The 56,405-nt window shown below is 60.0% G+C and carries 57 protein-coding genes and 4 tRNA genes (1 of these 61 running past the window's edge); 48 read left to right on the top strand and 13 right to left on the bottom strand.

Annotated elements, in window-relative coordinates:
* The 9 genes from NFR19_RS05490 to NFR19_RS05450 form a co-directional block, all read left to right on the top strand.
* A protein-coding gene (locus NFR19_RS05490; protein WP_251212785.1) for a hypothetical protein crosses the window boundary here: on the top strand, positions 1 to 1,370 show its final stretch. It extends 1,939 nt beyond the left edge of the window; 1,370 of the gene's 3,309 nt are visible here — the last part of the coding sequence; its start codon lies off the left edge, out of view; its stop codon occupies positions 1,368 to 1,370.
* A 68-nt stretch (positions 1,371 to 1,438) separates the two neighbouring features.
* Complete coding sequence (gene ruvX / locus NFR19_RS05485; RefSeq protein WP_251212784.1) at positions 1,439 to 1,858, top strand: Holliday junction resolvase RuvX; 420 nt, start codon at positions 1,439 to 1,441, stop codon at positions 1,856 to 1,858.
* Between the two features lie 21 nt (positions 1,859 to 1,879).
* Positions 1,880 to 2,998: an endolytic transglycosylase MltG gene (gene mltG / locus NFR19_RS05480; RefSeq protein WP_251212783.1), complete on the top strand. Its 1,119-nt coding sequence runs from the start codon at positions 1,880 to 1,882 to the stop codon at positions 2,996 to 2,998.
* A 20-nt stretch (positions 2,999 to 3,018) separates the two neighbouring features.
* Positions 3,019 to 3,954, top strand: coding sequence for a shikimate dehydrogenase family protein (locus NFR19_RS05475; RefSeq protein ID WP_251212782.1), 936 nt, complete (start codon positions 3,019 to 3,021; stop codon positions 3,952 to 3,954).
* Positions 3,955 to 3,957: 3 nt separating this feature from the next.
* A complete protein-coding gene (aroC, locus tag NFR19_RS05470) occupies positions 3,958 to 5,127 on the top strand; it encodes a chorismate synthase (RefSeq protein WP_251212781.1) in 1,170 nt (389 codons plus the stop codon).
* Entirely contained in the window at positions 5,128 to 5,712 is a 585-nt protein-coding gene (locus NFR19_RS05465; protein WP_251212780.1) for a shikimate kinase, read from the top strand.
* Positions 5,713 to 5,727: 15 nt separating this feature from the next.
* Positions 5,728 to 6,849: a 3-dehydroquinate synthase gene (gene aroB, locus NFR19_RS05460; RefSeq protein ID WP_251212779.1), complete on the top strand. Its 1,122-nt coding sequence runs from the start codon at positions 5,728 to 5,730 to the stop codon at positions 6,847 to 6,849.
* On the top strand, positions 6,850 to 7,281 hold the full coding sequence (gene aroQ / locus NFR19_RS05455) for a type II 3-dehydroquinate dehydratase (protein WP_251212778.1): 432 nt from the start codon (positions 6,850 to 6,852) through the stop codon (positions 7,279 to 7,281).
* On the top strand, positions 7,278 to 8,039 hold the full coding sequence (locus NFR19_RS05450) for a M24 family metallopeptidase (protein ID WP_251212777.1): 762 nt from the start codon (positions 7,278 to 7,280) through the stop codon (positions 8,037 to 8,039). Before aroQ ends, NFR19_RS05450 begins: the two co-directional genes overlap by 4 nt.
* A gap of 110 nt (positions 8,040 to 8,149) precedes the next feature.
* Here the strand turns inward: NFR19_RS05450 and NFR19_RS05445 are convergent, their stop codons facing one another.
* Complete coding sequence (locus tag NFR19_RS05445; RefSeq protein WP_251212776.1) at positions 8,150 to 9,034, bottom strand: methionyl aminopeptidase; 885 nt, start codon at positions 9,032 to 9,034, stop codon at positions 8,150 to 8,152.
* A 154-nt stretch (positions 9,035 to 9,188) separates the two neighbouring features.
* On the opposite strand from NFR19_RS05445, the gene NFR19_RS05440 reads away from it, so the two are divergent.
* Positions 9,189 to 9,779: a hypothetical protein gene (locus tag NFR19_RS05440; protein ID WP_251212775.1), complete on the top strand. Its 591-nt coding sequence runs from the start codon at positions 9,189 to 9,191 to the stop codon at positions 9,777 to 9,779.
* Positions 9,780 to 9,805: 26 nt separating this feature from the next.
* On the top strand, positions 9,806 to 11,485 hold the full coding sequence (locus NFR19_RS05435; RefSeq protein WP_251212774.1) for a ribonuclease E domain-containing protein: 1,680 nt from the start codon (positions 9,806 to 9,808) through the stop codon (positions 11,483 to 11,485).
* A gap of 128 nt (positions 11,486 to 11,613) precedes the next feature.
* Here the strand turns inward: NFR19_RS05435 and NFR19_RS05430 are convergent, their stop codons facing one another.
* The gene (locus NFR19_RS05430) at positions 11,614 to 11,850 is read right to left on the bottom strand and encodes a hypothetical protein (protein ID WP_251212773.1); all 237 of its coding nucleotides are present in this window, start codon (positions 11,848 to 11,850) and stop codon (positions 11,614 to 11,616) included.
* 164 nt (positions 11,851 to 12,014) lie between these two features.
* On the opposite strand from NFR19_RS05430, the gene ligA reads away from it, so the two are divergent.
* The 9 genes from ligA to NFR19_RS05385 all read left to right on the top strand — a co-directional run bounded on the left by ligA (position 12,015) and on the right by NFR19_RS05385 (position 23,618).
* Entirely contained in the window at positions 12,015 to 14,150 is a 2,136-nt protein-coding gene (gene ligA, locus NFR19_RS05425; RefSeq protein WP_251212772.1) for an NAD-dependent DNA ligase LigA, read from the top strand.
* 174 nt (positions 14,151 to 14,324) lie between these two features.
* Positions 14,325 to 15,872, top strand: coding sequence for an LCP family protein (locus tag NFR19_RS05420; protein ID WP_251212771.1), 1,548 nt, complete (start codon positions 14,325 to 14,327; stop codon positions 15,870 to 15,872).
* Between the two features lie 158 nt (positions 15,873 to 16,030).
* Positions 16,031 to 16,921: a molybdate ABC transporter substrate-binding protein gene (gene modA / locus NFR19_RS05415; protein ID WP_251212770.1), complete on the top strand. Its 891-nt coding sequence runs from the start codon at positions 16,031 to 16,033 to the stop codon at positions 16,919 to 16,921.
* A gap of 85 nt (positions 16,922 to 17,006) precedes the next feature.
* A complete protein-coding gene (gene modB, locus NFR19_RS05410; protein ID WP_251212769.1) occupies positions 17,007 to 18,431 on the top strand; it encodes a molybdate ABC transporter permease subunit in 1,425 nt (474 codons plus the stop codon).
* On the top strand, positions 18,421 to 19,533 hold the full coding sequence (locus NFR19_RS05405; protein WP_251212768.1) for a sulfate/molybdate ABC transporter ATP-binding protein: 1,113 nt from the start codon (positions 18,421 to 18,423) through the stop codon (positions 19,531 to 19,533). Before modB ends, NFR19_RS05405 begins: the two co-directional genes overlap by 11 nt.
* Before the next feature lie 27 nt (positions 19,534 to 19,560).
* Complete coding sequence (moaA, locus tag NFR19_RS05400) at positions 19,561 to 20,565, top strand: GTP 3',8-cyclase MoaA (protein WP_251212767.1); 1,005 nt, start codon at positions 19,561 to 19,563, stop codon at positions 20,563 to 20,565.
* The gene (gene moaC, locus NFR19_RS05395) at positions 20,566 to 21,069 is read left to right on the top strand and encodes a cyclic pyranopterin monophosphate synthase MoaC (RefSeq protein WP_251212766.1); all 504 of its coding nucleotides are present in this window, start codon (positions 20,566 to 20,568) and stop codon (positions 21,067 to 21,069) included.
* A gap of 54 nt (positions 21,070 to 21,123) precedes the next feature.
* Positions 21,124 to 22,575 carry a pyruvate kinase gene (gene pyk, locus NFR19_RS05390; protein ID WP_251212765.1) on the top strand — a complete coding sequence of 484 codons (1,452 nt, stop codon included), beginning with the start codon at positions 21,124 to 21,126 and terminating at the stop codon, positions 22,573 to 22,575.
* A 242-nt stretch (positions 22,576 to 22,817) separates the two neighbouring features.
* A complete protein-coding gene (locus NFR19_RS05385) occupies positions 22,818 to 23,618 on the top strand; it encodes a YebC/PmpR family DNA-binding transcriptional regulator (protein WP_251212764.1) in 801 nt (266 codons plus the stop codon).
* Positions 23,619 to 23,927: 309 nt separating this feature from the next.
* Here the strand turns inward: NFR19_RS05385 and NFR19_RS05380 are convergent, their stop codons facing one another.
* Positions 23,928 to 25,196 carry an aspartate aminotransferase type Ic gene (locus tag NFR19_RS05380; RefSeq protein WP_251212763.1) on the bottom strand — a complete coding sequence of 423 codons (1,269 nt, stop codon included), beginning with the start codon at positions 25,194 to 25,196 and terminating at the stop codon, positions 23,928 to 23,930.
* A gap of 134 nt (positions 25,197 to 25,330) precedes the next feature.
* On the opposite strand from NFR19_RS05380, the gene NFR19_RS05375 reads away from it, so the two are divergent.
* The 16 genes from NFR19_RS05375 to NFR19_RS05300 all read left to right on the top strand — a co-directional run bounded on the left by NFR19_RS05375 (position 25,331) and on the right by NFR19_RS05300 (position 38,778).
* On the top strand, positions 25,331 to 26,962 hold the full coding sequence (locus tag NFR19_RS05375; RefSeq protein WP_251212762.1) for a sodium/proline symporter: 1,632 nt from the start codon (positions 25,331 to 25,333) through the stop codon (positions 26,960 to 26,962).
* 104 nt (positions 26,963 to 27,066) lie between these two features.
* Positions 27,067 to 28,152 carry a coiled-coil domain-containing protein gene (locus NFR19_RS05370; protein WP_251212761.1) on the top strand — a complete coding sequence of 362 codons (1,086 nt, stop codon included), beginning with the start codon at positions 27,067 to 27,069 and terminating at the stop codon, positions 28,150 to 28,152.
* Between the two features lie 210 nt (positions 28,153 to 28,362).
* Positions 28,363 to 29,472, top strand: coding sequence for a coiled-coil domain-containing protein (locus tag NFR19_RS05365; RefSeq protein WP_251212760.1), 1,110 nt, complete (start codon positions 28,363 to 28,365; stop codon positions 29,470 to 29,472).
* Between the two features lie 408 nt (positions 29,473 to 29,880).
* Positions 29,881 to 29,965 (top strand) — tRNA-Tyr (locus NFR19_RS05360).
* 135 nt (positions 29,966 to 30,100) lie between these two features.
* Positions 30,101 to 30,176 (top strand) — tRNA-Thr (locus NFR19_RS05355).
* A 3-nt stretch (positions 30,177 to 30,179) separates the two neighbouring features.
* Positions 30,180 to 30,256 (top strand) — tRNA-Met (locus tag NFR19_RS05350).
* 69 nt (positions 30,257 to 30,325) lie between these two features.
* Positions 30,326 to 31,528 (top strand): elongation factor Tu, encoded by a 1,203-nt coding sequence (gene tuf, locus NFR19_RS05345; protein WP_251212759.1) that lies wholly within the window; start codon positions 30,326 to 30,328, stop codon positions 31,526 to 31,528.
* A 111-nt stretch (positions 31,529 to 31,639) separates the two neighbouring features.
* Entirely contained in the window at positions 31,640 to 31,789 is a 150-nt protein-coding gene (rpmG, locus tag NFR19_RS05340; protein WP_251212758.1) for a 50S ribosomal protein L33, read from the top strand.
* A gap of 28 nt (positions 31,790 to 31,817) precedes the next feature.
* A tRNA-Trp gene (locus NFR19_RS05335) sits at positions 31,818 to 31,894 on the top strand.
* A 105-nt stretch (positions 31,895 to 31,999) separates the two neighbouring features.
* Positions 32,000 to 32,698 carry a preprotein translocase subunit SecE gene (gene secE / locus NFR19_RS05330; RefSeq protein ID WP_251212757.1) on the top strand — a complete coding sequence of 233 codons (699 nt, stop codon included), beginning with the start codon at positions 32,000 to 32,002 and terminating at the stop codon, positions 32,696 to 32,698.
* 3 nt (positions 32,699 to 32,701) lie between these two features.
* Complete coding sequence (gene nusG / locus NFR19_RS05325) at positions 32,702 to 33,232, top strand: transcription termination/antitermination protein NusG (RefSeq protein WP_251212756.1); 531 nt, start codon at positions 32,702 to 32,704, stop codon at positions 33,230 to 33,232.
* A gap of 97 nt (positions 33,233 to 33,329) precedes the next feature.
* Positions 33,330 to 33,848 carry a 50S ribosomal protein L11 gene (gene rplK / locus NFR19_RS05320; RefSeq protein ID WP_251212755.1) on the top strand — a complete coding sequence of 173 codons (519 nt, stop codon included), beginning with the start codon at positions 33,330 to 33,332 and terminating at the stop codon, positions 33,846 to 33,848.
* A gap of 166 nt (positions 33,849 to 34,014) precedes the next feature.
* Positions 34,015 to 34,725 carry a 50S ribosomal protein L1 gene (gene rplA, locus NFR19_RS05315; RefSeq protein WP_251212754.1) on the top strand — a complete coding sequence of 237 codons (711 nt, stop codon included), beginning with the start codon at positions 34,015 to 34,017 and terminating at the stop codon, positions 34,723 to 34,725.
* A 98-nt stretch (positions 34,726 to 34,823) separates the two neighbouring features.
* Positions 34,824 to 35,948: an NYN domain-containing protein gene (locus NFR19_RS05310; RefSeq protein ID WP_251212753.1), complete on the top strand. Its 1,125-nt coding sequence runs from the start codon at positions 34,824 to 34,826 to the stop codon at positions 35,946 to 35,948.
* A gap of 29 nt (positions 35,949 to 35,977) precedes the next feature.
* Positions 35,978 to 38,023, top strand: coding sequence for a Na+/H+ antiporter (locus tag NFR19_RS05305; protein WP_251212752.1), 2,046 nt, complete (start codon positions 35,978 to 35,980; stop codon positions 38,021 to 38,023).
* Positions 38,020 to 38,778, top strand: coding sequence for a class I SAM-dependent methyltransferase (locus NFR19_RS05300; protein ID WP_251212751.1), 759 nt, complete (start codon positions 38,020 to 38,022; stop codon positions 38,776 to 38,778). Before NFR19_RS05305 ends, NFR19_RS05300 begins: the two co-directional genes overlap by 4 nt.
* On the opposite strand, the gene NFR19_RS05295 is transcribed toward NFR19_RS05300, so the two are convergent.
* Positions 38,750 to 39,658 (bottom strand): DUF3320 domain-containing protein, encoded by a 909-nt coding sequence (locus NFR19_RS05295; RefSeq protein ID WP_251212750.1) that lies wholly within the window; start codon positions 39,656 to 39,658, stop codon positions 38,750 to 38,752. The genes NFR19_RS05300 and NFR19_RS05295 overlap by 29 nt on opposite strands.
* A 282-nt stretch (positions 39,659 to 39,940) precedes the next feature.
* Here NFR19_RS05295 and NFR19_RS05290 point away from each other — a divergent pair, with 282 nt between their 5' ends.
* The 12 genes from NFR19_RS05290 to NFR19_RS05235 all read left to right on the top strand — a co-directional run bounded on the left by NFR19_RS05290 (position 39,941) and on the right by NFR19_RS05235 (position 49,535).
* Positions 39,941 to 41,080, top strand: a complete 1,140-nt coding sequence (locus NFR19_RS05290; protein ID WP_251212749.1) for a SurA N-terminal domain-containing protein — start codon at positions 39,941 to 39,943, stop codon at positions 41,078 to 41,080.
* A gap of 18 nt (positions 41,081 to 41,098) precedes the next feature.
* A complete protein-coding gene (locus tag NFR19_RS05285) occupies positions 41,099 to 42,457 on the top strand; it encodes an amidohydrolase family protein (protein WP_251212748.1) in 1,359 nt (452 codons plus the stop codon).
* 1 nt (position 42,458) lies between these two features.
* Positions 42,459 to 42,656, top strand: coding sequence for a CASC3 protein CASC3 (locus tag NFR19_RS05280; RefSeq protein ID WP_251212747.1), 198 nt, complete (start codon positions 42,459 to 42,461; stop codon positions 42,654 to 42,656).
* 9 nt (positions 42,657 to 42,665) lie between these two features.
* Positions 42,666 to 43,160: a twin-arginine translocase TatA/TatE family subunit gene (locus tag NFR19_RS05275; protein WP_251212746.1), complete on the top strand. Its 495-nt coding sequence runs from the start codon at positions 42,666 to 42,668 to the stop codon at positions 43,158 to 43,160.
* Positions 43,160 to 43,945 (top strand): twin-arginine translocase subunit TatC, encoded by a 786-nt coding sequence (tatC, locus tag NFR19_RS05270; RefSeq protein WP_251212745.1) that lies wholly within the window; start codon positions 43,160 to 43,162, stop codon positions 43,943 to 43,945. The genes NFR19_RS05275 and tatC overlap by 1 nt, the downstream gene beginning before the upstream one ends.
* Complete coding sequence (locus NFR19_RS05265; protein WP_251212744.1) at positions 43,945 to 44,298, top strand: hydrogenase maturation nickel metallochaperone HypA/HybF; 354 nt, start codon at positions 43,945 to 43,947, stop codon at positions 44,296 to 44,298. Before tatC ends, NFR19_RS05265 begins: the two co-directional genes overlap by 1 nt.
* 121 nt (positions 44,299 to 44,419) lie before the next feature.
* The gene (gene hypB, locus NFR19_RS05260) at positions 44,420 to 45,073 is read left to right on the top strand and encodes a hydrogenase nickel incorporation protein HypB (protein WP_251212743.1); all 654 of its coding nucleotides are present in this window, start codon (positions 44,420 to 44,422) and stop codon (positions 45,071 to 45,073) included.
* Between the two features lie 109 nt (positions 45,074 to 45,182).
* On the top strand, positions 45,183 to 46,004 hold the full coding sequence (gene nadE / locus NFR19_RS05255) for an NAD(+) synthase (protein ID WP_349665511.1): 822 nt from the start codon (positions 45,183 to 45,185) through the stop codon (positions 46,002 to 46,004).
* Positions 45,997 to 47,247, top strand: a complete 1,251-nt coding sequence (locus NFR19_RS05250) for a sensor histidine kinase (RefSeq protein ID WP_251212742.1) — start codon at positions 45,997 to 45,999, stop codon at positions 47,245 to 47,247. The genes nadE and NFR19_RS05250 overlap by 8 nt, the downstream gene beginning before the upstream one ends.
* 109 nt (positions 47,248 to 47,356) lie before the next feature.
* Entirely contained in the window at positions 47,357 to 48,583 is a 1,227-nt protein-coding gene (locus NFR19_RS05245) for a radical SAM/SPASM domain-containing protein (protein WP_251212741.1), read from the top strand.
* Between the two features lie 192 nt (positions 48,584 to 48,775).
* Positions 48,776 to 49,312: a DUF2975 domain-containing protein gene (locus NFR19_RS05240; protein ID WP_251212740.1), complete on the top strand. Its 537-nt coding sequence runs from the start codon at positions 48,776 to 48,778 to the stop codon at positions 49,310 to 49,312.
* Positions 49,313 to 49,322: 10 nt separating this feature from the next.
* On the top strand, positions 49,323 to 49,535 hold the full coding sequence (locus NFR19_RS05235; RefSeq protein WP_251212739.1) for a helix-turn-helix domain-containing protein: 213 nt from the start codon (positions 49,323 to 49,325) through the stop codon (positions 49,533 to 49,535).
* Positions 49,536 to 49,570: 35 nt separating this feature from the next.
* Here NFR19_RS05235 and NFR19_RS05230 read toward each other — a convergent pair whose 3' ends face one another.
* From NFR19_RS05230 to NFR19_RS05190, 9 genes are all read right to left on the bottom strand, one after another.
* Positions 49,571 to 50,332 carry a hypothetical protein gene (locus NFR19_RS05230; protein ID WP_251212738.1) on the bottom strand — a complete coding sequence of 254 codons (762 nt, stop codon included), beginning with the start codon at positions 50,330 to 50,332 and terminating at the stop codon, positions 49,571 to 49,573.
* Between the two features lie 620 nt (positions 50,333 to 50,952).
* Complete coding sequence (locus NFR19_RS05225; protein WP_251212737.1) at positions 50,953 to 51,720, bottom strand: Imm32 family immunity protein; 768 nt, start codon at positions 51,718 to 51,720, stop codon at positions 50,953 to 50,955.
* 32 nt (positions 51,721 to 51,752) lie between these two features.
* Positions 51,753 to 52,439 (bottom strand): DUF5104 domain-containing protein, encoded by a 687-nt coding sequence (locus tag NFR19_RS05220; RefSeq protein WP_251212736.1) that lies wholly within the window; start codon positions 52,437 to 52,439, stop codon positions 51,753 to 51,755.
* A 204-nt stretch (positions 52,440 to 52,643) separates the two neighbouring features.
* Positions 52,644 to 53,060, bottom strand: a complete 417-nt coding sequence (locus NFR19_RS05215; protein ID WP_251212735.1) for a hypothetical protein — start codon at positions 53,058 to 53,060, stop codon at positions 52,644 to 52,646.
* Positions 53,060 to 53,821: a hypothetical protein gene (locus tag NFR19_RS05210; protein WP_251212734.1), complete on the bottom strand. Its 762-nt coding sequence runs from the start codon at positions 53,819 to 53,821 to the stop codon at positions 53,060 to 53,062. The genes NFR19_RS05215 and NFR19_RS05210 overlap by 1 nt, the downstream gene beginning before the upstream one ends.
* A 135-nt stretch (positions 53,822 to 53,956) precedes the next feature.
* Positions 53,957 to 54,430: a hypothetical protein gene (locus tag NFR19_RS05205; RefSeq protein ID WP_251212733.1), complete on the bottom strand. Its 474-nt coding sequence runs from the start codon at positions 54,428 to 54,430 to the stop codon at positions 53,957 to 53,959.
* Positions 54,431 to 54,604: 174 nt separating this feature from the next.
* Positions 54,605 to 54,925, bottom strand: coding sequence for a hypothetical protein (locus NFR19_RS05200; protein WP_251212732.1), 321 nt, complete (start codon positions 54,923 to 54,925; stop codon positions 54,605 to 54,607).
* A 101-nt stretch (positions 54,926 to 55,026) separates the two neighbouring features.
* The gene (locus NFR19_RS05195; RefSeq protein WP_251212731.1) at positions 55,027 to 55,797 is read right to left on the bottom strand and encodes an Imm32 family immunity protein; all 771 of its coding nucleotides are present in this window, start codon (positions 55,795 to 55,797) and stop codon (positions 55,027 to 55,029) included.
* Positions 55,798 to 56,000: 203 nt separating this feature from the next.
* Positions 56,001 to 56,405 (bottom strand): hypothetical protein (locus tag NFR19_RS05190; RefSeq protein ID WP_251212730.1); only part of this gene is annotated, 405 nt, incomplete at its 5' end.

Here is a 56,405-nt window from a genome sequence, read left to right as displayed (position 1 = left end):
GCTACAGCCTTTCGGTGCCCGATGTGGGGCGCGATCGCGTGATCGTGGTGCGCTTCACGAAGGCGGGAGAAGAGCTGCCGCCGGTGGTGGTGCCGGGTACTTTCGTCACCATCAACGTGGCGGTGGAGGCTGTGGACGGGCTTGCATCTTCCTCACTGCCCAGCGTGACCCCGCAAAGCGTGTCGGTTCCCAAGGGCGCTGGATACGACTTCTACGTGATCCCGGCGTCTGCGGGCGATGCGGAGCTGGCATTCGTGCGCGCGAAGGGGGATGCCGATCTGACCTGGCGCGATATCACCAAGCAGGCATCGTGGGTGGTGTGGCCCACCGATGCTGCGACGGGCTATTGGTTGCTCAAGGTGGAAGGGGTGAACTCCGACACGCAGGTGCGCGTGGGATTCAGGCCACTTGAAGAGGGCGAGGATCCGCGACCGCCCACCAGAACGCGCAACATCACCATCAACGTGGTGGGCGATGAGTGGGGTGCGGTGTTCCCGAACACGGTAGGCAAGCCGCCGCTCAAGGTGCCGGTCGGCAAGACCATCGTGGTCACGGTGGTGACCAAGGAAGGCTACCACTACGAGGTGCGCCGGGCTGACGATGTGCGCAGTGACGCGGCGGCATCCGCTGGCACTGCGGGCGATATTGCGGCCGTGGCGCCTACCGCCAATGCGGCGGGCAACGACAAGACCTCAACGGAGATCATCGGAGGCTCGGGGGACGAGGACGAGAACTGGGAGTTCGTCTTCGGGCCGAACGGCGGCTCGTCAAGCTCGTCTTCCTCGTCAAGTTCGGCCGGGTCGTCCTCGGGCAGCAGCGCCGGGTCATCTTCGGGGTCATCGTCCGGCAGCAGCGCCGGGTCTTCGGGCGGCTCATCAGGTGGCAACCAGGGCGGCTCGTCGGGTGGCGATATTGGCGGCATCAAGGATCCTTCCGGGCGCCCCACGGTGACGCCTATCGTGGTGGCCGATGGAGCTGGGCGCACGCACGGGCGCATCACGCCGTCGCAGCCGTTCACGGTGGCGCGCGGTGGCAGCGCATCGCTCGCGTTCTCGGCTGATGCGGGGTATCGGGTGGTGCGCGTGGAGGTCAACGGGCAGCGCATCAGCGATTATGCGTTGACAGGCTGCGTTCTGCGCAACATCCAGCGCGATACCACGGTGCGCGTGACCTTCGCCGCCCGCGCCGAGACGGACAGCCTTGCCGAGCCGGGGCGCACCGTGCATCGGTTGCGTTCGCTGGCGAAAACGGGCGACCTCACGCCGCCCGCTATTACGTGCCTTGCCGGGGTAGCATGCGCGGCAGCAGGTGTTGCGTTCCTGTTGGCAGCGCGCAGGCGCCGCACGAAGCAGGAGGCGCCGGAGGTCTAAGGTACTATCCGCCGCCTCGGCGCGGTTTCTTCTGGCATCTTCGGCCCGCTTGGACCATAATGCGACCTATGAGGGTAATGGCGCTCGACATAGGGGAGAAACGCGTTGGGGTGGCAATAAGCGACCCGCTAGGGCGCGTTGCCTCGCCCGTCTGCGTGCTGCCGTTTCCCGAGGTGATATCGGCTGCGAAAAGCTGGCGGCGCGTCCTTGAAGATTGGGAGCCCGAAGCGCTGCTGTGCGGTCTGCCGCTCACCTTGGCAGGCGAGGAAGGCCCTCAGGCCGAGCGCATCAAAGCGGCGGCGCGCGCTATTGCGCAGGCGGCTGATGTACCCCTGCATTTCGCCGATGAGCGCCTCAGTTCCGCCGAGGCCAAGCGCAGCTTGCGAGATTTGGGCTATGACGAAGCGCGAATGCGCGGTAAAATCGACATGGTGGCCGCTAGCCTGTTCTTGCAGGCATGGCTGGACGCCCGCAACACGCAACAGTAACGCAACACGAAAGGCGGCACCGTGGCACTTCGTCAGCGGCAGGTCCCCATCTCATCGAAGAACAGCTTCTCGGCGCAACGAGCGCATGCGCGCGCCAGTCAAGAGTTCAGAACCTACGACACCAGCGCCATCAAGCCCAAGCGCTCGAAGGCGCCGTTCATCATCGCGGCTCTTATCGCCGTCATCGCGGTGGCGGCCATCGTCTTCGTGGTCATCAGCTGCCAAGCGCACCCCGAAGGGTCGCTGCCAGCCGACCAAGAGGCCGTTGTGGTGGTCGAGCAGGGGGAGTCTGCCTCGCAAGTGGCGGCAACGCTGGTCGATGAGGGTCTCATCGGCACTGCGGATGTGTTCGTCAACCTGGTGAAGGAGAAGAATGCCGCATCCGCCATCATCCCGGGCAGCTACCTGTTCAAGGGCAAAACTCCGGTGGAGGACATTCTGAGCGCGCTCATGGCTGGCCCGGCATCCACCGCCGATACGCTTACCGTGCCGGAAGGCTATATCCGCACTGCCATCGCCGAAGAGGTGCAGCGCGTCACGAACGGCCGCATCTCCATGGGCGATTTCATGAACGCCACGGAAAACGCCGCCACCTATGCGGCGGAGTTCCCCTTCCTTGAGGAAGCGGGCACCAACAACCTGGAAGGCTTCCTGTTCCCGAAGACCTACGCCATCACCGCTACCGATACCGCCCAGAGCGTCGTGAAGATGATGCTCGCGCAATATCAAGCGGAAACGGCGGGGCTCGATTGGGCGTATCCGGAGGAAGCCGGTCTCAACCATTACCAGGCGCTCATCCTGGCTTCCATCGTCGAGAAGGAATCCAACCCCGACAACATGGCCACGGTGGCATCCGTGTTCTACAACCGCCTGGCATCCGACCGGCCGTATCTGGAGTCCGACGCCACTACCGCCTACGAGGTGGGCCACGATCCGTCGGGCGAAGAGGTGCATGCGAACACCCCGTACAGCACCTACACCAATGCCGGGCTGCCGCCCACTCCTATTTGCAACCCGTCGCTCAAGGCGCTGCAAGCCGTATGCACGCCCGAGCAGACCGACTACATGTACTTCTATTCCGGCGGCGGCGAATACACGTTCAGCGTGACCTACGAGGATCACCAGAGCACCTACAGTTGATCCGGAGCGCGCGAAGCAGTATGACCGAGCATCTCTACATAGTGGGCCACCCTGTTGCGCACTCGAAGTCTCCCGCCATGTACAACGCGGCGTATGGGGCTTTGGGGCTTGATTGGGAATACGGGTTCGCCGATCTGGCGCAGGCCGACGAGGCGCAGCGCTTCTTGGAGGCGCGTGCCTTTCTTGCCGTGAACGTGACCACTCCGTGGAAGCCGCTGGCGTATGCGACAGCCGACGTGACGGCGGCCACGGCCAAGCTGGCCGCGGGAGCCAATGTGCTCGTGCGCGCCTCGGATCGGTTGCTCGCCTACAACGTGGACGGGCAAGGGTGCGTTGACTATCTGCTGCGCGAAGGCGTGCGCATCACAGGCGCGAAGGTGGCCATTTGCGGCACGGGGCCCACCGCGGTGTCCATCATGCACGAATGCGTGCAAATGGGTGCGCAGCGCGTGGTGCTGCTCGGGCGCGACAAGGACAAGGCGCGCACGGTGGTGAACCAGTATTTGGAGACGTATCGCGACCTGCTTGCCACCGCGGTCATGCTGCCGGGCTCGGCGGCTGGGCGGCTCGGTTTCGACGAAGCGTATGAGCAGGCGGAGCTGCTGTTCGGCAGCTACGACACCTCCACCCAGGCGATCGCGGCGTCAGATGTCATCGTGGATGCCACGCCGCTCGGCATGACGCCGGGCGATCCTGCTCCCTTCGACACGGCGCTGATCGGGTCCGATCAAGTGGTCTTCGACACGGTGTACGGCCATGGGCTAACAGCTCTCATGCAAGCTGCGCGCAAGGCGGGCGCGCGCGCCTTTGACGGGCGCGGCATGTTGGTGGCGCAGGCGGTGGCTACCGCGGGCATCGTGTGCGACGTGCAGGGGGTTGAGCTACCCTACACCTTCGAGCAGCTTTTCATGCTGATGGCGAACGCGGCAGGGTTCACCTTCGACCAAAAGGAGTAGCAGATGCAGTATCTGACAGCGGGAGAGAGCCATGGCCCTGAGCTGACCACCATCGTCAGCGATGTGCCTGCGGGCATCCCGGTGGATATAACGAACATCAACACCGATCTGCGGCGGCGCCAGGGAGGCTACGGGCGCGGAGACCGCCAGAAGATCGAGCGCGATCAGGCGGTGGTCACCTCAGGCGTGCGCTTCGGGCGCACGACGGGCGCGCCGGTCAGCATCACCGTGCAGAACCGTGACTGGGAGAACTGGCATGAGCGCATGGCGCATTTCGGGCGTCCGCCAGCCGATCTGCATCGCGAGGTGACGCCGCGCCCCGGTCATGCCGACCTGGTGGGCGTGCTGCGCACGAACCAGGACGACTGTCGCAACATCCTCGAGCGCTCGAGCGCGCGCGAGACGGCGGCGCGCGTGGCGGCTGCGGGCATCGCGAAGGAATTCCTGGCGGAGCTTGGGGTTGAGGTCTACAGCTATGTCACGTCGGTCGGCGATGTGGCGCTGCCGGAGGGCTATGCGCTCGAGGGTGACGCGGCGGAGGTGCAGATGGGCATCGAGATGTCTGCCCTGCGCTGTCCGGATGCCGACACCACCGAGCGCATGAAGGCGGCCATCGATGCGGCGCGCGATGCGGGCGAGAGCCTGGGCGGCACGTTTTGCGTGGTGGCAACCGGTGTGGTGGCGGGCCTTGGCAGCCACGTGGCAGGCCCCGAGCGTCTGACCAGCCAGCTTGGCGCGGCGCTGTTCAGCATTCCCGCCATCAAGGGCGTGGAGTTCGGGCTGGGGTTTCAGGCGGCCGCGCTGCCGGGCAGCCGCGTGCATGACGGCATCGTGCTCGACGGCAGCACGTTCACGCGCACCAGCAACAACGCGGGCGGCCTGGAAGGCGGCATGACCACCGGCATGCCCGTGGTGGTGCGCGCAGCTATGAAGCCCATACCTACGCTGATGAACCCGCTGCAAACGGTCAATCTGGATACGCTCGAAGTGGAAGAGGCATCGCGCGAGCGCAGCGATGTGTGCGCCGTGCCAGCAGCGGCGGTCGTGGCAGAGGGCGAGGTGGCGTTCGTGTTGGCCAACGCCTACCAGCGCGCGTTCGGCAGCACGTCTCTGGCTGACATCAAGGCCAACATCGCCAGCTACACGCATCGGCTCGACACGATGGGCCGCTAAGTGGCGCGCCGCAGCGGACAGTCATCTCCCAAACGACCGCACCGCCTGCACCGCAGCGTGTATCTGATCGGGTTCATGGGTGCTGGCAAGTCCACCGTGGCGCGTCGTCTTTCGCGCATGTGCGGCCTTGCGAGCATCGACATGGATTCCTATATCGAACGGCTGGCGGGCATGCCCATTCCTCAGATCTTCGAGGAAAGCGGCGAAGAGGGGTTTCGCCGTATGGAGACTCAAGCGCTGCGCGATATTGCCGCCATGGAGCCCATGGTGGTCTCGTGCGGGGGAGGCGTGGTGACGCGTCCGGAGAACATCGCCCTCATGAGCGCGCACGGCACGGTCGTTCATTTGCGGGTCACCGCCGATCAGGCCGCGGCGCGCATCAGCGACACCTCGTCGCGCCCGCTCTTCCAAGACCTGGCGGCGGCCCGTGCGCGCCTGGAAGAGCGGCTTCCCGCCTATGAGGCGGCGGCGGATCTGACCATAGAAACAGGAGGGCGCAGCGTGGGCGCTATCGCGCATGAGGTGCGCCGAGCGCTCGAGCGGCGCGGCGTGCTTGAGCGCCTTGACGCGAGCAGCGTGGCTTGAAAGGAAGGTGATCGCGTGGCAGCAACGCGCGTGGAGGTGAACATTCCCGGGGAGGCGCCCTACGACGTGCGCATCGGCGATGAGGTGCTCGACGGCATTGGCGCGTGGTGCCAGCGCACGGCAGCACTTGCGTACGCGCCGCAGGTGCTCGTCATCAGCGACGAGAACGTGGCGCCGCTGTATCTGGCGCGGGCGAAGGCATCGCTTGAGCGTGCGGGCTTCAAGGTGCCCGACATCGTGGTGCCCGCGGGCGAATCCTCGAAGAGCGTCGAGGTCGTCTCAGAGCTGTGGGAGGCCATGGCCGCTCTGGGGCTGACGCGCGATTGTGCGGTGCTGGCCCTGGGCGGCGGTGTGGTAGGAGACCTGGCGGGGTTTGCGGCATCCACCTTCATGCGCGGCATCACGGTGGTGCAGGCGCCGACCACCTTGCTCGCCATGGTGGACTCGTCGGTGGGAGGCAAGACCGGCATCAACCTTGAGGCGGGGAAGAACCTGGTGGGCACGTTCTGTCAGCCGTCGTATGTGTGCGCGAGCACGGATTGTCTGGCAACGCTGTCCGAGCGCGAATGGCGGTGCGGATGTGCCGAGGTGGCGAAGAGCGCTGTGGTCGATTCGGACGACTTCTTCTTCTGGTTGGCAGAGAACGCACCAGCGCTGATGGCTCGCGATACCGAGGTGGCCACGCAGGCTATCGCGCGGTGCGTGGTGTTCAAGGCCGATGTGGTGGCGCAGGATAAGACGGAGAGCTGCGGGGTGCGCGAGTGTCTGAATTACGGGCATACGCTCGCCCATGCCATCGAGAAGCTGTCGGGGTACGGCACGTTCTCGCATGGGGCGGCGGTGGCCGAGGGCATGCGCTTCGCTGCAGCATTGGCGCATGAGCTGGTGGGCGCAAGCCTCGATTTCGTGAACGCGCAAGCCGACCTGCTCGATGCGCTGGGGCTGCCGCGGCTGCCATGGACGGCCGATCCGGCGGCAGCGCTTGACGCCATGAAGCGCGACAAGAAGGCGCGCGCGGGTCAGGTGCGCTTCGTGCTGCTGCGCGATGTGGGCGATTGGGAGATCTGCGAGGTTGACGACGACGTCATACTGGCTCAGCTTCAGGCGTGGAACGCCTCGGCGCCGAAGGAGGCATGAATGAAGCGCATCTTACTGATGAACGGGCCCAACTTGAACATGCTGGGCATTCGCGAACCGGGCATCTACGGCACCGATAGCCTTGCCAGCATCGAGCGCGAGTTCTGCGAGCATGCGGCGGCGCGCGGGGCGATGGCCGAGTGCTTTCAGAGCAACCACGAGGGCGCGCTGATCGATCGGCTCCATGCGGCTCACGGGCGCTTCGACGGCATCGTGTACAATCCGGGTGCGCACACCCACTACAGCTACGCGCTGCGCGATGCCGTGGCAGCTATCGACGTGCCGGTGGTGGAAGTGCACATATCCGATATCACGAGCCGCGAGGAATTCCGCCGGGTCTCGGTGATCGAGCCTGAATGCGTGGCGCAGATCAGCGGGCGAGGCCGCCAAGGCTACCTGGACGCGCTCGATCTTCTTTTGGAGGACGCATGACATACGCACAGCCGACCACGCTGAAAGAACGCATCGTGCATGCTGCGCGCGCGCTCGAAGTTGAGTTGCGCGCGGTCAAGAGCATGGACGAGATAGAGCGGATCATGGCGGCGCAGGCTATCACCGATGCGGCGTTCGCCCAGTTGGTGCCGCAGCTGCATGAAGGCATGACCGAGCGCGAAGCGGCCCATCTGCTCGATGATGCGCTGTTCGACCTGGGCGCTGACGAACTGGCGTTTCCCACCATCGTGGGCACCGGCGCTAATGGCGCCAACCCGCATGCGGTGCCGGGAGACCGGCCGTTCGAGCGCGGACAGTGCGTGGTGATCGATTTTGGCGCCAAGAAGGATGGCTACTGCTCTGACATGACGCGCACGGTCTTCATAGGCGAGCCGACCGGGCGCATGGCGGACGCGTGGCGCACCATGCGCCTTGCCAACGAGGAAGCCGCCGAGGCGGTGCGCCCGGGCATCACGGGCCGGGCGGTGCATATGGTGGCCGAGCAGGTGCTCATCGAAGGCGGCTTCGGGGAGTGCATGCCGCATGGCCTTGGCCATGGGGTGGGTCTGGATATCCATGAGCAGCCGGTGCTCAATCGCCGCTTCGATCGGCCGCTGCGCGTGGGTCATGTGATCACCATAGAGCCGGGCATCTATCTGCCGGGCCAGTTCGGCATGCGTCTTGAGGATATGGGCGTGGTCACCGAGAGCGGTTTCGTGAAGCTGACCGCCGCCGACCACGAACCGATCGTCATCTGATCAGGCAAGAGCGCACTGGCCTTGCGGCACGCTCGCGCAGCTGACGTGAGCGCGGAGCGCAACATGCGCAATGCAGAGCATGCGCAAAAAAATACTCAGGCGCCCCTTCGCTACCAGCTCAGCAGTTCGTAGCCTTCGTCGGTGACCACGATCTGCACCTCCCATTGGGCGGTCAGCTTCCCGTCGGCGGTGCGCACGGTCCAGCCGTTCGGGTCGCTCATGTCGATGCGGTGCTTGCCCATGTTGATCATCGGCTCGATGGTGAACATGAGCCCGGGCACCAGGATGGGCCCGGTACCTGCGCGCGTGACGAAGCTAACGAAGGGCTCTTCGTGGAACTCCAAGCCAATGCCATGCCCGCCGAACTCGCGCACGACAGAATAGCCGTGGGCCTTCGCGAACTTGTTGATGGCTGCGCCGATATCGCCCAAGTGCCTCCACGGTTTCACGGCGGCCAAGCCCACCTCGACCGCTTCTTTGGTCACCTTGACCAGCTCAGCTGCCTCAGGCGACACCTCGCCGATCATGAACATGCGCGACGAATCGCTGAAGTAGCCGTCCTTGATGGTGGAGCAATCCACATTCACGATATCGCCCGCGGCCAGCACTTGGTCAGGGTCGGGGATGCCATGGCAGACCACTTCGTTCACGCTGGTGCACACGCTCTTCGGAAAGCCCTCGTAGTCGAGCGGAGCGGGAATGGCGCCATGCTCGAAGGTGTAGTCGTGGACCCATTGATCGATCTGCTCGGTGGTCACGCCTGGGGCGATGTGCTCGGCAACGTAGTCGAGCACGCCGATGTTGACCGCCGCAGAGCGCTTCACGCCTGCGATGTCCTCGGGGGTTTTCAGCAAGCTGCGCGGCGGCACCTCTTCGCCCGCGTTGGCCAGCGCTTCCAGCCGCTCGTCGAAGTCGGCATGGCACTTCTTGTACTTGCGCCCGCTGCCGCACCAGCATTCATCGTTGCGCCCAAGATGGGGACCGCCGTCATACATCTGCTTTCTCCTGCGTCGGAATGGTTTTTGGGTCATTCTACACCACCTGACGCACGCCAACCGGATACCGAACATCCATTTGCATCTATCCTGCGCATTTTGTTATTATGGGAATATTCTCAAACTGTAGCTAAAACGATTAAGGAGAATGAGGATGCTGTATCAAGGCGATGCGCATCATTACCGCGCGATGATAAAGCGCAAGCAGCGCAAACAACGTGCTCTTGGTTCTGCCCTTGTCACCCTTTCCATAGCGCTCATGTTCTACGCTATTCCGTGTTTCGCGGTCAGCGTGTTCGACTATGACGATCAGGTGCCGGGCGGCATCGCATTCTCTTCTTCGGTGAACGACCACGACGGTTCCACGGTACCGGCGGTTGCGCAGGCAACGGCCGAACCTGCCGAGGGCGCTGCCGCAGCGAATGCGGCATCCACCGCCGCTGCGGTCGTCATGAGCGAGACCATCGGGCCTGCCATGCTCTCCAACGATGCTGCGGTCGATTCCGCCATCAAGCGCGCCGAGGCAATGCAAGTGGTCACCTCCGCGCAGAACACCATGGTGACGGCGCAGGCGGTGCCCGAGGCTCCCGTCGAGCAGCCCGACCGCAACCTCGTGCCCGCGCTGGTAGCGTTCTTCATGGCCGTTGTTTGCGCTATACTGGGCCTACGTATGATCACGCACAGCAGGCAGATGCTGGGAAGGCGCATCACGGCCGAATACGGCAGCGCCCTTCGCGCCTGCTAGCTGCGCGCTAGGGTAGGGGATATTTTATGAGCGACGCCGGACGCGACGATTCAATTTCCATCGGCGATCTTTTTGCCGCGCTGGGGACCACTTCCGCAGAAGAGAAGGCCCCCGCAGCGAAGAGCACGCAGACAGCCGCCGCATCGGCCCGCGCCGCGAGCCGTACGGCAAGCGATCATGACGACACGGATGGCGAATCGGATGTCATAGACGTCATGTCCGCGTTGGGCATCACGCCGAATGCGGATATGCGGTCGTCGGTTGCCAGCACGCGTGAGCGTCAAGCGCGCTCTACGCAGCGCGAAGAGCAGATTCGCGAACAGCAGATCCGCTCACAGCAGTGGCAGCGCGAATTGGAAGAACAGCAGCGTCGTCGTCAGATGCAAGCTGCCCGCGAGGCTGAGGTGGAAGAGCCGGTGGTGGAAACGCCGCCGCGCAAGAACGGGTTCGGTGAGGACACCACCCGTATTGCGGAACCGTCGTTTTTGGATAAGCGCGACGCGCCTGAGTCGTTCGCTGCGGCTCATACCGTGGATCTTCAAGCAAAGGCGCAGAAGGCCGCCGCTCAGGCCGAGACACAGCCGAGCGCGGTGGCGGCAACGCCAGCACAGCCTGAGCTGGTCGCAGCACCAGCATCGCCAGAAATCACCCAAGAGGTGCCGGTTGACGCGGCTGCCTCTTCACAGAGCGAACCTGCTCCTGCGGTAGCGGTCGAGCAGCCCGCTGCTGCCATGGCGCAGACGCCCGTGCAGCCCGATCAGCAAGTGACCATTCCGGTGGAGGCTCCGTCGGCCACACCGCAGGCGGCGGTTGAAGAGCCCGCTTCTGGTGTGATCAAGCCTATCTCCGAGTCAGCCGCGGCAGCTACCGCGCAGCAGACGACGTCACCGGCCGCACAGGCGCCGCACGCAGCTGTACCTGCTGTACAACAAGCAGCCGAGGTGCAGCAGACACCGGCAGCCCAGCTGCAACCAGCACGGTCAACGCAGGTCATCGCGCCCATTTCGCAATCGAAGGCGTTCGATGACGTTGTTCCGGCAACGGCTGCTCCGGCTGTGCAGCAGCGTCCTTCCATACAGCAGCCCGCCGCACCGCTGGCGGCACCCATGCCCTTGGAGGCTCCGGTGCCTGAGCCTGTTGCGGTGCCGGTGCAACCCAAGAAGGAAAAGCACGGCGTCAACAAGGGCAATGTGCTCGGCATCATCCTGATCGTGATCGCGCTGGTGTGCGCGGCGCTCACTATCATGCTTCTCACGGGAACCATCGATGCCACCACGTTCACCAACTTGACGAATAGGAACATCAGCAGCACCGAGCAGCTGGAGTCGTCAGCGACGGTGTTCGATGAGGGATCCAGTTCGTCTGCGAACGAGGCTACCGAGACGCATGCGGTCTATGGGTATGTGGTTCGCGGCACTGATGGGGCTACGCATCAGGCAACCGAGACGGCTACGTTTGCCGCTGATGGCCGTCTGCTCTCCAGTAGCATCGTGATCGACGCGCCCGATGCAACGCAGGCGCAAAGCCTGTTGGATCAGCTGAAGAGCGATTTTGGGGATGCGGTGGCTGATGCGGGGCTGCGCGATGGCGAGGTGTACCTCACGGTCAATATCGATCGCGACGATCTGGATGTGGATTCCTATACCGAACTGCTCTCGTCGAACATGGCTGAGTTCAAAGTGATCGAGACGGGCGTCACCAAGTAATCATTGAATTAGCGCGCCGGGGTGTGTGCGGAATGCTCTGGCATGCCCGAGCGCGCATGAGCAACAAGATTGTGCGCAAAAAAAAACGGCCTCCCGCGGGAGGCCGTTAAAGATTCTGCTCGTACCGTTTACAGGTTGGAAGCGCCGCTGGAAGCAGCCAGCTTCTCGACCGTGCTGACGAACGTGTTGTACAGGTCAGGGGAGATCAGCACAGTGGAAACCTGGCCGTCGGTGATCATGACCTTTACCTTCTGATCCTTCACGACGTCGATCAGCTGCTGCTCGGACATGCTGTTGATCTCGTCCTTCGTGACCATCCAGTCGTTCAGGCTCTGCAAGCGCGGCAGATTCAGGCCTTCATTCATGAAAGTGCTCCTTTTCAACTTAGTTAACCTTAAACCGGCTTGTAACCCTAGCCAGCAAACTAAAATGATTATATACGTTTTGCTGCTGAATAAAAGATGTTCTGCGGAAAAACGGATACTGATACCATTTAGACATGCTTACATCACAAAGGATGGACCAGGATATGCAACACCAGGACAAGCTCTTCGCGAGCGCCGAGGATGCCGCCTGCCGCATTGAGGCGCTCCGACGCGAGATAGAGCACCACAGCTACCAGTATTACGCATTGGATGCGCCTGAAATATCGGATGCGGCCTTCGATTCGCTGATGCGCGAATTGCGCGAGATGGAAGCGGCGCACCCCGAGCTGATCGTGCCCACCAGCCCTACCCAACGTGTTGGCGGATACGTGGGGGAGCAGTTCGCATCCGTTGCGCACGAGCAGCGCATGTATTCGCTGGATAATGCGATGAATCTTGACGAGCTCGACGAATGGATCGCGGGCGTTCATAAGGCGCTCGGGCACTTCCCCGAGCTTTGTTTGGAGCTCAAGATCGACGGCTCGTCCATTGCCTTGACCTACGAGCAGGGCAACCTCGTGCGGGCGGCCACGCGCGGTGATGGCGTCACCGGCGAAGATGTGACGCTCAACATGCGCACGGTAGCAGACGTGCCGTTGCGCTTGCGCGAGCACGCTTTCGAGGGGCTGGTCGAGCCGGGTGCCGCCCTTGAGCTGCGCGGCGAGGTGTACATGCCCAAGAAGAGCTTCGACGCGTTGAATGCGGCAGCCGAGCGCGCAGGCAAGCAGCAGTTCGCCAATCCGCGCAATGCCGCCGCTGGCAGCGTTCGGCAGAAAGACCCCATGGTAACCGCCAGTCGCAATCTGTCCACGTTCATGTATGCCATCGCCGATCAGCGTGCGCTCAAGGTGCGCAGTCAGTGGGAGCTGTTGGAGTGGCTGCGGCGCGCGGGGCTGCATGTGAATCCGGATGTGACGCGGGCGAAAACGCTGGAAGAGGTGCATGAGTTCTGCACGAAGCAGATCGAGCGGCGCCAAGATCTGCCCTACGAGATCGACGGTGTGGTGGTGAAGGTGAACTCGTTCACCGAGCAGACGGTGCTCGGCTTCACCTCGCGGGCGCCGAAGTGGGCCATCGCGTTCAAGTTCCCGCCCGAGGAAAAGACCACGGTGATGCATGATATCACGGTACAGGTGGGTCGTACGGGCGTTCTGACGCCGGTGGCCGAGCTTGAACCGGTGGTGGTGGCGGGAAGCACAGTCAGTCGCGCCACGCTGCATAACGCCGAAGAGGTGCACCGCAAGGACGTGCGCATCGGCGACACGGTCATCGTGCGCAAAGCGGGGGACGTGATCCCGGAAGTGCTGGGGCCGGTGCTCTCGCTGCGACCCGAGAACGCGCTGGTGTGGCAGCCGCCTACGGTGTGCCCCAGCTGCGGCAGCCCTGTTGTGACCGATCCGGAAGAGGTGGCTCTGCGTTGCGTGTCCATTGATTGCCCTGCGCAGGCGTTCGAGCGTTTGCGGCACTGGGCCAGCCGTCAGGCTATGGACATTGAAGGTATGGGCAACGAGATCATTCGGCGCTTGGTGGAGCTTGGCCGCCTCAACGATGTGGCTGATTATTATTCGCTGACCGAAGACGAACTGGCGCATCTTGCCACGAACCGTTCAGACGGCGAGGGCGAACCCGTGAAGCTGGGGCATACGGTGGCGGCGAAGCTGGTGGCGGCGCTCGAGGCGTCGAAAGGGCGCTCGTTCGCGCGCGTGCTGAACGGGCTTGGCATGCGCCATGTGGGCAAGAACACGGCGGTGGCGCTCGCGCGCGCGTATCCTTCCATGGAGGCCATCATGGACGCCAGCGAAGAGCAGCTCGCCCGCGTAGAGGGGGTGGGGGATGTGGTGGCGCACAGCATCGCCACATTCTTGCGCACGCCCGATAACGTGTCGGTGATCGAGCGCTTGCAACGTGCGGGGGTGAACATGGCGGCCACGCAGGAAGATCTAGGCGATGGCCTGCCGCAAACGCTTTCAGGGCTGACCTTCGTGTTGACCGGGACGCTGGTGGAATCGGGTATGAGCCGCGATCAGGCCGCGGAACGTCTGAGCGCGCTGGGAGCAAAGGTCACCAACAGCGTGTCGAAGAAAACGAGCTACGTGATAGCGGGCGAGGCGGCCGGATCGAAATACGACAAGGCGGTGAAGCTGGGCGTTCCCGTGTTGGATGAGGCGCAGTTGCTCGAGTTGCTCGAGACCGGCCAGCCCCCGGTCACAGAACCAGCAACGCAGGCAGATCCGCAGTAGAGTTGGAGCAAGGAGCGCAAGCGCAGCAGAGCACGCGCATCGCGGCAGCCGCGATCGGAGTGCGCACTCAAAGCGGTCACGGCAGAGCGGGTACGATCGGCGTGCGCAGCGAAACATTATGTTTATTTCACCAAGGATTGGTCATTTCGCCGCATCCATGGCACAATACCCTCCATGGCTTATAAGAAAGGCAATCCACGGCATGCCAAAGCGGCGGCCGCAGAACCTGAGAAGGCTGTACAGTCGGGCAACCCCCGGCGTGCCTCCAAGGAGCGGCGTCGTGCGTCGGCTCGGGCGGAAGCGCCGGTAAGTTCTGCGGAGTCTGCGCCCGATACTGAAGATGCCCAGACCACGGCTGATCGTTTCAGTGCGCGGACGCGTCGTGAGGCATTGGCGTTTGCGGAATTGCGCAAGAAGCGTAAACGCAAGCGCATCCTGCTCGGTGTGCTCAGCGGCGTGTTGGTGCTCGCGTTGGGCGCAGGGGCATTCGCGTTCGCCTTCATTTCCAATATCGACCGGAATCTGCGTTCGGGGGTTGACGACAACCTGCTCGCGCTCCTTGCTACCACCGATACGCCCGAGGATCCGTTCTATGCGCTGTTGCTGGGCATTGATGGCTCGCTCGAGCGCGAAGAGACCATGGGCGCGAATTTCCGCAGCGACTCCATGATCTTGGCTCGCATCGACCCGCGCAGTAACCAGGTAGCGCTCGTTTCCATTCCGCGCGACCTTCAAATGGATGATCTGGACGGTCATGGGCAGCAGAAGATCAATGCAGCGCACGCCTTCGGTGGCCCTGCGCTCACGGTGAAAACGGTCTCTGAGCTGGCGGGTGTTCCTATCTCGCACTATGCCGAGATCAACTTCGACGGTTTTCAGTCTGCGGTAGACGCGCTGGGCGGCGTTGAGGTTGACGTTCCCATTCAGATCGACGACCCTGAGGCGGGCGGCCATTTGGATGCGGGCACGCAGACGCTCTCGGGCAGTCAGGCGCTCATCTTGTGCCGCAGCCGCCATTCGTATGACGATTACGGCTCGGGCGACGATTACCGTGCCGCCAATCAGCGCATGGTCATCTCGGCTATCGCGCAAAAGCTGCTGGCCTCTGATCCGGTAACGCTGTCCAACACCATATCTGCCATGTCCGAGTATGTGCTCACCGATATGAGCGTGGCGGAGATCGTCGCCATCGCGCAGAGCATGGCTGGCATGACCGCCGACGATATCTATTCAGCGAAGGCTCCTTCCACCTCAGAATACACCGACGGCATCTGGTGGGATATTCTGGACGAGAAGGAATGGAAGGCTATGATGAAGCGCGTGGACGCAGGCCAGCCTCCGGTTGAAGAGGAAGTGATCGACCCGTTGACGGGCACCATCATGTCCACCGCGGGGCAGGGCGCCTACAGCAATTCGCTCAATAGCGTTCATGCGGCCAACCGCAGCGCATCCATCGGTTTGCGCAACGGCAATGGCTCTGACGGCATCTGCGCTGCTGCTGAGGATATCCTGGAAGAGATGGGGTATTCGAAGATCAACGCGCGCAACGCGGACAACTTCGATTACGACAAGACGGTCATCGTGTACAAGACCACCAGCGACAAGGCCGATGCGGAACTGATCGCGCAGGCGCTTGGCGTGGGCGAGGTCATGCCCGATCGCGATGTGTATCTGTTCGACGAGGATGTGCTGATCGTGCTGGGGTCTGACTACCACGGGTAGTTCCTATTATTTCCGTTTGCGGATAATCAATTGACTTTCCACGCCGCGAACGATAGCATCCATATCTATCACAGACGAGAATAATCCCACATGCGGACAATCTCGTGCGGAACCGCGCGGAAAAGGGCTGCGTTGTTCCATCGACCATCGGAGGGGATATGAAGAGCATGAAGAAGTTCCTTGCCGCCGCCGTTTCGTGCGCGCTGGTATCCGCTATCGGGCTGACCGGCTGCACCGGCTCGGGCACCTCGAGCAGCTCATCTGAGGGCTCAGCTAGCAGCGCGGCGCCGCAAAGCGATATCCAGTTGCAGATCTTCGCCGCTAACTCGCTCGAGAAGGCGATGAACGAGGCGCAGGAGCTCTACACGCAGCAGACCGGCGTCACGTTCGCCGACACGCAATATGACGGATCGGGCACGCTCAATGAGAAGTTGAAGGGCGGCGCGTATGCGGACGTGCTCATCACCGCGTCGAAGAGCACGATGGATACTGCCATCGACGCGGGATACGTGGACGAATCAACCAACGAGACCATGTTCACGAACGATCTGGTCATCGTGACCCAGGAAGACGGCGCGCTCGCGAACATCGACATCACGCTCGAGGATATCGCCGCGGGCATCTATACGCTCTCGGTGGGTGATGAGAACGTGCCGGCCGGCAACTATGCCTGTCAGGCGCTTTCCACGGTGGGTGCCTACGTTGAGCCCGATGGCGCAACGGGCGCTGATGCTACCGGCAAGGGCGGCACGTTCTCCGAGACGCTTCAGCCTAAGGTGACGCTGGGCGACAAGGTGGGCAGCGTGTGCAAGTACGCCGAGAGCGGCGAGGTGGATATCGCTATGGTCTACAGCTCGGACGTGTATCGCTTCGGCGGCGTGTCCATCTGCTCGGTGGTGCCCAACGATACCCACAAGGCCATCACATACCCAGGTGCGATCTGTGCCGATTCCAACAATGCCGAGGCTGCACAGGCCTTCCTGACGTGGTGCATGACCGACGAGGATTGCGCCCAGATCTGGCAGAAGTGGGGCTTCGAGCTCGCGTAGTGCGTAGCGCTTGAAGTTCGGTCGGAAAGAACGTTCGCGTCGGGTGCGCAGGTGCGCGCCCGACTGCTGCATCGGGGGCTCGTAGATGCTCAATCGTGGAAAGATCGTGCGTGGTTTAGCGGCGGGGTTGTGCGCGTTGGTGCTGAGCGCGTGCGTGCTGCCCGCCGCTGCGTTCGCGCAGGAGGCCGCAGAGGCTCCGGTGGATATCTCTGCCGATGGGGATGCAGCGCGCATCGAAGGATGCGCCTTCGCCGTGCAAGGCTTCCAGCGAGTGCAGGTGGGAAGCAACCGCCCGATCGATGAGGTGTATCAAGGGTATGCCTATCTGCTCGATGGCGGCCAGGTAGTGGTGGTTGACACCGCATCGTACGCGGTTGTCTACGTGCCGCCCGAGGTGGCCGAGCGCTTTGGCATCAGCGAGGGCTCGGCCAGCTGGGACGACATGAAGCGGTATGCGTCTGCGCTGGATGCCGGGCAGGCAAGCGGTGCAGCGAAGCTTGCCGATCAAGAGGTGTGGTACCTGACCACGCAGCAAGAGTATCAGGTGGGCCAGGTGGTGTTCCGCTTCGATCAGGAATTGCGCGAAGGCCGCTTCTACACCTGCATCAGGGGGGCCGACGGCTCAGATGTGAAAGATGCCGTGCAGCCGCTGTGCGCCGATACGTTCCAGGTGGTGGCGGCTAAGGATGCGGTCATCGCCGCCGCGGCGCCCCCGCTCCAGCAACTGGCCGATTTTTTGGGCAGCATCGACTATTCGCCGCTCTGGGTGACGCTGAAAACGACCGGCGTTGCCATCGTGTTCATCTTCGTGCTAGGGCTGGCCGCAGCCTATTTCACTATGCGCATCCCCAAGCGCGCCCAAGACATCTTCGATACGATCTTCACCATTCCCATGGTGCTGCCGCCGACCGTGTGCGGCTTTATCCTGCTGTGGTGCTTAGGCCGCAATACGGCGGTGGGCCAATGGTTCATCGATATCGGGTTCCCGTTGATATTCAGCTGGCCAGCCACGGTGATCGCAGCCACGGTGGTGGCGTTCCCGTTGATGTATCGCAGTTGTCGCGGTGCGTTCGAGAACTTGGACGCAAACATGATGGATGCGGCGCGCACGCTGGGTTGGTCGAATGCTCGTATCTTCTTCCGGCTGATGATCCCCCTGTCGTGGGGCTCGATCGCGGCGGCTACCGTGCTGGCCTTTGCGCGGGCGCTGGGCGAATTCGGCGCCACGCTGTTCTTGGCGGGCAACTACGTAGGCGTGACGCGCACCATACCCATCGCCATCTACTTTGAGTGGATGGGAGGCAACACCGAGGTCGCGTGGTTCTGGACCGCGGTCATTCTGGTGTTCAGTTTCGTGGTGATCTTGCTGATCAATCTGCTGGGGCGGCGCACGACGAAGTATCGTCAGCGCAGCAACCAGGTGAAGCCCCCGCGCGGGCAGAGCGTGCGTGCGCAGGCGTCGGATACGGATGGTGGTATGGCCTCAGGAGAGGTGCAGCATGAGTCTTGAGGTGCGCATCAGAAAGCAGTTCGGCAGCTTCACGCTCGAGGTCGATCTGGAGGCGGCCAACGAGACGCTGGGCTTTCTCGGCGCCAGCGGGTGCGGCAAGTCGCTCACCATGCGCTGTATCGCTGGCATCGAAACGCCGGACGAGGGCCGCATTGTGGTCAATGGGCAAGTCTTCTTCGATTCGGCGCAGCATATCAATCTGAAACCGCAGCAGCGCAAGACAGCGCTCTTGTTCCAGAACTACATGCTGTTCCCGAATTTGACCGTGCAGCAAAACGTGGCAGCTGGCATTGGGCGAGAGGTGCCGAAAGATGAGCGCGCGCGCATCGTGGCGGCCGAGCTTGCCCGATTCAGTCTGAGCGGGTTCGAGCAGCGCTATCCGGCGCAGCTTTCGGGCGGTCAGCAGCAGCGCGTGGCGCTGGCGCGCATGCTGGCGGCGCGCCCTGGCATCCTCATGCTCGACGAGCCGTTCAGTGCGCTCGATGCGCACCTGAAGAGCTTGCTGGAGCAGAACCTGGTGAGCCTGTTCGACGCCTATGAAGGCACCATCTTGTACGTGAGCCACGATATTGACGAGGCTATCAGGTTCTGCGATCGCATCGCCGTGGTGGAAGCGGGGCATATCCTTGAGGTGGATACGCCCGATCAGCTGGTGAACCATCCGCAGTCAGAGGCGGCATTGAAGCTGTCGGGCTGCAAGAATGCGCCGCAGGCGTCGTTTGCGGGAAGCCATTGCGCGTGGGTGCCGAAGTGGGGTGTGCACGTGCAGACTGCCGAGCCGGTACCGCCCGAGGTATGCCACTTAGGGATACGAGCCGCCTACATCCAGCGTGCGGAGGGCCCGGGTGTGAACAACTATCGCGTGCGGGTTGACCGAGTGAGCGATGCGCGCTTCGATCGGTCGGTGCTTCTGGGCTTTTTGGACCGCGAAGAGGGCAGCACAACGGCGGTGAGCCGCGAAGATGACGAGATGAAGTACCTGCATCAGCACCTGTTCTGGCGCGTCAGCAAGACGGATGCGGCACCGGGCACCTTGCCCGAGGTGGGCGACGAGCTGTGGGTGCACCTTCCCCCGGATAGGATATACTTGGTCACCAGATGAATGGGGCCCTGTCACATAAGGATCGCTTTGAAAGATAGCCACGGACGTACCATCGATTACCTGCGCATATCGCTGACGGATAGGTGCAACTTCCGCTGCATTTATTGCATGCCGGAAGAAGGCGTATGCCAACTGGGCCATCAGGAGATCCTCTCGCTGGAAGAGATAGAGCGGCTGGTGCGCGTGGCGGCCGATCTTGGCATCACGAGCGTGCGCTTGACCGGCGGCGAGCCGCTGGTGCGCAAGGGTGTGGAAAGCTTGGTGGAGGCGGTCACGCACACGCCGGGCATCCAGAACGTTTCCATGACCACCAATGGCGTGCTGCTGCCGCAGATGGCCGATGACCTGAAGGCCGCAGGGCTCAACCGGGTGAACATCTCTCTGGATACGCTGGACGCCGAGCAGTTCCGCCAGGTGACGCGCGTGGGACGCCTGGAAGATACGCTGGCGGGCATCGATGCGGCTCTTGAGACGGGGTTCAAGCCGGTGAAGGTGAATGCGGTCACCGTGCGCAGCCTCGATCAGGATTTTCTGGCGTTCGCGAAGCTGTCGGTGGATCGGCCTTTGCACGTGCGCTTCATCGAGTTCATGCCCGTGGGCGCTAGCGACAGCACGGGCGTGAACGGTGCGGGGTGGGGCAAGCAGGATGTGATCCCGAGCGACGAGCTGCTGGGCATCATCAACGAGCGCGCGCGCGAGGCGGGCATGCCCGCGTTGCGTCCGGCTGGCAACAAACCGGTGGGCTGGGGTCCGGCGCAATACTATGAGTTCCCGGGCGCGCAAGGTACGGTGGGCTTCATCTCGCCGCTGTCGCGCCATTTTTGCGCTGAATGCAACCGGTTGCGGGTAACGGCTGACGGCAAGATACGCCCGTGCCTGTTCTCGGACAATGAATTCGATGTTCGCGAAGCGCTGCGAGGCGGCACCGATGATGAGGTGCGCGCGGTGCTCTTGGAAGCGCTGGGTGCGAAGCCCGACGACCATCACGACAAGGTGGGCACCGAACGCGGCATGTCCGCCATAGGAGGCTAAATGGCAGAGCAGTTGACCCATATTGACGAACAGGGCGATGTGCGCATGGTGGATGTGTCTGCCAAGCCGGACACCGAGCGCGTGGCTGTGGCCGAGGGCTTCATCAGCATGCACCAAGAAACGCTCGATCTGATCACGACCGGCACGGCGGCTAAAGGCGACGTGCTTGCCTGCGCGCGTGTGGCAGGCGTCATGGCGGCCAAGCGCACGAGCGATCTGATTCCCATGTGCCACCCGCTCAACATCACGAAGGCGAAGGTCGAATGCGTGCCGGTGCAGGCGGGGCAGCGCGCGGACGGGCGCGTGGGCATCCAGGTGACCACCACCTGCGGCGTCACGGGCAAGACCGGCATCGAGATGGAGGCGCTGACCGCCGCAAGTATCGCGTGCCTTACGGTTTACGATATGTGCAAGGCTGTTGACCGTGGCATGGAGATAATGGATGTCAGGTTATTGCGTAAGGACGGCGGCAAGACGGGCCTTTGGCTGCGCGAGGAAGTCTAGGGGCACGCATATTCGCTCTGCCGCAGGTCTGCTGATCAAAGCGAGGTGGGCGCGGTGGAGAAGCGAACGAAGATAATCTGCACGCTGGGGCCAGCGGTCGATTCCGACGAGATGCTCGAAGAGCTCATACGCTGCGGCATGAACGTGGCTCGGCTCAATTTCAGTCATGGGAGCCACGCTGAGCATGCAGAGCGCATCGCGCGCGTGAAGCGTGTGCGCGAAAGACTGGGCGTGCCTACCGCCATCATGCTCGACACGAAAGGTCCCGAGATTCGCACAGGCACGCTTGCTGGGGGCGAGCCCGTTCAGTTACAGGCGGGTGCGCAGTTGGTGCTGGCGGCGCATGAGGTACCGGGAGACGCTGCGTGCGTGAGTCAGACGTTTCCCGAACTAGCGCGCTGCGTGTCGCCCGGCGAACATATCCTGCTCGATGATGGACTCATATCGCTGTGCGTGCGAGCGCTCGACGGCGATAGCATCATCTGCGAGGTCGAGAACGACGGCCTGTTGGGCCAGCGGAAATCGGTGAACGTACCCGGCGTGTCCATTCCTCTTCCTGCGGTGACCGAGAAGGACCGTCAAGACTTGCTGTTCGGCATACAGCATGAGGTTGATTATGTGGCTGCATCGTTCGTGCGCGATGGGGATGGCATTCGGGAGATTCGCGCGTTTCTGAAGGAGAACGGCGGCGAGGATATCCGCATCATTTCAAAAGTGGAGAACGCCGATGCGGTGCGCAACATCGCCGATATCGTGGCCGTGTCCGATGGCGTGATGGTCGCACGTGGCGATCTGGGCGTGGAGTTACCTGAGTACAAAGTGCCTTATATCCAGAAGAAGATCATCCGTCTGTGCAACATGGAGTCCAAGCCGGTCATCACGGCAACGCAGATGCTCGATTCCATGATCCGCAACCCGCGTCCCACGCGCGCCGAGGTGGCCGATGTCGCCAACGCTATCTATGACGGTACCGACTGCATCATGCTGTCGGGCGAGACGGCGGTGGGCCGCCATCCGGTGGAAGCGGTGCGCACCATGGTCGAGATCGCTCAAGAGACCGAACCGCGCGTGTTCGACGAGCATCCGCCCGAGCGCTTCCGCACGCACGTGCGCGTGTCGTTGGCAGTGGGGATCGCTGCGGTGGATACCGCCGAGAAGCTGGATGCTGCCTGCATCGTGGCACCCACTATGTCGGGCCGCACGGCGCGGCTCATCTCGAATCTGCGCCCTCGCATGCCCATCTATGCGGTCACGCCGTTTCCGCGCGTGATGCGTCAGATGCAGCTCTCGTGGGGCGTGATGCCCTTGCACGATGACGTGCGCGGCGATATGCGCCATGTTATCGATCAAGCGCGCAAGGCCGTGCAGCAGCATGAACTGGTGAAGCCGGGCGATCTGGCCGTGTTCACCGCGGGCGATCCCACGACGGGTCCGGTGGAGCCGACCGATTCGCACTACTTCGGCACCTCGCCCGCTAACGTGATGTATGTGGTGCAGTTCCGTTAAGTTCCGGCGGGCGTCGAGTCCGCCGGAACCGCTCGACGCTGCGGCGTTGCCCAGCACATCATCTTCACGTTTTTGCGCTTGCCCTCACAGCCCCAAGGCTGCTCGGCCGCGCAACACGCGAATCTGAAGCACTGGGAAACGCATCTAAGGTTTCTCGCTGACCTTTCCTCACCTGTATGCCGTTTCCAAAAGTGGTGTGTGCTACCATGTTCTGGCACTAAACCATATAGAAAGGCAGAGGTATGTCAGGGCATTCCAAATGGGCAACAACCAAGCATCGCAAAGCCGCGCAGGACGCCAAGCGCTCCGCGCTGTTCAGCAAACTGTCGCGCAACATCACCGTGGCGGCCAAGGAAGGCGGCGATCCCAACCCTGACAACAACGCTTCGCTGGCAGCAGCTATCGAGAAGGCCAAGGGCTATTCGCTGCCGAAGGATAAGATCAAGACCGCCATCGACAAGGCGTTCGGGTCGGGCAAGGATGCGGCGAACTACGAGACCGTGGTGTATGAGGGCTACGGCCCGGCCGGTATCGCGGTGTATTGCGAGGCGCTCACCGACAACCGCAACCGCACCGCCGCCGACGTGCGCTCCACGTTCAGCCATGCAGGTGGCAGCTTGGGCACCAGTGGCAGCGTGGCGTTCCAGTTCGAGCGCAAGGGCATGATCCAGGTGCCCAAGGAAGTGGAGACCGGCGACAAGAAGAACCCCACTGGCCCCAACGGCGCGGCAGCTGACGAGGAAGAGTTCATGCTGGCCGTGGCCGAGGCTGGCGGCGATGACTACGAGGATGCCGAGGACGAGTGGGTGGTCTATACCGGTGCATCCGATCTGATGGCGGTGAAGAAGGCGCTCGAAGAGCAAGGCGTGGAGACCAAGGGCGCCGAGCTCACCATGATCGCCACTAACCCCACCGAGGTCACGCTGACCGATGCCAAGAAGGTCATGCGTCTGGTGGACAAGCTCGAAGAGCTGGAAGACCTCCAGAACGTCTACCACACCGCCGACATCACCGACGAGATCGCCGAGCAACTGGACGATTAATCGTTCCGCTGGCGGACGGTCTGACGGTCGCCGAAGCTCCATGATGCCGTGAAGCCCTGGATGCATCCGCATCTGGGGCTTTTTCACGTATCCTCACAGCCCTGAGCGCCAGTAGATCTGGTTGCCCAAACGTTGCAACTGCTTAAAATGTTTCATGTGAAACATTTTGGGAGGCACGGTAAGGAAAACCGCAACCGGTTTTGAATTGTTTCACATGAAACATTTTTGAGCATCGAAGAGTTGATATGGGCAGTTGCCAAAACCATGCATGGTGAACCAGCGTAAGGAGAGAACCTGCGCTGATTCTCGTTATTCCGCTAGCGTCTCAAGGGCAGCCAGGCGCGCGCAGCACACGAAGATGTCCAGCGCCAGGTCAAGATCCTCAAGCGGCGGCATGGTGGGTGCGATGCGAATGTTGCGATCCTGCGGGTCGTCGGCGTAAGGCCAGGTAGCCCCTGCGCCGGTCAGCACCACGCCAGCCTCGCGCGCGAGCGCAACGGTGCGCTTGGCGGTTCCCGGCAGCCCGTCGAAGGAGACGAAGTACCCGCCGTGCGGGTCGGTCCACGTGGCGATGCCCAGCCCGTTCAAGCCCGCCTGCAGCTTCTCCTGCACCAGCTGGAACTTCGGGCGCAGGATGGTCGCATGGCGATTCATATGCTCAGCCAGCGCATCGGCGGTGGGCAAGAAGCGCGCGTGGCGCAGCTGGTTGAGCTTGTCGTGCCCGATCATCTGCGCACCGCATAGCCGCTTCGCCTCCGCCAGGTTTGCGGTGCTGCACGCCATGGCTGCCACACCAGCACCAGGGAAGGTGATCTTCGAGGTGCTCGCGAATTTCAAGTACCGGTCGGGCGTGCCCGCCTCTTGGCAGGCAATGCCGATATCGAGCACCTGGTCTTGGCGCTCTACCTCGGCGCACAGATGGTGCACGCAGTAAGCGTTGTCCCAGAAGATGCGGAAATCCGCAGCGGCGCAGGGCATCTTCGCCAGTCTGCGCACCACCTCGTCGGAATAGGTGATGCCGCTGGGGTTCGAGTACTTCGGCACGCACCAGATGCCCTTCACGCGCTCGTCGCTGGCGACCAGCCGCTCCACCTCATCCATATCGGGGCCGTCTGGCCCAAGCGTCACCGGCAGCATCTTGATGCCGAACTGCTCCAAGATGGCGAAATGCCGGTCGTAGCCCGGCACCGGGCAGATGAAGCTCACCTGATCGTAGCTTGCCCATGGGCGGCTGCCCAGGCACCCGTAGTCCAAGCACCGCGCGATGGCATCATGCATGGCGGTCAGGCTCGCATTGCCGAACACGAACACGTTGTCCGGCTCGTCATCGAGCAGGTGGGCCATCAGCTGCTTCGCTTCGGGAATGCCGTCGATCACGCCGTAGTTGCGACAATCGAGCCCCGCCGCATCGAAGCAATCCTCGGCGCTCTGCAGCAGGCTCAGCATCGGCGTTGACAGATCCAGCTGTTCGGCGCACGGCTTCCCGCGCGACATATCGAGCGCCAATCCGGCGGCCTTGAACTCGTCGAAGACCTGCCGCTGATGCGCCAGCTCCGCTTCCCGCTGCTGTGCTGTCATGTCCTCATACCGCATGAGCGTCCCTTCTCGTGGATGCGTTGGCCGATAGGCTCGTTGCGCTTTACTCGGATAAAGTATAATCGCGAAGGCCGCGCTTGAGCGGCATTCCAGCAATAAAGAAGGAAAGAAACAAGATGAACACAGGGGATTTCTGGGTATTATTCGCGATGCTGCTCTACTTCATCGTAGTGCTCACCATTGGCTTCGTGTACGCGAAGCGCTCGAACTCGTCCACGTCCGAATACTTCATCGGCGGTCGCAAAGTGGGGCCGTGGCTGACGGCGCTCTCGGCGGAGGCGTCCGATATGTCGGGCTATCTGCTCATGGGTCTGCCGGGCTTGGCGTATTTCACCGGCGCTTCCGATGCGGGTTGGACCGCAGTCGGTCTGGCCATCGGCACCTATCTCAACTGGAAGCTGGTTGCGCGCCGTCTGCGTCGCTATTCGGTGGTGGCGGGCAACGCCATCACGCTGCCAGGGTTTTACTCCAACCGCTTCCATGACACGAAGAACATCGTATCCACGGTGGCAGCGCTCATCATCTTGGTGTTCTTCTGCGTGTACGTCGGCAGCTGCTTCGTCACGTGCGGCAAGCTGTTCAACACGCTGTTCGGGCTCGACTACCTGCCCATGATGTGCCTGGGCGCCATCATCGTGTTTCTCTACACGCTCATCGGCGGATACCTCTCCGTGGTAGCCACCGACTTCGTGCAGGGCTGCCTCATGTTCTTCGCGCTGATCGTCGTGTTGGTGGGCTCTATCGCCATGGGCGGCGGCGTGGAGAACGTCGCAGCGTTCCTCCAGAATATCCCCGGGTTCCTCTCAGGCGTGGAGATCGCCGTGCCCGTGCTTGGCGAAGATGGCCTTCAGATCATGAACGACAACGCACCGGTCTTCGATATGCCGGCCGAGTATGGGCTGCTCTCCATCATCTCCATGCTGGCATGGGGCTTGGGGTATTTCGGCATGCCGCAGGTGCTGGTGCGCTTCTTGGGCATCCGCAGCGCCGACGAGATCAAGCGCAGCCGCGTCATCGCGGTCACGTGGGTGGTGGTGTCGCTGTTCTGCGCCATCTGCATCGGCTTGGTGGGTCGCGCGGTCATCCCCACGGCGTTCGCTACCAACAGCGCGGCAGAGAACGTGTTCATCGTGTTGTCTCAGATCATGCTGCCTTCGTTCATGTGCGGCGTGGTGGTCTCCGGCATTCTGGCCGCCAGCATGTCCTCGTCGAGCAGCTATCTCTTGATCGCGGGTTCAAGCGTTGCCGAGAACATCTTCCGCGGCGTCATCAAGAAGGATGCTACCGACGCGCAAGTCATGATCGTGGCGCGCATCACGCTGATCGTGGTGTTCCTGCTGGGCATCTTCGTTGCCGCTGACGAGAATTCGGTCATCTTCTTCGTGGTGAGCTACGCCTGGGCGGGCCTCGGTGCCAGCTTCGGGCCGCTCACGTTGTGCAGTCTGTACTGGCGCCGCCTCACCAAGCAAGGCGCCATCGCCGGTATGCTGGCGGGCACCGTGAGCGTGCTGGTGTGGCATAACTTCCTCACGCCTCTCGGTGGCATCTTCGGCATCTACGAACTGCTGCCAGCGTTCTTGATCAGCCTGCTGTGCATCGTGGTGGTATCGCTGTTGACGCCTGAGCCGCCCGCAGAGGTGCTCTACGAGTTCGATCACTATATGGATGACGACCCAGCGCTCGAAGAGCAGGCGGCGCAGACTTCGGTGGCGGTCGAGAAGGCTGCGGCCGAGGCAGTAGGGGAGTAGGGCGCGGCTCGCGTGGCCCGGTTGCCATTTTTGCGCAGCGTGCTATCATAGTGCGAATGTTTGCCGAACACACAACTTGCTCGAAGGAGGAGGAACCTCAACTTATGAGCGAGCATACCATCGCACTCAGCAGACGCGCCTTCGTGGGTACCGCTGCCATGGCAGGTGCCGCGTGCCTGATCTCAGCCGATCCGCTTCCTGCTCTTGCCGCCCCGTCCGACCAGAAGAAGGCCGAGGCGCAAGCAGCGCTCGATAGTCTCAATTCCATGCAGGACAAGCTGGAAGTAGCTACGAACGAATACTACAACGCATTAGACGCGCAGGAAGAGGCTGAAGGCCGCGTTGACGAAGCGCAGAACCGCATCGATGAGGCAACCGAACAGATCGGTGGCCTGCAAGAGCAGCTGGGCGTGCGCGCGCGCAGCATGTATCGCACCGGTTCATCCACGTTCATCGACCTGCTCTTGGGCGCTACCACGTTCCAGGCGTTCACCACCAACTGGGGTGTGCTGAACAACATGAACGAGAGCGACGCTGAGATGGTCCAGCAGACCAAGGACCTCAAGGCGGAAGTGGAAGAGCAGAAGGTCGTGCTGGAAGAGCAGCAGGCAGCAGCCGAAGCAGCAGCGCAGCAGGCCGAGACCAAGAAGAACGAGGCGGAATCGGTAGTTGCGCAGCAGCAGGCCGTCTACGATTCCCTCTCTGCTGAGGTTGAGCAACTTCTGGCTGAAGAAGAGGCTGCTCGCGAAGCCGCTCAGGCGGCAGCCGCGCAGGCTGCTATTTCCTCGGGTACCACCAGTGGTGGTGGCACGAGCGGCGGTGGAAGCAGCAAGCCTTCCTATAACGATAGCAAGGTGCCTACCGCTGGCTACGACGCGGTGAGCCGCGCGCAGGGCTGCTTGGGCATTCCGTACGAGTACGGCGCCGCTGGTCCTCATACGTTCGACTGCTCGGGTCTGGTGAGCTATTGCTTGACGGGCAGCTTCGGGCGCCGTTGGTCAACGGCTGACTACATCAGCTGGCCGCGCGTGTCCAACCCGCAGCCTGGCGATGTGTGCGTGGTGCACAACAACTCGCGTCAGCATTGCGGCATTTATGTGGGCGGTGGCCAGATGATCCACGCTCCCCGCACGGGCGATGTGGTTCGTTATGGTGGTGTTACCTCCGATATGGTGTACGTGCGCTACTAGAGCAACAACATAGAGTGTAGGCAAGGCCCATCGCACGTGCGGTGGGCTTTTTTCATGCCCGTACACGGGGTGAACGTTCGATGCAGAAGTTATGCGCAGCGGTTGGAGAAGTTGTGGAGCGCACGTCTCGCGCGTTGCTGCAATGATACTATCGTCGCTCATTTGTTTGCACAACGACACGATTGCTCGATCGAGGAGGGCTACCAACTTATGAGCGAGCAGACCAACGCACTCAGCAGACGCGCTTTCGTAGGCACCGCCCTGGCCGCAGGCGCTGCCACCTGCCTTGTAGGGGCAGATCCGCTCGATGCCTTCGCCGTTACCTCGGCGCAGAAGAAGATCGAAGCGCAAACGGCGCTCGATAATCTCAACTCCATGCAAGAGAAGCTGGATGTGGCATCTGACGAGTATTACACCGCGCTCGAGACGCAGCAGCAAGCCGAAGAGCGGGTGGCTGAAGCTGAGAATCGCATCGCTGAGGTCAACGAGCAGATCAGCGGACTGCAAGAGCAGCTCAGCACGCGTGCGCGCAGCATGTACCGCACCGGTTCGTCCACGTTCATCGACCTGTTGCTCGGCGCGACCAGTTTCCAGGCATTCACCACCAACTGGGACGTGCTGAACAACATGAATGAGAACGATTCGGCCATGGTTCAGCAGACCAAGGACTTGAAGGCCGAAGTGGAAGCCGAGAAGGCCGTGCTGGAAGAGCAGGAGCAGGCTGCCAAGGAGGCAGCCGAACAGGCAGCGGCCACCAAGGCCGAGGCTGAGACGCTCGTCAACCAGTATCAGAGCCTCTACGACTCCTTGAATGCCGAAGTGCAGGAGCTCATGCGCCAAGAGGAAGAGGCGCGCGAGCGCGCGGCGGCAGCAGCGGCGGCAGCAGCGGTACGCCAGCAGCAGTCGACCGGTCATTACGGCGGCGGCAGCAGCAGCGGCGGCAGCAGCGGCGGCGGAAACTATAACAACAACGCCGTGCAGGCGGGTAGTGTCAGCGGTGCGGTCGCGCGTGCATACGAGCATCTGGGCAAGCCCTATGTGTGGGGCGCTGGCGGCCCGAATGCGTTCGACTGCTCGGGTTTGGTCAGCTACTGTCTGACCGGACAGTACGGGCGCGTTATCTCGAGCACCTATGCGATGGTAGGGTCTCGCTTCCCGGTGGTATCCGATCCGCAGCCGGGCGATATCTGCTGGAAGAGCAGCCACGTGGGTCTGTATGTGGGCAACGGCCAGATGATCGATGCTCGCGGTTCGCGCTATGGCGTGGTGGGTCCGCGCGCGGTGGATTCTGGCATGGTCTTCAAGCGCTACACGGGGTAGCGCGCACTGCGCCATGAAGGTGCATAGTATCTGATGCGTTCCGAAAGCCCGCCCTGCTGCATGCTCGGCGGGCTTTTTCATGCCTGGTCCAGGTGCTTGAGTTCGCACCTTCCGTAGTCGCGCGTTGGCGATCAGAAACCAACGAGAAAGCGATCAGCAAGGACGTGGTCGTAGGCATTCGGTTTGCGATCGGGCCGATTTTGTAGAGAAAAGATGCAACCGCCGATATGGATACGCCCCGACCCGTGTTATTGCTTGACACTCGTACTTTGCTCACGTATTATTCATTCGCTTGCTAAGTCCCACCGGGGGCTTTTGTCGAGCGGCAGCTTGAAAATTACACATGAATTTTCATTTGCTATTTTGAATAGCACGGCAGCCAGAGGGCATGCTGTGCAGGTTCAGAATGGGCGTGTGCCCGAGTGGTTAAAGGGGACGGGCTGTAAACCCGTTGGCTCTGCCTACCTAGGTTCGAATCCTAGCGCGCCCACCATTTTTTTTGAGCCATTCAGATGCGTATGATGCAAGGAAGGGCAGAGCGGATGCGAGGGAGCGACCTTGCGGTCGTGACCGAACAGACGACGAAAGCCCTGACGCAGCAGCAGACGTAGATGGATGCGATCAAATCGCCTGTGTAGCTCAGTCGGTAGAGCACTTCGTTGGTAACGAAGAGGTCACCGGTTCAAGTCCGGTCGCAGGCTCCATTCGGCGGTGTAGCTCAGTTGGTCAGAGCACACGGTTCATACCCGTGGCGTCACTGGTTCAAATCCAGTCACCGCTACCAGAGAAAATCCGCGTCCCGCAAGGGGCGCGTTCGTATGAAAGACAGATTTTTCCACAAGGAGGGAAATACATGTCCAAGGAAAAGTTTGAGCGTTCCAAGCCGCATGTGAACATCGGCACCATCGGTCATGTTGACCATGGCAAGACCACGCTGACCGCGGCCATCTCCAAGACGCTCTCCAGTAACGACGGCAGCCATGGCACTGCCAGTGCTGACTTCACCGCCTTTGAGGACATCGACAAGGCACCCGAAGAGCGCGAGCGCGGCATCACGATCTCCATCGCTCACATCGAGTATGAGACCGACACCCGCCACTACGCTCACGTTGACTGCCCCGGCCATGCTGACTATGTCAAGAACATGATCACCGGTGCTGCTCAGATGGACGGCGCTATCCTGGTTATCGCTGCTACCGACGGCCCGATGGCTCAGACTCGTGAGCACATCCTGCTGGCCCGTCAGGTGGGCGTGCCCTACATCGTGGTCTTCCTGAACAAGTGCGACATGGTCGACGATGAAGAGCTCATCGAGCTGGTTGAGATGGAAGTTCGCGAGCTGCTGGACTCCTACGAGTTCCCGGGCGACGACACCCCGATCATCCGCGGCTCTGCTCTGAAGGCTCTGGAGGGCGACGCTTCCTACCAGGACAAGATCTGGGAGCTGATGGACGCGGTGGATTCCTACATCCCCACCCCCGAGCGCGACGTGGACAAGCCGTTCCTGATGGCAGTCGAGGACACCATGACCATCACCGGCCGTGGCACCGTTGCCACCGGTCGTGTGGAGCGCGGTGTGCTGCACATGAACGACCCGGTCGAGATCGTCGGCATCAAGGAGACCCAGGAAACGGTCTGCACCGGCATCGAGATGTTCCGCAAGCTGCTTGACGAGGCTCAGGCTGGCGACAACATCGGCGTTCTGCTGCGCGGCATCAAGCGCGAGGACATCGAGCGTGGCCAGGTTCTTTGCAAGCCGGGCAGCGTGACCCCGCACACCGAGTTCGAGGGCCAGGTGTACATCCTGACCAAGGACGAGGGCGGCCGCCACACCCCGTTCTTCGATGGCTATCGTCCGCAGTTCTACTTCCGCACCACCGACATCACCGGTGTGGCCCATCTGCCCGAGGGCACCGAGATGGTCATGCCTGGCGACAACGTCACCATCACCGGCGAGCTGATCCACCCGGTGGCTATGGAAGAGGGCCTGAAGTTCGCTATCCGCGAGGGTGGTCGCACCGTTGGCTCTGGCCGCGTTACGAAGATCATCAAGTAGCAACGCTGTACACGATCAGGGGTCGCCGTCGAAGGAAGGCGGCCCCTGTGTCACCGCAATTCATGTGTATGATCGCAAGCTTGCGATACAATTTGCGTAAAAGGAGTATTCATGCGAACGTTGGTCACCATGGCGTGCACGGATTGCAAGCGCCGTAACTACACGACCACGAAGAACAAGCAGAATAATCCCGAGCGCCTTGAGTTCAAGAAGTACTGCAAATGGTGCCAGCACCATACGGTACATCGCGAGACTCGCTAGGCATCAGGATTTTTTGTAGACAGGCAATAGGCCAGTAGCTCCAATTGGTAGAGCGGCGGTCTCCAAAACCGCATGTTGGGGGTTCGAGTCCCTCCTGGCCTGCCAGCTTGCATCACGAGCAGCCCCGGGCTGCTTGTTTGGCGTTATAAGAAGGCTCGGACACGCGGTTCCGAGCGCTCCGGCGATAAGAGAAGCGTAGCAGAGGAACACATGGCTAAGAGATCGAAGACCCAGAAGGCAAAGGCATCTGCCGCTCGCCAGGCCCGCAAGGCCGACCGCGAGTTGGAAGCGGTCGAGGCAGAGGAATCATCGGCGAGCACGACCGATGCTGCTGGCGACGCTGAGGCGGAAAAGAAGAGCGGCCTTCTGAAGAAGACCAAAGAGGATGCCCCTGCGAAGGCCGAGGCAAAAGGTTCTGATGCTAAGAAGTCGGAGAAAGCGAAGCCGAAGAAGAAGCGCTTCCAGTTCCTTCGCGATGTGAAGGGCGAGCTCAAGCGCGTCACCTGGCCTTCCAAGAAGGACGTGGGCCAGTGGACGGGCGTTGTGGTGGCGGCATTGCTGTTCTTCGGCATCTATGTTGCCATTCTTGACAACTTCATCATCACCCCGGCTCTCATTGGCGTTTCGAGCATCGAAGTGGAGCAACCTGCTGCTGAGACCGAGAGCGCGGACACCGACGGCAATGTCGGCCTTCAAACCACCGACTCCAGCACGGATGGCACGGTTGCCGATGACGCAACCACATCTGAGGAACCGGTCACCGATGATGCCGCGACAGCCGATGCGGCTCTGGTCGATGGCGGCGCTGATGCTGCCGCTGACACGGCGGCTGATGCAACCGATACTGCCCAAGCCGATACCGCCTCTTCCGAGGGAGATGCGGGTGCTGAAAACGGTTCGGAGGGGTAGAGCATGGCGAAGAAATGGTACGTCCTTCACACCTATTCCGGATATGAGAACAAGGTGAAGAGCAATCTTGAGACCCGCATCGAGACGATGGGTCTTGAGAACAACGTCTTCAAGATCGAGATCCCGACGGAGCGCGTTGCTGAGATTCGCGACGGGGGTCGTCGTAAGGAGACGGAGAAGAAGGTTTTCCCCGGGTATGTCCTGGTGAAGATGGAGATGGATGACCGCAGTTGGGCGGCCGTTCGCAATACGCCGGGCGTAACCGGGTTCGTGGGAAGCCAAGGCAATCCCAGCCCGCTCACGCGCGACGAGTACAACAAGATCATGAAGCGCACGTCTATCGAGACCCCGAAGCGCACGTCGACGACGCTGGAAGAAGGCCAGTCGGTGCACGTGACCGATGGTCCGCTGAAGGACTTCGATGGCATCGTCGCCGAGGTGATGCCGGATGCGGGCAAGGTCCGCGTGATGGTGTCCATCTTCGGACGCGAAACGCCGGTGGAGCTCACGTTCGATCAGGTGGCGCGCATTTAAGATGAATATCCCGCGCAGCCGTGCCCTCGTGGACAGGGGCTTCTCGCGGCCGCGCATGCTATAGAGGTAAGACGAACCAACAACGTAAGGAAACAAGATGGCTGACAAGAAAGCAACAGGCTTCATCAAGCTTCAGATCCCGGCAGGTCAAGCGAATCCAGCACCTCCGGTCGGTCCGGCACTGGGCGCACAGGGTGTCAACATCATGCAGTTCTGCCAAGCGTTCAACGCGCAGACGCAGGACCAGGCGGGCACCATCATCCCCGTCGAGATCACCGTGTACGAGGACAAGTCGTTCACGTTCATCTGCAAGACGCCGCCGGCTGCGGTGCTCATCAAAGAGAAGCTGGGCATCCAGAGCGGCGCGGGCATTCCGCAGCTTCAAAACGTTGGCACGCTGACCGATGCGCAGCTGACCGAGATCGCCGAGATCAAGATGCCCGACCTGAACGCCAACGACATCGACGCGGCGAAAGAGATCATCGCGGGCACGGCGCGCTCCATGGGCGTGCGCATTGAAGGCCGCGAGATGAAGAAGAAGTACGAGGTCACCCGTAAGCTGGCTGCTCTGCTCAAGGGCGAGTCGGTTGACGAGGGCGACGGCGCAGCTGCATAGCGCGCAGTGCAGAGCGCGATGGCGCAGCTTTACGGAGTAGAGCGCAGAGCGCTTCTGCAAGGATGGTGCGAAGCACCGCATACGGCAAGGTGAGGCCAGACGGCCTTGCGCATATGACAGTGGAAGGGAGTTTTTTGCTCCCGTCACGACCACGAAGGAGAGTACCATGGCGAAGAAGAGCAAGAAGTATCTAGCAGATACGGCGAAGGTTCCCGAAGGCGAGGTAGCCCCCCTTGAGGCCATGAAGGTGATCAAGGAGATCAGCAACGCCAACTTCGATGAAACGGTGACCGCCGATTTCCGTCTGGGCATTGACACGCGTCAGGCCGACCAGCAGTTGAGGGGCACTGTCAGCCTGCCCAACGGCTCTGGCAAAACGGTGCGCGTGGCTGTGTTCGCCGAGGGCGATGCTGCCAAGGCTGCCGAAGAGGCCGGTGCCGATATCGTGGGCACCGACGAGCTCACCGAGCAGATCAACCGTGGCGAGTTCAACTTCGACGCTGCGGTTGCCACGCCCGATCAGATGGGCAAGGTTGGCAAGCTGGGTAAGGTGCTGGGCCCCCGTGGTCTGATGCCTAACCCCAAGCTGGGCACGGTCACCACCGATGTTGCCAAGGCCATCAACGAACTCAAGGGCGGCCGTGTGGAGTATCGCGCTGACCGTTTCGGCATCGTGCATGTGGTGCTGGGCAAGGCCAGCTTCACACCGGAGGCGCTGGCGGAGAACTACGGTGCTGTCTATGACGAGATCCTGCGCATGAAGCCTGCAGCGGCGAAGGGCAAATACGTGAAGAGCATCGCGGTGTCCTCCACTATGAGCCCGGGCGTGCGCGTTGACGCCTCGGTGCAGCGCGCGTACAGCGAAGACGCTGAGTAGCGCACCTCTACCGCATGAATTGTGAAGGCCGCCTGCGGGCGGCCTTTTGCTATCATTGAAGCGCGGCATACGCACTCAAAAACACACAAGGAGCCTGCATGGAACGAAAGCCATCGAGCGATGATAATCGCTTCGCCCTGCTGATCGACGCCGACAACGTCTCGTCGCGTTATCTGAAATCCATTCTCGATGAGTTGTCGAAATACGGCACGGTGACCGTCAAGCGCATCTATGGTGACTGGACGCTGACGCTCCATTCCAAATGGAAGGATGCGCTGCTGGAGAACTCGCTGACGCCCATTCAGCAGTTCGGTTACACCCAAGGCAAGAATGCCACCGATTCGGCCATGATCATCGATGCGATGGACCTGCTCTACGGGGGCAACCTGGATGGCTTCTGCATCGTGTCGAGCGATTCCGACTTCACGCGCCTCGCTAGTCGGCTGCGAGAGAGCGGCATGTATGTGATCGGCATGGGGGAGAAGAAGACCCCGGTGCCCTTCCGCCGCGCGTGCGACGTGTTCACCAATCTAGAACTTCTCGCGGGCAACCGCGCGAAGAACGGTGGCGCCATGCGCAAGCAGGATGTTGAGCAGGCGGTGGTGGATATCATCACCGAGAACCTGAACAACGGCAAGGCGACCGGGCTCGGCGAGGTGGGCAGCCGCATGCTCAAGCGCTACCCCGATTTCGACGTGCGCAATTACGGCACCAATCTGCTGAGCAAGCTGCTTGACGAGTTCGAGCGCGTGAAGATCACCAAGGACCACAGCAACGTCACCGTTGAGCTGGTGGAGAGCGTTGATCATGCTGAGGGAGGCCGGGAAGGCGCCGATGAAGATGCTGCCGCAAGCGGCGAGGGCGGTCGTAAGCGAAGCAGACGCCGCCGAAGTCGCAAGGTTGCAGCAGGGTCCGATGAGGCATCTGATCAGCACGAGGATGCGGCGAAGGCCGAGCGCAGAGCGGAAGAGAAGCCCTCTGCTCCCTCACCGCGCAAGCAGCAAGCGGGCGAGACGCCGCAAAGCTACATCTACGCACTGGTGCGCGATGCGGGCGCTGACGGTATCGCCATGCAGCGCATCAGCGATGCCGTGCGCGAGCGATTCAAAGACTTCAAGGTGCGCGATCTGGGGTTCGCGCAAATGCGCCAATATGTTGCGAGCATCGGTGATTTCGAGATGACCAAGGAAGGCCGCCAGACGAACGTCCGCCTCGCGCAGTAGCGCAGCGATCGGGAAGGGAGCAGTGCCAGATGGAGACGCTGACGCTCGTACTATTCCTCACGCTGGGCGTGCTGCTGTCTGCGGTCATCGACCAGATCGTACCGCGGGTCAGCTTGCCGCTGATCCAGATCGGCCTGGGCGTTGTCATCGCCATCTTCGCCAGTTCGACCATCACCGTTGAGTTGGAACCCGATCTCTTCCTCGTGCTGTTCATCGCACCTCTGCTCTACATCGAGGCGAAGAACGCGGACCGATTAGCGCTTTGGATCAACAAAGGGCCCATTCTGGCGCTGGCCATCGGGCTGGTGGTGGTCACGGCGGTCATCATCGGCATCGCGCTGCACAGCCTGGTGCCCTCCATATCGGTGGCCGCGGCGCTCGCGCTGGGAGCGGCTCTGGGACCCACCGACGCCGTTGCGGTGACCTCGCTTTCCAAGCAGATATCCATCCCCGAGCGGCAATGGGGCATCCTTCGCGGGGAATTGCTGCTCAACGATGCTTCAGGCATCGTGATGTTCCAGTTCGCGCTCGGCGCTGCGGTCACGGGCACCTTTAATGTAGCCGAGGCGGGCATCGATTTTTTGATCGAGTTCTTCGGCGGCTTGGTGGCGGGCGCCGTGTTGGGATACGCCTTCAATCTGATCCTGCGCAAGATACGCGACCTGGGCGTTGAGAATGCCACCTTCCACGTGCTCTATGAGCTGTGCGTGCCGTTCATCGTGTACCTGCTCGCGCAGGCGCTCCATGTTTCTGGCATCATCGCGGTGGTGGTAGCCGGGCTGCTCAACGTGGTGGCGCCGCGCACGTCAAGCCCGTCCATCGCGCGCATGAACATCGTATCGAGCAATGTGTGGCAGGTGCTCTCCTTCGCGCTGAACGGGATCGTGTTCATCCTGCTGGGCACCCAGCTACCTGCGAGCATGCGATACGCCTGGTCGGATCAAACCGTCAGCAATTTCACCCTGATCGGGTACATCTTCCTGATCACGGGCATTCTGGTAGGCGTGCGCTTCATCTGGTGCCTGTGCATGGAATGGTGGCACGCGCGCCATCCGGGGCACAACGGCGGCGAGAAGAAGCAGTTCGGCTCCCAAAGTGTGCGCGATGCGCTGATCGTCACGCTGTGTGGCGCGAAGGGCACCATCACGCTGTCCATCCTCTTCACCATTCCCATCTTCATGGCAACCGGACAGCGCTTTCCCGAGCGCAACCTGATCATCTTCATCGGTTGCGGCGTCATCTTGATCACGCTCTTGCTGGCCACGTTCGTGGTGCCGCTGGTGGCGCCCAAGCGCGAGCGCAAGCAGTCCGAGATCGATGCGCGCCAGAACTACTTCGAGGTGCTCTCGGATATCCTGCGCACGGTGATAGAAGAGCTGACCGCGCAGCAGACGCGCGCGAACCGCCGCTCGACGCGAGTGGTGATCCGTGCGTACCAGGACCGCCTTGCTGCCGCGAAGGACATGAGCGACCAGGACGATGGGCCCTTCACCGAGCTGCGCCTGCAAGCGCTCACCTGGGAACAGGAGCGCACCATGACCATGATCGAGCAGGGGATCGTGGACCATGACGTAGGCTATGAGTTCCTCGGGCGCCTTGAGCGCATGGAGCGCTTGACCGAGCACCGCTCGGGGCATCGCTTCGATCTACGGCGATTCTTGAGCCACTTGCGCATTCTGCTGGTGCGCACGCGCCTTGCGCTCATTCGACAGCTTCCCGATTCGCAGCTGACCGATATGGGCGAGAAAATGCGGCGTCTTCAAGAGGATACGGCACGGTATGTGGTCGATATTCTGCGGGCTGAGATGGCGGAGGGCAACGTGGCCACCGAAGACGCCAGTAAGCTGATCATGGAATACGAGGCAAGCATCTCGGCGTTGACCAGCAGCCGCACGAGCGTGACCACCTCCATCAAGATAGCCGACGAATCGGACGATATCCGCCGCATGGCATACTATATGGAGCTCGAACAGATACAAAAGATGTACGAGGAAGAACGCATCAACCGCCAGGAGGCTCGTACGATGCGCGATAACGTATCGCTCATGATGATGGATTTGGATGACACCTTATGACAACGATCGACACGGCTACCGGCGCGGCAGCGCCTGCGGAGATATCGAGCGAGCGCGTCAAGGGCATCTTCGCGCATATCGCCCCGCGCTACGAGCGCTTCAATGCCATCAGCAGCTTCGGCGCCTACAAGCTGTGGCTGCGCACGATGGCGAAGATGGCGCCCATCAGCTCTGAGAGCCACGTTCTGGATGTGGCGGGCGGTACCGGCGAGGTCTCCTTCACCATGGCGCAGCGCAAGCGCCCGGCTTCCATCGTCTGCACCGATCTGGTGCCCGAGATGTTGGAGGTGGCGCGGGCGCATCATGCAGAAGGCCGTTCGGGCGATGTGTCCATGAGCTTTCAGGTGGCTGATGCGCACGAGCTCCCGTTCGAGGATGCTCGCTTCGACGTTGTGACGGTGGCTTACGGTATTCGCAACATGCCGAACCGTCCGCGCGCCCTTGCCGAGATGCTTCGCGTGCTGAAACCTGAAGGGCACCTGGTGTGCCTTGATTTCTCCACACCGCCCAATCCGGCATGGCGTGGGCTCTACGGTTTCTACTTGAAGCACATGATTCCGCTGTGGGGAGGCTTGATCACGGGCGACCGCGCGGGGTTCGTCTACCTAGCCGATTCCATTCGCGCGTTTCCCGACCAAGCTGGTCTGGCGCGCTTGATGCGCGAAGCGGGGTTCGTTGATGTGGAATGGCGCAACTGCACCGGCGGGGTAGCAGCGGTGCACGTGGCTAGGCGACCCGGAACGTCCCATCGGTGAAGATGCGGATGGCTCCCTCGTCGGAGGCCTGCTGAATGGCCGTGCCCAGCACCTCGCGCACGCGCGCGGTCTTGCGCTTGTAGCCGAGAAGCCGCATGGCAACTTCGATGAGCTCATCGCGCGAGAGCCGCTCGGAGCAGCTGAGCGCCTCCACGATGGCCGCTTTGAGTTCTTGGTAGCAGATCTCGGTGATCTGGCGGCTTGATTCGCCATCGGCTACGCGGAACGTATCGTACGTCTCAGGGTTTTGATCGCCGCGCCAGACGAAGGTGGCATCGTTGAATTCGGTCTGCTTCGCGTTGATGTTGCGCCCGAACAGCCAATCGTTGTGCGCCTGGATGTCGCGCCCGCTGCGCTTGATGCCGAAGCTGGCGCGCACGGTGTTGAACAGGCGCTGCTTTTCCACCGGCGCTTCCGCATCGATGACGCGGCGCATGCGGTCGGTGATGGCGTCTTGGTAGGAGCTGCGCTGGTAATCGTCCGAATCGATGGGCGTGTAGGGCAGATCGGCAACGCGGTAGGGCTTGCCAGCATCGGAAGAGCAGTTGAGCGCGCTTCCGGATGCGACCGGTTGGCGTGCGCTCACGCTCGGGGCGGTCTCTGATGCAGCGGCACCGGCCGCTTCGCAGTTGGCGGCGGCTGCGTTCTCTTTCATGCGCTGGATGGTGGCCTGCGCCTCTTCAAGGGCTGCGCTCGCTTCGCGGGCGCGCTCGCGCTCCTTGTTGTAGCCGTCAGACAGCGCGCGATAGCGCTCGGCGGTCATCACGACGAACCGCTCGGCGCCACCCATGGTGACCACGATCTTGCCAGCGCCCTCTTCAACCAGCTCAAGCAGTTCTGCTACATCTTCCAACTCTGCTACTTCAAATCGATCAGCCACAGGTGCTCCTTTGCCGTACGCGGTACGCGTTCATGGTACTGAGCATGCAACTCTTGCGTCAACATGGTTGCGTCGAATCTGGCCCCTCATAACAGGAAGACCACAAGAGAGAACGGGAAGAGCGCAAGAGAACTGCCCGGCGAACCTGCGGGCGCGCTGCCGCTGGGCAGGATGTAGTTCTCCTGTTCAGCCGCGCGTGCTCGTGCGGTGCATGTATAATGAGCGGATGTGCATTCGCGAGAGTATCTCGCTTTGGCGATATGGTGAATAGAGAGGTATCGGATGAAGAAGACCAAGTTCGTCGTGTGCGCCACCCTGGCCGCATCACTGTCCCTGTTCGCGCTGAGCGGTTGCCAGCAGCAAGAGACTCAGATCGAGGCGCCCAGCGACACCGTGCGGGCTGTCTATGATGTCTATGACACTTCCGAGGGCGTGGCTGCCACAGTGAACGGCGTTGAGCTGGGAGAGAAGGCAGTGACGGCCTACGTTGATTCCCGACGCGAGGCATTCGGCATGACCGACGACGAGTCGTGGAAGTCGTATCTAGAGCAGAGCCAGATCACTCCCGAAGAGCTGCGCAACCAGATCATCGATCAATACGTGAGCAACGAAGAGATCCGTCAGGCTGCCGCTGCCAACGGTATCGAGGTGACCGATGAAGAGGTGGACAAAGCCGTTGCCGACCTGAAAGAGCAGTACGGCAACGAGTCATCGTGGCGCATCTACTTGAAGCAGACCGGCCAGACCGAATACGACGTGCGCGAGTCGCAGCGCATCAGCCTGTTGAATCGCAAGCTGTATTACCTTGCCACCGGCAGCAGCGAACTGGAGGATCTGGTGAATCAGATCACGTCGCAGATGCTGAGTTCGGCGGCCACCTCTGACGAGCTGACGGCGTTGCAGGAAGAGCAGCAGGCGCTTCCTGAGGATGCCAGTCAAGAGCAGAAAGACGAGCTGCAGGCCAAAATAGATGCAGCGCAGACCGAGGCCCAGGACAACCTCAAGAGCGCGCAGGAGCTGGTCGACCTGATCGATGCGGGCATCGCCAAGATGAAAGAGGCCATGGGCGCAGAGATCTACGAGGCTACCGATGAAGAGGTGCTGGCGTTCATCCAGCAGACCGACGAGAGCTTAGCGCAGCTTGATTCGCTGGAGGGCATCCCGGCGACCATCGTGTCGTATGTGCGCTCGCAGATCACCAGCGAGAACAAGACGAAGGCGTATCAGGAGTTCATGGCTGACTATCTTGATGGTGCCACCGTGGTGGTCAACGATGCGCCAGCGGGGCTGACCTACTTCATCGAGGTGTCGCTGCCAGCTGCGGATGACGCCGCAGCGGATGACGCCGCAGCGGAGGGCGACGCAGCGGAGGGCGACGCAGGTGCGCTTGATGAGACGGACGAGGCCGTCTCGGCCGAGTAGCGGCTGCATCGCATCGTCATGATCGTTTCAGCGAAATACGTATTCCCGGTCACCAGCGAGCCGATCTTCAACGGAGCGGTGCTGGTAGAGGGAGATCGCATCGCCGATATTGGCGAGTTGGACGCATTGCGGTTGCGCTATCCCGACGAAGAGGTGGTCGACTACGGCATGGCGGCCGTCATGCCAGGGTTGATCGACCTGCATACGCGCCTCGAGAAGAGCGTGCTGCGCGGGGTGGTGGCTGACAAGCCGTTCGCGGAATGGATCCTTTCGGTGATCGACCACAGCGTGCAGCTTGAGCAGTCCGATTGGTATGACTCGGCCATTCTGGGTGGTCTTGATGCGCTCAGCTCGGGTATCACCTGTGTGGTGGATATCACGTCCACCGGTGCTGCGGGGCGCGCGGCAAGCGCTCTGGGGCTGCGCGGGGTCATCTACCGCGAAGTGGGCGCCATGGATAAGATGCGCGTTGATTACGCCATGCATTCCGCCCAGCGCGATATCGAGCAGTGGAACGAGGAATTCGGCAGCGAGCTGGTGCGCATCGGCATCGCGCCTGCCGCCATCTACGCCAACCACCCCTCGGTGTTCCAGCGTGTGACCGAAGTGGCTCAGCGCGACGATCTGCCGGTGGCTATGCGTCTGGCCGGAAGCCGCGAAGAGTACAACTTCGTCATGTACGGTTCGTCCATGTTCGCCGTGGATACCATGACCGAAGAGGCGCGCGGCTACGTTGAGATACCGCCGTGGCTGCCCTTCGGTGTGACACCGGTGCGCTATGCGCTGAATTGGGGCGCGTTCGACTCCAACAACGTGCTGCTCATCCATGCGGTGCATGTCAACGACGAGGATATCAAGAAGCTGCGCGAGTTCGACGTGGCGGTCTGCACATGTCCATCGAGCAACGCGAAGCTGGGTATGGGCGTGGCACCGCTCTCTGAGTTCATGAAGGCCGGTTTGCGCGTGGGGCTGGGCACCGATTCGCCTGCGGCCACCGAATCGACCGATATGATCGCCGAGATGCGCATGGGGCTGTTGCTGCATCGCGCTTCTGATACGCGCCGCTTCCTGAGCAGCCAAGAGGTGCTGGAGTTGGCTACCATCGGCGGCGCACGGGCGCTGCGGCAGGACGACCGCATCGGGTCGCTCGAGGTGGGCAAGCAAGCGGATATCATCGCGGTCGACTTGTCATCATCGCACCAATCGCTCGATCAGAATCCGGTGAGCGCGCTGGTGAACACGTGCACGGCAAGCGACGTCATGATGACCATGGTGGGCGGCAAGGTGCTCTACGAGAAGAACAACTGGCATGTGGGCGTAGAGGTTGCCAAGAACATCGCGCGCGTCATCGAGATACGATCGAAGTTGAAGGCATAGCATGGGTTCGGCCAAGCAGAAGATATCGAAGGCACAGCGCGAAGCGCGCATCCAGGCAGCTCGCGAGCGCGAAGCGGCCGCAGCAGCTAAGAAGGAGCGCAGCGAACGCTTGAAGAAGGCATTCACGGTGGCGGTTTGCATCATCTTGGTGCTGGCGTTGGGCATACCGACCATGGCTATCGCGGTTTTGGGAATGTAGAGGAGAGACGTGTTCGGCATCGGTGGATTCGAGTTATTCCTGATCCTTCTCTTCGGCTTTCTGGTGTTCGGGCCTGATAAGCTGCCGGAGATCGCTAAGACGGCGGGGCGCGCCATTGCCAAGTTCCGCACGGCGCAAGACGAGATGAAGTCAACGCTGAACGCGCAATCGTTCATGGACAAGGATGCTGAGGACCCGTTCAAGAATCCGCTCGAGGTGATCGAGCGGGCAGCGGGCGACGCGCAGGCCAAGACCGCCAAGGCGCAAGCGGAGGTGTCTGCGGCGACCGATAAGGCAGCCGAGAAGATATCCGAGAAATCAGCCAGCTTCGCCGAGCGCAAGGCAGCTTACGACAAGGCGCGCGCCGAGCGCAAGGCAGCCGAGGCAGCAGCGGCGCACGAGCAGGCAGCGCAAGCGGCAGCTGCCAAGGACAACCCCAAGACCGAAGTTCCAGCGAAGGCTGCGGCATGCGCAACCGACGATGCGGAAGCGGGTGATGCGTAATGCCTATCGGTCCGGCGCGGATGCCGCTGTTCGATCACCTGGGCGAGCTGCGCATGCGCTTGGTGCGCATCGTGGCGTGCTTAGGCGTTGCCATCTGCATCTTCTACTTCGCGGCTCCCGCCATGGGGCAGTTCTTGGTCATGCCCATCACGCCCTATATTCCGGTCGATCCGCAGACCGGCTGGGCCGAGATGGTGGCGCTTGACCCCTTCGAGGCGTTCGCGGTGCGCTTCGAGATAGCGCTGTTCTTCGGGGTGGTGGCCACCTCACCCATCATCTTGTGGCAGCTGTTGGCGTTTTTCCTGCCGGCGTTGAAGCCTAAGGAGCGCAAGTGGTTCGTGCCCACGTTCATCGTGGGCGTGGTGCTGTTCATCTTGGGCGTGGTGTTCTGCTATCTGGTCATTTTGAACGCGGCGTTCCAGTGGCTGACCGAACAGGCCATCGGTCTGGGTTACGTTGAGCCGCGCATGAACTCCTACATCGACATCATCATCAAGTTCGAGGTGGCCTTCGGCATTGCCTTTGAGTTGCCGCTGGTTATCTTCTACCTGGTCATCTTCGATGTGGTGCCGTACAAGAAGCTGCGGGGCAGCTGGCGCATGGTCTATATCGTGCTGATGGTGCTGTGTGCGGTGGTAACGCCGGACGCCTCGCCGGTGACCATGCTGCTGATGTTCGCCGCCATGATAGCGCTGTACGAACTGAGTCTGCTGCTCGCTCGTATCGTGTTGGCCCGTCGCATCAAGCGTCAGAATGAAGAGCTGGCCGCCGAGGAAGCTGAGTAGTGCACGAACTGGGCATCATGACGGGGGTTCTGGATGCGGCGAAGAGCGCCGCGCAGGACGCAGGCGCCGACCGGCTCCTTTCGGTGACGCTGCGCATCGGAGACATGACCGAAGCCATTGAGGATGCGCTCGTGTTCGCGTGGGAGGCGCTCATCGAGGACGACCCGTATGTGCGCGACGCCAAGCTTGACGTGATCATGGTGCATCCGAAAAGCCGCTGCCTTGAGTGCGGGGCCGAGTATCATCACGACCGGTTCAACATGTTCTGCCCGCACTGCGATAGCTTCGCCACCGAGCTGATAGAAGGTCGAGAAATGCAGATTGAGAGCATAGAAGTGGACATGTCGGAATAGGCGCGCACGCGTGTGCGTGTGGGCATGCTCGCGCGTAGGGAGGTGCGCCTACGGAGGCTGTGCGTGCGGAAGCTGCGGCTGTGCGCTGGAACCCATGCGATGGAGTGAGGGAGGAACCACCATGCAGATAGACCTCAAGCAACCCATTCTCAAGAAGAACGACGATATTGCCGCACAGCTGCGGCAGCGTTTCGCCGAGCACCACGTGTTCGTGCTGGACTTGCTGGCGAGCCCAGGGTCGGGCAAGACCTCTACCATCTTGGCAACCATCGATGCGCTGCGCGACGAGTTCAATATCGCCGTGATCGAGGGGGATATCGCCAGCAGCGTGGATGCCGAGAAGATCAAGCGCCAGGGCACTGCGGCCGTGCAGATCAACACGGGTGGCGCGTGCCACTTGGAAAGCGATATGATCCGCCGTGCGGTTGATGTGCTCGATCTTGAGCGGCTGGACCTGATCATCGTGGAGAACGTGGGAAACCTGGTATGTCCGACCGACTTCGACCTAGGCGAGAATGCCAAGGTGATGATCCTGTCGGTGCCCGAAGGCGATGACAAGCCGCTGAAATATCCCGGCGTTTTCCAAGTATCCGATGCCGTTATCTTGAACAAAGTGGACACGATGCCCGTGTTCGATTTCGATGAGACGGCGTTTCGCGACGAAGTGCATCGGTTGAACCCGATGGCACCCATCTTTCCCATTGCCGCCACCAAGGGCGATGGCGTGGAGGCGTGGGCGTCGTGGCTGGCTGAGAGGATCCATCAGGTGCAGTGAGCGCGAGTGGGCGCAGCGAGCGCAGGTGGGTGCGGCGAGTGCGAGTAGACGCACCGAATGCAGGGAGATGTGCGGCTGAGGCTGAGGCATCGGCGCGAAGGGAGAGGCGATGATGGATGTCCAGGCGATGTATGCGGCGTGCGTGCAGCATACGGCCGATTTCGTGCGCGCCGCCGGGTTCGATGAGGTGGTCATCGGGTTTTCGGGGGGCATCGATTCATCGCTGGTGGCGGTCATGGCGGCAGACGCATTGGGGCCACATCGCGTGCATGGCGTTCTCATGCCGGGGCCGTATTCTAGCGAAGGGTCGCTGACCGATGCGCACGCGGTGGCTGAGCGCGTGGGGATATCCACGCTGACCGTGTCCATCACCGAGCCGTACGCCGCCTTCGCGCAGGTGCTGACGCAGGCGACCGGCGAGCCGTTCGGCGGCTTGGCAGCCGAGAACACGCAAGCGCGCTGCCGCATGGTGGTGTTGATGGCGCTGGCGAATGCGCGCGGGTGGATGATGCTGAACACCGGCAACAAGTCAGAGGCGGCCATGGGGTATTCCACGTTGTATGGCGATACGGCGGGTGCGTTCGCGCCGTTGGGCGGTGTGTACAAGACGCAGGTGTACGAACTGTGCGCATGGCGCAACCAGCAGGCAGAGGCGCTGGGGAAGGTGCCGCCCATTCCGCGCAGCGTGATAGAGAAGCCGCCGTCGGCTGAATTGGCGCCCGATCAAAGCGACGAGGCATCGCTGGGCATCGACTACGCTACGCTCGATCGCATCCTGGTGCAGTTGGTGGAACACGGGCGCAGCGCGGATGAGGTGGTCGCAGCCGGGTTCTCGCAAGATCAGGTGCGCGAAGTGGCGCAGCGCTACACCGCATATGCGTTCAAGCGCGCGCTCGAACCGCCGTTTCCGGATGTGGATTTCTATGCCTGACGCCCAGAAGCACGGACGCGAGCAGCGGGCGTCTTTGACGGGCATCGACTGGGGCGTTGATGTCATCATAGCGCTGGGGGCTTTCGGGTTCGGGCTGTTGCAGATGAGCATGTCGGCCAACCTGATGATCCCGGACGATTTCATCAGGCGCGTGCTGGGCATTCGCGCCATCACGCTTTCGGCGTGGGGCATGGCAGCGGTAGCGCTGACGTGCGCGCCATTGGTGGTGAGGCGTCGGTTTCCTTGGGTGGCGTTTGCGGCGTGCGCGGTGTTCTGGACGTTCTTCGAGTCGCAGATGGGCGTCGCGACGCTCTCGTTGTTGGGGCCGCTGATCGCCCTGTTCACGGTTGCCTACGAACGTCCGCGCGGCGAGGCGCTAGGCGCATGCGCCCTGATGGCCGCGCTCATCGTGTTGTGCTCGTTTTCGGCCGAGACGGGCTCGCTTGCCATGTTGATGCTCGTGCAGAATGTGGCGATCACGGTGGCGGTGGCGCTTGCGGGATACGCCCTGCATGCCCGTGCTGAGGTGGTAGCGGCGGCCGAGGCGCGGGCGGATGCGGCCGAGCGCACGCGCGATGCCGAGGCGCAGCGGCGCGTGGAGGAAGAGCGGCTGCGCATCGCGCGAGAAGTGCACGATATCACCGCGCATTCGCTCTCAGCTGTGAGCGTGCAGGCAGCCGCGGCCAGCGCACTGGTGGATACGGATCCGCAGGCGGCCAAGGAGGCGCTCGCGAGCATTCGGGGAACCGCGAAGGATGCGCTTGACGAGATGCGCGGGGTGATCGGGGTGCTGCGGGCAGGCGCGCCCGAGGAAGCGGAGACGCAGCCGGTCTTGGGGCTTGACCACATGGATCAGCTGGTGACCTATCTTGAGCAGGCAGGCGTGGCATGCGAACTGCGGGAGCAGGTGTCGCCCAAGGTGCATGTACCAACGTATGTGAGCACTGCGCTGTTCAGCGTCGCACGCGAAGCGGCCACCAACATCGTGCGTCACGCAGGCGCGCATCAGGCGAGCATCTCTTTGGTCGTGCGCCCCGGGAGCGCCGAGATAGCGGTGTCAGACGATGGGTGCGGCTTGTCGACAGGGCAGAGCGAAGGCCACGGGATCGAAGGGATGCGCGAACGCGTGACAGTGCTCGGCGGTATCTTCGATATCAGGACGTACCATGAAGGGGAAACGCGTGTGGTGGCGCGCATTCCGCTGTCTTCCGGCGACGCGCCAACGCTTAATGCGCAGCGTTAATTATCAAACGAGATACGCTAGAAAAATCCGGCTGTAAACCTTCGGCGCGGTATAATGCCATGGTGTTTTCCCGCGATGCGACGTCAGTGTTGAGCGAAGGGGAGCAGTCATGCGCTTTGCTGATAGCGTGGTCATGTTCGAGGCCTTTTCCATTCCCATGGTAGGAGATACGATCGCCGGTCATCTGGTTGGGCTTACGCCGGAAGGTGCGGCGGTGTGTCGGCGTATGCTGGCCGAAGAGGTGGATGAGGCCGACATTGCTGCCGCCGACGAGGCGCTGTTGGCGCACTTCAAGGGTGCAGGCCATGTGGCGCTCTTCGAAGGCAAGCCTGCCGCGCCGTGTGTGCTGCGCTCGGCATACTTGCATGTCACGCAAACGTGCAACCTGCACTGCGTCGGCTGCTATTCGGAAGATGATGCCCGAAACCGCGCGCCAGACCTTCCTCTTGAAGAGTTGCAAAGGATCATCGAGGCGCTTGCTCAAGCCGGGGTGGTGCGGCTGATCGTGTCGGGCGGCGAGCCCTTCCTGCGGCCTGATCTGCCTCAGATCGTGCAGCATGCGAAAGAGGCAGGCATCGCGAACGTGGATGTGCTGACCAACGGAACGTGCGTGTTGGCAGAGGTGCTGGAGCGCATGGCACCCTTCGTGGACCGCGTGTCAGTGTCCTTCGACGGTTGCTCGGCGGAAAGCGCGGCACAGGTGCGCCGCACGCAACTTTTCGACACGTTGGTTGACGCGGTGCAGATGATCAAGGATGCGGGCATTGCCGCCCATATCATCCCGACGATCCATCGCTTGAACGTGGACGATATTCCTGCATACGCCGCCCTTGCTGACCAGCTGGGTGCCACCATGAATTTCAGCTTGCTCTCGTGCCCGGCAGACGATGCTGTGGCGCAGCTGGCCCCCGATGATGCGGCGCTCAAGAAGCTGGCGGCGTACATGGCGGGGCAGGGGGCGTGCGGTCCTATTCAGGTGGCCGATGCGCCCGTGTCTACTGGGCTGCGCGTGAGCACCGGGTGCGGAGCGGGGTGTTCGGGCGTCAGCGTGGGATATGACGGGCGTGCCTATCCGTGCCATATGCTGCACGACGATGCTGTTGCGCTTGGTGCGTTGACGGGCGATGCGCCCGATGCGGAATGCCTTGCTGACCTTGAGCGCTTTCATGTTGATGCGGTGGACGAGTGCCGCGCGTGCGAGATCAAGTATCTGTGCGGCGGCGGTTGCCGTGCGCGCGCCTATCATGCGACGGGAAGTCTGCGCGGAAGGGATCCTTATTGCGCTTTGATGAAAGAATACTACGCGCTGGTCTTCAAGAAGTTGTCGGGTCAATAGAGGAAGGAGGAAGCCATGCTGTTCTATGGAGATGCTGAACCCTATGGTCTGTGCCTGCATATTGGGCCAAGCGGCGGAACTTGCACCAATATCGGTATCGGGTAAAGTTCACTAGCGTGTCAGATGTGGGTAGGATCATGCGAAAGATGCTGCCCACATCCATAGAAAAGGGCGAATGAAAGAGGGAACAACATGAGCGGCGAAGAGGCGATAGTGCTTGATGATGAGATTGGCAAGGTTCGGAAGGCATGCCGGGCGATAAAGGTCGTTGCTACTGTCTTGCTTGTGGTATTTGCGATTATCTTGCTTCTCTTCGTAGGATTGTTGGCATTCGGTATGATCGATCCGAGGTCTTCTGTTCCGTTCGGGGGCTTGTTGTATGCGGGTTTTCTTGGTCTGGATATCATTGCCATTCTCTATTGTGTAATGAAGATCTTCGCCGAAGCAGAAAAGGGACGACCATTTGAAAGATCGCAAGTCCTTCGATTGAGGGTCATCAGTGTTCTGCTGGTTCTTTTTGCACTCATCGAATTAGTATTCGGTATTGACTTCTATGGAGGGATCGTCATTGCTGGTTACGAGATCGGTGTTGCAGGTGGTGATGTTTCACCCACTCCGACATCGTTCGTGAATATCGGCGCTCTGTTCTTCGCCGTTGCGATCTACTGTGTCTCGTTCATCTTCCGGTATGGTAGTCTTTTACAAGAAATGAGCGACGATACGGTATGAGGCACCTCGGATGGCGATAATCTCAAGACTTGACCGCGTGATGGCTGACAGGAAGATATCCGTCAATGAATTGGCGGCACGCATCAACTTGTCGCCGGTCAATCTTTCGCGCATCCGCACGGGCAAGATCAAGGCCATTCGATTCTCCACGTTAGAGGGGCTGTGCGCCGAGCTAGAATGCCAGCCTGGGGATATCTTCGAGTATCTGCCCGACGAAGACTGACGATCTTTGCACATACTGAGGATTTGCAACGGGCGCTAGGCTTCACCCCGCTTGAATGCTTCGGGTATCGCGTCACTTCGTGTGAGGTTCCATTGAGGCCAGGTATCGATACGCATGAGTTCTAGGTGTCCGGATGAGCCAGGGGCAAAAACATCCGCATCCAAGATGAGCATGCCTTCTTCTGGCATATTAGGCTGTGCCATAGAAACGAAGATGCTCGCAAGGCTTAGAAGCCCTAGATCATCTCCACTGAGATATGCACTTTGCCCGTCTGCTGCTTGTAGCTTGAGATGGCCATGCAGATCGAAGTCGTCTTTGAAGTTGCCCTGTGCATCGCAGGGGCAATACTCAACGAAAGCTGTGCGTGTTGGAGGGTAATAAGGCACGTTTTTAGATTGCTCAGCTCCGTGCTTCTCAGTGGTAGCAGCTGCTGTTGCATCTAGTGCCAGTTCATATATCTCATCGTAGGCCGCCTCTCCGCCAAACGCAGAAAGGACGCGATCGTCAACGAAGAAGCAACCGTTGTCGTCTATTTCCTTTCTGCGCGCGATCGATAATGTTCCATGTGTCCGCTCTTGACACGGAAATGTATCATTTAGACCTACACTATCCCAATCTTTCATGATCGGATGCGCGAACGACACACAGGTAATAGCAAGAAAAAGAAACCCTTCCGCATTCGCGCAGATCAAGCCTCGATCGTTGATGACATCTACAGAAAGATAGCAATCGTCATCCCATGCGTATCCAACAGATTGATAGATGTTGTAGAGAAAATAAGGTATAGCTGCTTTCATGGGCTCTGGGCTTCTCTAGGGGCCAATGGGAATGGTAGCAATGTTCCTATGACAAACCTCACCCATTATAACGAATATCGTTAATCTTAATCTTGCAAGCAGAGAGACATCTTGAACCCACAGAGCCTTCCAAAGGTTATTCATCAGCAACAGATGAACTGATGCACATCATAGCGAATCTTCGTGTGATACCGATGGGATGTGCTAGATAATCGCTGCGGTCTTTACGATCTTCCATTCTCCATCGATCAGTTCAATATCGATGACTATATCAAGATAGTATTACTCCTCTTTGCCACTATCAGAGATTTTTATAAAGTCACTCCTCACTTGTACTGTTCCTGTAAAGCCCAAAATGTACCATGACCGTAGTTCGATTTTGGTTGGCCGTCTAGCGAGATGCTCGGTCGTGCTGTAGTAAGGTAAGAAACAACGCAGAGGATCGTTGTCATCCGTATAGAAAACCACAGCTACCGGTTCTCTTGTTGAGACTTCGCGCGCCTCTTCCACAACGCTCATTGCTACATTGCGTGTATAGACAAAAAGTGCGCCTGCTATCAGGCATATGACAAGAGCGCTGCATATAAGGGCCACAGTGCGTTTGGTGCGCGGTGTCATCGTCAGATCTCACCCCGCTTGAATGCTTCGGGTATCGCATCACTTCGTGTGAGGTTCCATTGAGGCCAGGTATCGATGCGCATGAGCTCTAAGTGCCCATATGAGCCAGGGGCAAAAACATCCGCATCCAAGATGAGCATGCCTTCTTCTGGCATATTAGGCTGTGCCATAGAAACGAAGATGCTCGCAAGGCTTAAAAGACCTAGATCGTCTCCTTCGAAGTATGCGTCGTCACGGTCTACCTTCATGAGAAGATACCCTTCGATCTCCATCCTGTGCTCGAAGATACCATCTGCATCGCAGGGAGTGTATTCGACGAATGCGTCTCGCATGGGAAGTTGAGGGATAGCGTGCACATCTTCTGTTTCAAGAGAGCCTGTTGTTGATGCGGCCTCTGGGTCAGAGCGCAAGAAGGTATCTCCGATCTCGACCAGCTCGTCAACAGCCGCATCACCTCCGAATGCCAAAGCAACCTTTTCGCTAATGAATTGCCGACCATCAACGATCTCTTTGTTTCTCAGGATAGTGAAGGAACCTTTGCATCCCGGCTCGAAAAAGGAAAAGGCATCGAGATGAATATGGGATGAGTCGTTTATCGCTGGTTGAGCGAAGGTGATACACCTTGAGGCAAGCAAAAGAAAGCCATCTGCATTGCCGCATATCAGGGTTCGGTCTCCTGCTATGTCTAAGGTTACGTGTTCTGTGTTATAGCGAAAGGAGCGTATCCAGTCATATTGGCGATGCGGTATGAATGGGATCGCTGCCTGCATATACTTGTCTCTCAAACTACGCATGTGATGCTCTACGAGGCTGCTTCTGATGCAAACTTGTCTTGTGGGACTTGCCAGCGAGGATAATAGATACCTGGGCGTTCGTAGGGTGCACCATAATGCCATAGTCCATCTGGAGCCTTGCTGCTTCCCTGGTAAGTTTCTTGCGTTTCAAAGTACACGCAGCAGATCCCTTCCTTCGAATCATCGATGGTGTTGTATGGGTAGTATTCGAAGCAAAGCCTGTATTCCTGATTTTCAGTCGCGATGTCATATCCACCAAGGATGCTTTTCGACCTCAGAAGACCACGTGTGGCGCTGCCATAACTTGTGCCGCGCCGCTCGATAGAAACGATCGGCCCATCGAGCAAGCTATGGGCATACGATAGGCCTTCTTGTAAGTCAGCGGCTTCAGTAGCACAGGGGGCAAGCATGGGAGCAAGGATGCTCAGATCATTCTCTTCGATAGTTTGAAGGATGGTGTTGGCGGCATCGTCGGCTGCCTCTTCTTCATTGAAGAGCACACGAGAGCATCCTGTTGCAAGGAAGAGAGTAAGAAGGGCTGTGCAGACAAGGAAAAAGGTGGCCTTTGATAGGACATTGCTGCGCCCGAGATGGCATGCGGACCAGATATCGCTGCGTAGAAACTTCAAGCATCCATGCGAACCGGATGCGTTAGCTTTCTTACTGTGGATGAACGTATGATAAGCTGCTTTCATTGATATGGAGCTTCTCTAGAGGCGAATGGGAATGGTAGCAATGCTCCCATAACAAACCTTGTCCATTATAACGAATATCGTTAATCTTAATCTTGCAAGCAGAGAGACATCTTGAACCCACAGAGCCTTCCAAAGGTTATTCATCAGCAACAGATGAACTGATGCACATCATAGTGAATCTTCGTAAGAGACTGATGGGATGCACTAGGTGATTGCTGTGGTCTTTACGATTTTCCACTCTCCATCGATCAGTTCGATGTCGATGGCTATATCAAGATAGTATTGCTCCTCTTTGCCACTATCAGAGATTTTTATAAAGTCACTCCTCACTTGTACGGTTCCTGTAAAGCCCAAAATGTACCATGACCGTAGTTCGATTTTGGTTGGCCGTCTAGTGAGATGCTCGGTCGTGCTGTAGTAAGGTAAGAAACAACGCAGAGGATCGTTTTCGTCCCTATAGAAAGCCACAACTACCGGTTCTCTTGTTGAGACTTCGCGCGCCTCTTCCACAACGCCCATTGCCACATTGCGTGTATAGACAAAAAGCGCGCCTGCGATCAGGCATATGGCAAGAGCGCTGCATACAAGGGCCACAGTGCGTTTGGTTTGATTTGGCATCATCAATCTTTATCCTGTCTGAATGCTTCGGGTATCGCATCACTTCGTGTGAGGTTCCATTGAGGCCAGGTATCGATGCGCATGAGCTCAAGGTGCCCATATGAGCCTGGAGCAAAAGCATCCGCATCCAAGATGAGCATGCCTTCTTCTGGCATATTGGGCTGTGCCATGGAAACGAAGATGCTTGCAAGGCTAAGAAGCCCTAGATCATCCCCGATGAGGTATGCGCTCTCTTTGGCAGTTACCTCCAGCTTGAGATGGCCATGCAGATCGAAGTCGTCTTTGAAGTTGCCCTGCGCATCGCAGGGCAAATACTCAACGAAAGCTGTGCGTGCTGGAGGGTAATAAGGCACGTCTTGAGGTTGCTCAGCTTCGTGCTTTTCAGTGGTAGCAGCTGCTGTTACATCTAGTGCCAGTTCATATATCTCATTGTAGGCCGCCTCTCCGCCAAACGCAGAAAGGACGCGATCGTCAACGAAGAAGCAACCGTTGTCGTCCACTTCCTTTCTTCGCATGATTATTAGCGCTCCGCGTGTTCGCTCTTGGCATGGAAAGAAATCGCTGTAGCTTATATCATCCCAATCTTTCATGATCGGATGCGCGAACGACACACAGGTAATAGCAAGAAAAAGAAACCCTTCCGCATTCGCGCAGATGAGGCAGCGGTCGTTTGCCATATCTATTGAAAGATAGCAATCATCATCCCATGCGTATCCAACAGATTGGTAGATGTTGTATAGAAAATAAGGTATAGCTGCTTTCATTGATATGGAGCTTCTCTAGTGGCCAATGGGAGGGTGTTATTGCTCTTGTGGCAAACCTCGCTCATTATAACGAATATCGTTAATCTTGATCTTGTGAGCAATGGTGCATCTTGAGCCTATCTAAACCCTTGAAAACTATCTAGCGCCAACAATAACGATGACGCCAAAAGCAATGATCGCCATGAACAGTATGCCTGATATAAAGGCATACCAGATGCTCGTGCCGCCTCGTCTCCTGACATATGCGATCAATTCATCGTCGGTCTTGAAGTTCTTTTTGAGAGCTGTGCGTATCACGCGCTTTGCCCGCGCGCGATAGACTGGAAAGAAAAAGAATGCAGGAATGAAATAGAGCAGGAAAGGACCGATAGGAGCGCATAGCCATCCGAAGAGAAGGGCAACGAATCCGAAAAGGACGATCAGAGGTATCGCTTCGATGAGGCACTTTCGGTATCCCCAATACAGGGGGCCCAAGAGAAAATCAGCGTCATTTGAGCTTCGTTCGGATCGTAAGCCCTGAAGAAGGACTTCTGTGTTGCGTGAATGATCGCATCCTTGGGCGGCGTTGCCCTCAACGAAGGCACGTAACAGCCTTTCCTCTTGATCCATTTTGTATCTCCCGAAGTCTATTCCTAAAATCCTGTCGCATTATTTCTGCTACCCTGTGAATGTTGCAAGCAATAAGGCATCATGAGCCTATGGAGCCTTCCAATGGTTATTCATCAGCAACAGATGACCTGATATACGTCATAGCGAATCTTCGTAAGAGACTGATGGGATGCACTAGGTGATTGCTGTGGTCTTTACGATCTTCCACTCCCCATCGATCAGTTCGATGTCGATGATTACATCGAGGTTGAATTGATCTGCGGTTCCGTTATCGCGCATGATTCCAATAACAGACTCTGTTTCAACTGCTCCCGTAAAGCCTAAGATCCACCATGAGCGTAGCTCAATTTCCATTGGTCGTTCAGTGAAATAATTAGTCGTGCTGTAGAAAGGTATGAAACAGCGCATCGGATCATCATCGTCCGTGTACACATTACTGTTCACGGCTACAGGATCTCTTGTTGAGACTTCGCGAGCCTCTTCCACAATGTCCATTGCCACATTGTGTGTATAGAGGAAAAGCGCACCTACTATCAGGCATATAAATAGGGCGCTGCATACAAGGGCCACAGTGCGTTTGGTGTGCGGTGTCATCGTCAGACCTCACCCCGCTTGAATGCTTCGGGTATCGCATCACTTCGTGTGAGGTTCCATTGAGGCCAGGTATCGATGCGCATGAGCTCCAGGTGCCCATTGGAGCCTGGAGCAAAAGCATCCGCATCCAAGGCAAGCATGCCTTCTTCTGGCATATTGGGTTGTGCCATAGAAACAAAGATGCTTGCAAGGCTTAAAAGACCTAGATCGTCTCCTTCGAAGTATGCGTCGTCACGGTCTACCTTCATGAGAAGATACCCTTCGATCTCCATCTTGTGCTCAAAAACACCATCTGCATCGCAGGGAGTGTATTCGACGAATGCGTCTCTCATGGGAAGGGGAGGGATCGATCGTATATCTTCTGTTTCAAGAGAGCCTGTTGTTGATGCGGCCTCTGGGTCAGAGCGCAAGAAGGTATCTCCGATCTCGACCAGCTCGTCAACAGCCGCATCACCTCCGAATGCTGCGACAGCCTTTCCGGCGATGCGCCACTTGTTGTCGATCACCTCTTTCTTGTGTAGGAATGTGAGCGTTCCATTGCTTTCTGTTTCAAAAGGAAAGAAATTATCGAGATGAGTGTGGTTTTGATTATCCATCGCTGGCTGAGCGTATGTTATACATTCAGATGCAAGTGAAAGAAAGCCATCCGCATTCGAGCAGATCAAAGCTCGGTCACGGGCTATGTCAAGAGTGAGACAGTAGTTGCAATCCCAATCACCTGCGCATGTTCCCCAATAAAGACGATGAGGATAAAAAGATATAGCTGCTTTCATTGATATGGAGCTTCTCTAGTGGCCAATGGGAGGGTGTTGTTGCTCTTGTGGCAAACCTCGCTCATTATAACGAATATCGTTAATCTTAATCTTGCAAGCAGAGAGACATCTTGAACCCACAGAGCCTCCCAAAGGTTATTCATCAGCAACAGATGAACTGATGCACATCATAGCGAATCTTCGTGTGATACCGATGGGATGTGCTAGATAATCGCTGCGGTCTTTACGATCTTCCATTCCCCATCGATCAGTTCAATATCGATAACTATATCAAGATAGAATCGCTCATCTTTGCCGTTGTCAAAAATTTCTTCGAAGTCACTCCTCATTTGTACTGTTCCTGTAAAGCCCAAGATGCACCATGACCGTAGTTCGATTTTGGTTGGTCGTGTGGTGAGGTGCTCGGTCGTGCTGTAGTAAGGTATGAAGCAATGCAGAGGATCGTTGTCATCCGTATAGAAAGCCACAACTACCGGTTCTCTTGTTGAGACTTCGCGCGCCTCTTCCACAATGTCCATTGCCACATTGCGTGGGGGCTCCGGACGAATTCCTGGACACCCTAGGCCGCATATCCTAAAGACTTGCGGTATTGCATCGGGCTCATCCAT

Source organism: Adlercreutzia murintestinalis (assembly GCF_943192905.1).
GTDB classification, from domain to species: Bacteria; Actinomycetota; Coriobacteriia; order Coriobacteriales; family Eggerthellaceae; genus Adlercreutzia_A; species Adlercreutzia_A murintestinalis.
This window is presented reverse-complemented; position numbering and strand designations above follow the sequence as displayed.

Excerpts from the sequence above, each read along its gene's own strand:
- ruvX (WP_251212784.1), top strand. The coding sequence starts at position 1,439 with ATGAGGGTAATGGCGCTCGACATAGGGGAGAAACGCGTTGGGGTGGCA.
- NFR19_RS05475 (WP_251212782.1), top strand. The coding sequence starts at position 3,019 with ATGACCGAGCATCTCTACATAGTGGGCCACCCTGTTGCGCACTCGAAG.
- aroC (WP_251212781.1), top strand. The coding sequence starts at position 3,958 with ATGCAGTATCTGACAGCGGGAGAGAGCCATGGCCCTGAGCTGACCACC.
- aroQ (WP_251212778.1), top strand. The coding sequence starts at position 6,850 with ATGAAGCGCATCTTACTGATGAACGGGCCCAACTTGAACATGCTGGGC.
- NFR19_RS05450 (WP_251212777.1), top strand. The coding sequence starts at position 7,278 with ATGACATACGCACAGCCGACCACGCTGAAAGAACGCATCGTGCATGCT.
- NFR19_RS05445 (WP_251212776.1), bottom strand. The coding sequence starts at position 9,034 with ATGTATGACGGCGGTCCCCATCTTGGGCGCAACGATGAATGCTGGTGC.
- NFR19_RS05440 (WP_251212775.1), top strand. The coding sequence starts at position 9,189 with ATGCTGTATCAAGGCGATGCGCATCATTACCGCGCGATGATAAAGCGC.
- NFR19_RS05435 (WP_251212774.1), top strand. The coding sequence starts at position 9,806 with ATGAGCGACGCCGGACGCGACGATTCAATTTCCATCGGCGATCTTTTT.
- NFR19_RS05430 (WP_251212773.1), bottom strand. The coding sequence starts at position 11,850 with ATGAATGAAGGCCTGAATCTGCCGCGCTTGCAGAGCCTGAACGACTGG.
- ligA (WP_251212772.1), top strand. The coding sequence starts at position 12,015 with ATGCAACACCAGGACAAGCTCTTCGCGAGCGCCGAGGATGCCGCCTGC.
- NFR19_RS05420 (WP_251212771.1), top strand. The coding sequence starts at position 14,325 with ATGGCTTATAAGAAAGGCAATCCACGGCATGCCAAAGCGGCGGCCGCA.
- modA (WP_251212770.1), top strand. The coding sequence starts at position 16,031 with ATGAAGAGCATGAAGAAGTTCCTTGCCGCCGCCGTTTCGTGCGCGCTG.
- modB (WP_251212769.1), top strand. The coding sequence starts at position 17,007 with ATGCTCAATCGTGGAAAGATCGTGCGTGGTTTAGCGGCGGGGTTGTGC.
- NFR19_RS05405 (WP_251212768.1), top strand. The coding sequence starts at position 18,421 with ATGAGTCTTGAGGTGCGCATCAGAAAGCAGTTCGGCAGCTTCACGCTC.
- moaC (WP_251212766.1), top strand. The coding sequence starts at position 20,566 with ATGGCAGAGCAGTTGACCCATATTGACGAACAGGGCGATGTGCGCATG.
- NFR19_RS05385 (WP_251212764.1), top strand. The coding sequence starts at position 22,818 with ATGTCAGGGCATTCCAAATGGGCAACAACCAAGCATCGCAAAGCCGCG.
- NFR19_RS05380 (WP_251212763.1), bottom strand. The coding sequence starts at position 25,196 with ATGACAGCACAGCAGCGGGAAGCGGAGCTGGCGCATCAGCGGCAGGTC.
- NFR19_RS05375 (WP_251212762.1), top strand. The coding sequence starts at position 25,331 with ATGAACACAGGGGATTTCTGGGTATTATTCGCGATGCTGCTCTACTTC.
- NFR19_RS05370 (WP_251212761.1), top strand. The coding sequence starts at position 27,067 with ATGAGCGAGCATACCATCGCACTCAGCAGACGCGCCTTCGTGGGTACC.
- NFR19_RS05365 (WP_251212760.1), top strand. The coding sequence starts at position 28,363 with ATGAGCGAGCAGACCAACGCACTCAGCAGACGCGCTTTCGTAGGCACC.
- tuf (WP_251212759.1), top strand. The coding sequence starts at position 30,326 with ATGTCCAAGGAAAAGTTTGAGCGTTCCAAGCCGCATGTGAACATCGGC.
- rpmG (WP_251212758.1), top strand. The coding sequence starts at position 31,640 with ATGCGAACGTTGGTCACCATGGCGTGCACGGATTGCAAGCGCCGTAAC.
- secE (WP_251212757.1), top strand. The coding sequence starts at position 32,000 with ATGGCTAAGAGATCGAAGACCCAGAAGGCAAAGGCATCTGCCGCTCGC.
- nusG (WP_251212756.1), top strand. The coding sequence starts at position 32,702 with ATGGCGAAGAAATGGTACGTCCTTCACACCTATTCCGGATATGAGAAC.
- rplK (WP_251212755.1), top strand. The coding sequence starts at position 33,330 with ATGGCTGACAAGAAAGCAACAGGCTTCATCAAGCTTCAGATCCCGGCA.
- rplA (WP_251212754.1), top strand. The coding sequence starts at position 34,015 with ATGGCGAAGAAGAGCAAGAAGTATCTAGCAGATACGGCGAAGGTTCCC.
- NFR19_RS05310 (WP_251212753.1), top strand. The coding sequence starts at position 34,824 with ATGGAACGAAAGCCATCGAGCGATGATAATCGCTTCGCCCTGCTGATC.
- NFR19_RS05305 (WP_251212752.1), top strand. The coding sequence starts at position 35,978 with ATGGAGACGCTGACGCTCGTACTATTCCTCACGCTGGGCGTGCTGCTG.
- NFR19_RS05300 (WP_251212751.1), top strand. The coding sequence starts at position 38,020 with ATGACAACGATCGACACGGCTACCGGCGCGGCAGCGCCTGCGGAGATA.
- NFR19_RS05290 (WP_251212749.1), top strand. The coding sequence starts at position 39,941 with ATGAAGAAGACCAAGTTCGTCGTGTGCGCCACCCTGGCCGCATCACTG.
- NFR19_RS05285 (WP_251212748.1), top strand. The coding sequence starts at position 41,099 with ATGATCGTTTCAGCGAAATACGTATTCCCGGTCACCAGCGAGCCGATC.
- NFR19_RS05280 (WP_251212747.1), top strand. The coding sequence starts at position 42,459 with ATGGGTTCGGCCAAGCAGAAGATATCGAAGGCACAGCGCGAAGCGCGC.
- tatC (WP_251212745.1), top strand. The coding sequence starts at position 43,160 with ATGCCTATCGGTCCGGCGCGGATGCCGCTGTTCGATCACCTGGGCGAG.
- hypB (WP_251212743.1), top strand. The coding sequence starts at position 44,420 with ATGCAGATAGACCTCAAGCAACCCATTCTCAAGAAGAACGACGATATT.
- nadE (WP_349665511.1), top strand. The coding sequence starts at position 45,183 with ATGATGGATGTCCAGGCGATGTATGCGGCGTGCGTGCAGCATACGGCC.
- NFR19_RS05250 (WP_251212742.1), top strand. The coding sequence starts at position 45,997 with ATGCCTGACGCCCAGAAGCACGGACGCGAGCAGCGGGCGTCTTTGACG.
- NFR19_RS05245 (WP_251212741.1), top strand. The coding sequence starts at position 47,357 with ATGCGCTTTGCTGATAGCGTGGTCATGTTCGAGGCCTTTTCCATTCCC.
- NFR19_RS05240 (WP_251212740.1), top strand. The coding sequence starts at position 48,776 with ATGAGCGGCGAAGAGGCGATAGTGCTTGATGATGAGATTGGCAAGGTT.
- NFR19_RS05235 (WP_251212739.1), top strand. The coding sequence starts at position 49,323 with ATGGCGATAATCTCAAGACTTGACCGCGTGATGGCTGACAGGAAGATA.
- NFR19_RS05230 (WP_251212738.1), bottom strand. The coding sequence starts at position 50,332 with ATGAAAGCAGCTATACCTTATTTTCTCTACAACATCTATCAATCTGTT.
- NFR19_RS05225 (WP_251212737.1), bottom strand. The coding sequence starts at position 51,720 with ATGCAGGCAGCGATCCCATTCATACCGCATCGCCAATATGACTGGATA.
- NFR19_RS05220 (WP_251212736.1), bottom strand. The coding sequence starts at position 52,439 with ATGAAAGCAGCTTATCATACGTTCATCCACAGTAAGAAAGCTAACGCA.
- NFR19_RS05215 (WP_251212735.1), bottom strand. The coding sequence starts at position 53,060 with ATGATGCCAAATCAAACCAAACGCACTGTGGCCCTTGTATGCAGCGCT.
- NFR19_RS05210 (WP_251212734.1), bottom strand. The coding sequence starts at position 53,821 with ATGAAAGCAGCTATACCTTATTTTCTATACAACATCTACCAATCTGTT.
- NFR19_RS05205 (WP_251212733.1), bottom strand. The coding sequence starts at position 54,430 with ATGGATCAAGAGGAAAGGCTGTTACGTGCCTTCGTTGAGGGCAACGCC.
- NFR19_RS05200 (WP_251212732.1), bottom strand. The coding sequence starts at position 54,925 with ATGGACATTGTGGAAGAGGCTCGCGAAGTCTCAACAAGAGATCCTGTA.
- NFR19_RS05195 (WP_251212731.1), bottom strand. The coding sequence starts at position 55,797 with ATGAAAGCAGCTATATCTTTTTATCCTCATCGTCTTTATTGGGGAACA.